We start from the raw sequence: 57142 nt of genomic DNA, 5'->3' as shown, positions 1-57142 counted from the left end.
CCGATCTGGTAGGACGGGGGCGTGGCGAAGGACGGCGGGGGGACGGACCTCATCCCGGGGCTGGGCGATCTGCCGGAGCGCCCCGCGGAGGCGCCGCGCAGACCTTCCGGGTCGTCCAAGTCCGGCAAGCCGGGGAAGGGCGCGAAGAAGGGGGCGCGGCGGCCCGCCGGAGAGCTGCCCGTCGCGCGGATCGCGGTCGACATGTCCCTGCCGCACCTGGACCGGCCCTTCGACTACCTGGTCCCGGCCGACCTGGACGCCAAGGCCGTGCCCGGATGCCGCGTGCGGGTGCGTTTCGCGGGTCAGCTCGTCGACGGGTTCCTGCTGGAGCGGGTCGCCGAGAGCGGCCACGACGGGAAGCTGCTGTACCTGGAGCGGGTCACCTCGTCCGAGCCCGTCCTGACCCCGGAGGTCGCGGCGCTGGTGCGGGAGGTGGCCGACCGGTACGCGGGGACGTTCGCGGACGTGCTCCGCCTCGCCGTCCCGCCGCGGCATGCCCGTGTGGAGGCGGAACCCGCGACCGACCCGGGCGAGGAGACGGAACCGTCCGGCGATGACGGCGCGGCGGACATCGGCGTGTGGAGCGAGTACCCCGCGGGGGCCTCGTTCCTGAGCGCCCTGGCCGGCGGCAGGGCGCCCCGTGCGGTGTGGACTGCCCTGCCCGGGCCCGGCTGGACGGCCGCCATAGCGCGCGCCGTCGCCGTGACTCTGCGGAGCGGGCGCGGCGCACTCGTCGTCGTGGCCGATGGCCGCGACGTGGCGCGGATGGACGCCGCGCTGGAGGCGGAGCTGGGGGAGGGGCGGCACGTCGCGCTGACGGCCGAACTCGGCCCGGCGGAGCGCTACCGCAGGTGGCTGGCCGTCCGGCGCGGATCCGCGCGGGCGGTGGTGGGCACGCGCGCCGCCATGTTCGCGCCCGTCGCCGACCTCGGCCTGGTCGTGCTGTGGGACGACGGCGACGACGTCCACGCCGAGCCGCACGCGCCCTACCCGCACCCGCGCGAGGTCCTCGCCCTGCGCGCCCACCGGACGGGCGCGGCGGCGCTGATCGGCGGGTACACGAGGACCACCGACGCGACCCAGCTCGTCGAGACCGGCTGGGCGCACGCCCTCGCGGCGGACCGGCCGCGCATCCGGACGGCGATGCCCCGCGTCCGCTACGTCGGCGAGGACGCCCAGCTCGCCCGGGACGCCGCCGCCCGTACCGCGCGCCTGCCGAACGTCGCGTTCGAGGCCGCGCGGCAGGCGCTGCAGGACGGGCCCGTCCTGGTGCAGGTGCCGAGGCGCGGCTACGTACCGGGCATCGCGTGCGGGCGCTGCCGTACTCCGGCCCAGTGCGCGGCCTGCCAGGGGCCGCTGTCGCTGCCGTCGTCCCATGCCGCCCCGCACTGCCGGTGGTGCGGGCGCATCGCGGGCGACTGGCGCTGCCCCGAGTGCGGCTTCTTCCAGGTGCGCGCCGTGGTGGTGGGCGCCAAGCGCACGGCGGAGGAGCTCGGCAGGGCGTTCCCCGGGGTGCCGGTGCGCACGTCCGGCCGCGACGCGATCCTCGACCGGGTCGGCCCCGAACGGGCCCTGGTGGTGGCCACGCCCGGCGCGGAACCGCCCGCGGAGGACGGCTACCGGGCAGCGCTGCTGCTGGACGGCTGGGTGCTGCTCGGGCGGCCCGACCTGCGCGCCGGTGAGGAGGCGCTGCGCCGCTGGATGAACGCGGCGGCGCTCGTGCGCCCCCTGGGCCCGGTCGTGGTGGCCGCGGAAGGGACGCTGCCCGCCGTCCAGGCCCTCGTCCGGTGGGACCCGGTCACCTACGCCGAGCGGGAGCTCGCCGAGCGCCGGGAGGTCGGTTTCCCGCCCGCGGCGCGGATGGCGTCGCTGACCGGGACGCCCGCGGCCATCCGGGACCTGCTGGCCGATGCCCGGCTGCCCGACGGCGCGGAGGTCCTCGGTCCGGTTCCCGTGCCGCAGGCTCCCGGCCCGCAGGCGCCCGCCGAGGCCCAGGAGAAGGAGCGCGCGCTGGTCCGCGTGCCCCGGGCCGCGGGGGTCGCCCTGGCGCGTTCGCTCAAGGAGGCGCAGGGCGTACGCAGTGCGCGAAAAGCCACGGAGACCGTACGAGTCCAGATCGACCCCCTGGAGTTGATCTGACCAATAGGGTTCTCGGGTGGCCGACAACTGGGTGGAGACCACCGTGGGCGACCTGCGGCGGTGGGCGGACGAACACGGCAAGGCGCTGGACGAGCCGGGAGCTCGGATCCTGCTCGACCTCGCGCACAAGGAGATGGGCCTGACCGGCCCCGAAGCGCTGACTCCGGAGCTGCTGCGCGAGCTCCTGCTGAACGTGTTCCCCGAGTCCGTGGTCGCCGGGCGCGAGGACGTCCCCACGATCCTGGACGTCCTGCGGAGGATCGCCGCGTACCTGGGCGACACCAAGGCCGTCACCGCGGACGAGGCCGCCGCCCTGGAGGCCGAGATCGACCGGATCGGCCCCGAGTTCGAGGAGCTCGTCGCCTCGGTGGACAGCGAGGAGCGGCAGGCCGCCGCGGAGGTCATCGGCGGGCTGATGCAGGCCGACGGGGTCTCCCTCGACGACCAGGACGCGGTCGAGGCGTGGATCCGCGACTTCGAGGCGCTCCCCGACGATGAGCGCTACGCGCGCACCGAGGGCTACCTGCGCCAGGTCGAGGAGCTGGTCGTCCCGCCGGTGCGGCTCGCGCCTGAGGCGGAGCTGGCGGAGGCCGTGCGCCGCTCCCGGCTGACGTCGTTCGCCCTCGCCCTCGCCGACTGGACGGGCGAGCGGGACCTCACCGAGCACGACACGCTCACCGAGGCCGACGCGGAGGCCGCCGCGGCCGCGCTCGGCCTGGAGACCCCGCGACGCCACGGGCAGATGGAGGACTCGGGCGAACTGGAGCGGTTCTGGTGGGCCGCCGTGGAGGCCGAGGTGATCACGGCCGATGACGGTAGGGCCGGCCCGGGCCCCGCCCTGGACGGACTCCGGTCCGCCGATGACGCGACCCTGCTCGGCGCCTGGCTGCCGCTGTTCGACGCGCTCGCGGTGCCCGGTCACGACTACGTGGACGGCCTGGACGCGGTGGAGCTCGTGCAGAACGAGATGACCGGCGTCCTCATCCACCTGTACGAGCAGGAGGAGCCGACCGAGGCCGAGACCCTCCTCGGTGCGCTGCTCGACCACGTCGAGGAGGCGTACGACCTCTCCGACGCCGACGGGATGCCTGCGCTCGTGTCGGACGCCTTCCACCTTGAGCTGGCGACCCTTGAGGAGTGGGGCGTCGTCCAGAAGGCCGGTGACCAGGAGGCCGGTGAGGGGTGTGAACTGACCCCGCTGGGCGTATGGGCCGTGCGGGAGCTGCTGGTCGCGGACGGGTTCACCGCGCCGGTCGTCGGCGGGCTGGCCGACGCCAGGGCCTCCGAGCTCATCGCCGGCCTCACCTGGTACCGGCCCGAGGCCGCGGACGAGGAGATCGAGGGCTGGCTGGCCGGCCAGGACCCCAAGGACGCCGCCGCCGACCTCCTGGACGTCATGCGCACCGGAGGCCCGGGTGCGCGCAACCTGGCGGCGGCGGTCCTGCACCGCGTCGGCCCGGAGGCCGCCGCCGTGGTCCGCGCCGCGCAGGAGCATCCGCTGGTCTCGCCCTACGCCGTGCTCTGGCTCAACGCCGCGGGCGACCCGTCGGGACGGGAGCTGGCCCGCGAGGAGTACCTCTGGGTGTTCGTCGACACCGTCGCCGGGATGCTGGAGACCGCCGAACCGGAGGAGGCGGTCGAGGCGGCGCTTCTCGACACCCCGCCGGGGACGGAGATGGAGACGATGGTCGAGGAGTTGTGGCGCACCGACCATCCTGGTGTGGCCGACGTCCTGGAGGCCCTGGGCGCCCACCACCCCGACAAGGCGACCGCCAAGGCGGCCCGTACCGCCGCCTACAAGGCGCGTTCGTCCGCGCAGGGGGCGGGCCGGCGCGTGTGAGCTTTCAGCGCGTGGATGTTCAGCGCATGGATGTTCGCGTGTGAATGTTCTGGGCCGGGCTCCGTAGACTGGGCAGCCGGACGGAGCATCCCGCCGTGCACGAACCGCAGGAACCCCGGCCGCAGGAACCCCCGGGGAGTCTCGTAGGAAACGGAGCCTTCGTTGGCCGTCAAGCCCATCCGCCTTTTCGGTGACCCCGTGCTGCGCACGCCCGCGGAGCCGGTGAAGGACTTCGACAAGGAGCTGCGGCAGCTCGTCAAGGACCTCACCGACACGATGGTCGACGCGCCCGGCGCGGGCCTCGCCGCGCCGCAGCTCGGCGTCGGGCTGCGGGTGTTCACCTACTACGTCGACGACCGGCTGGGCCACGTGGTCAACCCCACCCTGGACCTGTCGGACGAGCAGGAGACCGACGACGAGGGCTGCCTGTCCCTGCCCGGTCTCGCCTTCCCCACGCCGCGCGCCGTCCGCGCCGTGGCGAAGGGCTTCAACATGCACGGGGAGCCGATCACGCTGGAGGGCACGCACCTGCTGGCCCGCTGCGTCCAGCACGAGACCGACCACCTCGACGGCATCATCTTCATCGACCGGATGGACCCCGAGCAGCGCAAGGCCGCGATGAAGGCGATCCGGGAGGCCGAGTGGTTCGGCGACCCGGTCCCCGTCGTCAAGGAGTCGCCGCACCGGACGTTCGGGAAGGCGATCTAGGTGCGGCTCGTCTTCGCCGGCACCCCCGAGACCGCGCTGCCGTCGCTGAGAGCGCTGCTGGAGTCCTCGCACGAGGTCGCCGCGGTCGTGACCCGGCCGGACGGGCGCGCGGGCCGTGGGCGCCGCCTGAGCGCCAGCCCGGTCGGTGCGTTCGCCGCCGAGGCGGGCGTCGAGGTGCTGAAGCCCGCCAAGGCCCGCGACCCCGAGTTCCTCGACCGGCTCCGGGAGATCGCGCCCGACTGCTGCCCGGTCGTCGCCTACGGGGCGCTGCTGCCCCGCGAGGCCCTGGACATCCCGCGCCACGGCTGGGTGAACCTGCACTTCTCGCTGCTGCCCGCGTGGCGCGGTGCCGCTCCCGTCCAGCGGGCGATCCTGCACGGCGACGACATGACCGGCGCGGCGACGTTCCAGATCGAGGAGGACCTGGACACGGGTCCCGTCTACGGCGTCCTCACCGAACCGATCCGGCCCGACGACACGACCGGTGACCTGCTGGGCCGGCTGGCCGTCGCCGGGGCCGCCCTCCTGCTGGACACGATGAACGGCATCGAGCAGGGCCTCCTGGAGCCCCGGCCGCAGCCCGCCGAGGGCGTGTCCCACGCGGCGAAGCTCACGCCCGAGGACGCCCGCGTCGACTGGAACAATCCCGCCCTGCACATCGACCGCCTCATCCGCGCCTGCACCCCCGCCCCCGGCGCGTGGACGGAGTTCCGCGACATGCGGGTCAAGCTGGGGCCGGTCTGCCTCAAGCCCGACACCGACAGGCTCCCGCCGGGTGAGATGAATGCCGCCAAGAACGAGGTCCTGGTGGGGACGGCCACGCACCCGGTCGCCCTGGGCGAGGTCCAGCCGCAAGGGAAGCGCCGCATGAGCGCCGCCGACTGGGCACGCGGGCTCGACCTGACCGGCAAGGACGCGCTGCACTGATGCCGCCCGCACGCAACCGCCGCCACACCCAGAACCGCAGGCCCGGCGGGCCCCGCAAGACGGGCCGCCCGCAGGACCTCGTCCGCCGCACCGCGTTCGACGTCATCCGCGCCGTCGAGACGCGCGACGCCTACGCCAACCTGCTGCTGCCCTCCAAACTGCGGGACCGCGGGCTCAGCGGACGCGACGCCGCCCTCGCCACCGAGCTGACCTACGGCACGCTGCGCGGCCGCGGCACCTACGACGCGGTGCTGGCGCTGTGCAGCGACCGCGAACTGCGCCGCATCGACGCGCCGCTCCTGGACGTCCTGCGCCTCGGCGCGCACCAGGTCCTCGGCACCCGCATCCCGTCGCACGCCGCGGTCGCGACCACGGTCGAGCTGGCGCGGTCGGTGTCCGGCCCCGGCCAGGCCAAGTTCGCCAACGCGGTGCTCCGCAAGGTCGCCGGCCGCGACCTGGACGCGTGGCTGGCGATCGTGGCGCCCGCCGACGCCGACACGACGACCCGCCTGTCGATCGCGCACAGCCATCCCAAGTGGATCGTGTCCGCTCTGCGGGACGCCGCCGGCGCCGCCGAGATCGAGGATCTGCTCGCCGCCGACAACGACCGTCCGCGCGTCACCCTCGTCGCACGCCCAGGCCGGGCCACTGTGCAGGAGCTGCACGACGCGGGCGCCAAGCCCGCGCCGTACTCGCCCTACGCCGCCATCTTGGCCGAAGGGGACCCGGCGGACATCGCGGCCGTCCGTGACGGGCGCGCCGCCGTCCAGGACGAGGCGAGCCAGATGGTCGCCCTGGCCTTGGCCGATGCCCCCTTGGACGGCCGAGACGCGCGCTGGGCGGACCTGTGCGCGGGCCCCGGCGGCAAGGCGGGCCTGCTTTCCGGCCTTGCGACCCAGCGGGGTGCGCGGCTCCTGGCGGCCGACGTCCAGCCGCACCGGGCCGGGCTCGTCCTCCGCGCGGTCGACGACCGTGCCGGGGTGATCGCCGCGGACGGCACCGTGCCCGCCTGGCGTCCCGGGTCCTTCGACCGGGTCATGGTGGACGCGCCCTGCACCGGCCTCGGCGCGCTCCGCCGCCGCCCTGAGGCCCGCTGGCGGCGCGGCCCCGAGTCGGTCGCCGAACTCGGCCCGCTCCAGCGGGGGCTGCTCGCCTCGGCCCTGGACGCCGTCCGGCCCGGCGGCGTGGTCGCCTACGTCACCTGCTCGCCCCACATCGCCGAGACCCGGGTGGTGGTGGACGACGTCCTGCGCAAGCGCGACGACGTGGAACGCCTCGACGCGCCGTCCGTCCTGGCGTCACTGGCGCATGACCTGAGCGGATTGGGGAACGGCCCTTACGCCCAGTTCTGGCCGCACCGCCACGGGACGGACGCGATGTTCCTGGCGTTGCTGCGGCGCACCTGACCGCTTGGGGGGCCCGTGCTGACCGGCTTCTGGCACGCCGTGTCGTTCCTGGGCAGCTCGGGCTTCTACGTACCGGTCCTCCTCATCCTGTTCTGGTGCGCGGCCCCGCGAGTGGCGGCACGGGCCGCCGTACTCCTGCTGATCGGCGGATACCTCAACACGATCCTCAAGTTCGTCTTCCACGACCCCCGGCCCTACTGGACGAACCCCACGATCGAAGGCGAACAGGCGTACTCGTCGTTCGGCATGCCCTCGGGCCATGCGCAGAGCGCCGCGATCGGCTGGGGATTCGCCGCCACCCTGACCCGGCGCCGGACCCTGTGGGCGGCCGCCGCGGTGCTCGTCGTGCTGATCGGGGTCTCCCGCGTCCAGCTCGGAGTCCACTCGGTGGGGCAGGTCCTGGGCGGCTGGGGCATCGGCCTGACCCTGCTGGTGGTCGCCCTCCTCGTGGAGCCGTACGTCGTCTCGTGGTGGACAAGGCACCCCCTGAGCGTGCAACTAGCGCTCGCCCTAGGGCTCTCCCTGCTGTTCCTGGGCGCGGCGTGGGCGGCGATACAGCCGCTCGAAGGCTGGCGGTGGCCGCACGGCTGGGCGCAGGAGATCAGGGAGGCCGGAGGCGACACCGAACCCATCACGCTCATGGACTCGGCGCGCGCTGCGGGCGGGCTGTGCGGCGTCCTGGCGGGACTGTCCATCCTGGCGGCCCGCGGCTGGTTCGACCCTCGCGGACGGCCGTGGCAGCTCCTGGCGCGGATCGCCGTCGCCGTGGCCGGCGCCGGCGTCCTCTACCTGCCCGAGCTCCTGCTGGACGCGTCCGGGCTGCTCGCGGTGTTCGCCGTCCAGGCGGCGCTCGGCCTGTGGGTCACGGCGGGCGCACCGGAAGCCTTCGTCCGCCTCCGCCTGGCCGCCCGCCCCACCCCCGCTCTCACCCGGCCGGGTGAAGGACAGCCGGAACTGCGCCAATAGACTCGGATCATCATGGCTCCTCAGATCGCACCCAGCATCCTGTCCGCGGACTTCGCCCGCCTGGCCGACGAGATCGCGCGCATCGCCGACTCCGCCGACTGGGTCCACGTCGACGTCATGGACAACCACTTCGTCCCCAACCTCACGTTGGGGCTGCCGGTCGTCCAGGCGCTGCTGGAGCACAGCGCGCTGCCCCTCGACTGCCACCTGATGATCGAAGACCCGGACCGCTGGGCTCCCGAGTACGCGGAGGCGGGCGCGAAGAGCGTCACCATCCACGCCGAGGCGGCGAAGGCCCCGATCCGCACTCTGCGCGCCATCCGCGCAGCGGGCGCGCGCGCGGGCCTGGGCGTCAACCCCGCCACCCCAGTCGAGGGTTTCGAGGACATCCTCGGCGAGATCGACATGCTGCTCCTGATGACCGTCGAGCCCGGCTTCGGGGGCCAGAAGTTCCTCGACGTCGTCCTGCCGAAGGTCCGCCGCGCCCGCGAGCTCATCAAGGGCCGCGACCTCCCCGTCTGGCTCCAGGTCGACGGCGGCGTCAGCACCGAGACCATCGAACGCTGCGCCGAGGCCGGCGCCGACGTCTTCGTCGCGGGCAACGCCGTCTACGGAGCCGACGACCCCGCCGAGGCCGTCCGCAGGCTCCGCGCCCAGGCCGAGGAGGCCACGACCAAGGCGGACTGGTGATCCTCCCCTGCGCCGCCGTCCTGTTCGACGTGGATGGCACCCTCGTCGACTCGACGCCCCTCGTCGAACGCGCGGCCCGCGAATGGGCCGGTGAATACGGCATCGACCCGGACGAGTTCCTGTCCGACGCCCACGGGCGCCGGACCGCCGACCGCGTGGCCGACTTCCTCCCACCCGAGCGCGTAGGGGAGGCCGCCGCACGCCTCGACGCCCTGGAGGCCACCGGCACGGACGGAATCACCGCCCTGCCCGGCGCCGTGGAGCTCCTGGCGGGCATGAACGGCCTGCCCTGCGCCTTCGTCACCTCGATGGGCCGGTCGCAACTGGAGCTTCGCACCGAGGCCGCCGGCGTACCGCTCCCGCCCGTGGTGGTCACCGCCGATGACGTCCGGAACGGCAAACCGGACCCGTCCGGCTACCTGCAGGCGGCCGGACATCTCGGTGTGGACCCCGCCCGATGCGTGGTCATCGAAGACGCCCCCGCGGGCATCGCCGCGGGCCGCGCTTCCGGTGCGACCGTCCTGGCGGTCCTCACCAGCCACCCGCCGGAGTCACTGACGGCGGCCCATCACACCGTCGACGACCTGACCCGGGTGAAGGCCGCCCCCGGCGCCCTGCACCTCGCCGCAACCTGACCCTCGGCCTTCGCGGGGCCGAGCCCGAACTCCGAGCCGCCGACCCGTCGGGGAGTGTTCCGGGGCGGAGGGCGGCCCGCCGCGCCGCCGGGAGGAGCCGGCGGTGCGGCGGCGTGCGGGTCAGCCGAAGAGGGGGCCGACGAGGTTCAGGCCGGGGTGGGACTCCGAGGCGTAGAGGACGAAGAGGGCCAGGGCGCCGCCGGCCAGGGAGAGGTCCTTGAGGAACTGGAGCTGCTCCTGCTGGCGCATCTCCGGGGACTCCTGCTTCCAGAAGTCGTGGAACATGAACGCCGTGATGAGCAGGAACGGCACGAGGGCCAGCGCGGCGAGGTCGGGCCAGATGCCGAGGATCAGCATGGCCGAGGCCACGATGATGTAGACGCCCGAGACCTGGACGGCGAGCTTCGGCTGCGGGAGCTTCTTAGCCTCCGCGTACCCGGCCATGGCGGCGGTGGCGGTCAGATGACCGATGCCGGCTCCGATGAAGATCGCCGTGAAGACGATGCGGGCGATGAGGGCGACGACGTCCATGACTGCCTCCTGCGAGATTGTCGTCATGCGTCACTTTTGTCCCGTGATCTACCCCACGTCCAAGATCGTTGAACGTTGAATGAACGGGGGGATTCGCCGGCAAACCGGAGATTTCGTGGCGATGGTCACACCGGGCGGGTCTGGACGGCATGGCACACTGGACGGCAAAGCATGAACGCGTGCTCCGGGGTCGGTGAAATTCCGAACCGGCGGTTACAGTCCGCGACCCGGCCGAAGCCATCGGCCGGTTGACCCGGTGGAACTCCGGGACCGACGGTCAAAGTCCGGATGGGAGGCAGCGCGCGGCACGTCCCTGACCTGGGCGTGCGCCGATGTATGGACGTCCCCGGAGCCTTTGACCAAGGAGGCCCGGGAGGATGTTCACCGGCATCGTCGAGGAACTCGGCGAGATCGTGGGGGTCGAACCCCAGGGGGATTCGGTCACGCTCGCGGTCCGCGGGCCGCTCGTCACGCAGGACGCCGTGCACGGCGCGTCGATCGCCGTCAACGGCGTCTGCCTCACCGTCGTGGACGTCAAGGACGAGGTCTTCACCGCCGACGTCATCAAGGAGACCCTCGACAAGTCCGGCCTCGGCGCGCTGGCACCCGGCTCCAAGGTCAACCTCGAACGCCCGCTGCGGCTCTCCGACCGGCTCGGCGGCCACCTCGTCCAGGGCCACGTGGACGGCGTCGGCACGATCATCTCCCGCGAGCCGGGGGAGCGGTGGGACGTGGTCACGGTGTCCCTCCCGCCCGACCTCGCGCGCTACATCGTGGCCAAGGGCTCGATCACCGTGGACGGCATCAGCCTCACCGTCGTGGAGGCCGGCGCCGACCGCTTCAGCATCGCCCTCATCCCGACGACGCTCGCGCTGACGACGCTCGGCCACAAGGAGCCCGGCGACCCGGTGAACCTCGAAGTGGACGTCGTCGCCAAGTACGTCGAGCGCATGCTGGGAGACCGCTCATGACCCGGCGGAACCCCATCCCGACGATCAGGTTCGACCAGCGGCCCGGGGACGTCCGGGCCACGCACGCCCCCGGGCGGAAGGCGGTGACCGCATGAGCGGCAACGGAAGCGCCGGCGAGACAGCGCTCGGCGACACGGGGCTCGGCGACACGGGGCTCGGCGAGACGGGCATCTTCGACTCCATCGAATCGGCGCTCGCCGACATCGCGGCGGGGCGTCCCGTCGTGGTCGTCGACGACGAGGACCGCGAGAACGAGGGCGACATCATCTTCGCCGCGGCGAAGGCGACGCCCGAGCTGCTGACGTTCACGATCCGCTACACCAGCGGCGTCATCTGCGTCCCGATGGAGGGCGCCGACCTCGACCGCCTGCAGATCCCCCTCATGACGGCGCAGAACACCGAGCGCATGCGCACCGCGTACACGGTCAGCGTGGACGCGCGGCTCGGCATCACCACCGGGATCTCCGCCGCCGACCGGGCCCGCACGATCCGGACCCTGAGCGACTCGGCGTCGGAGCCGCGCGACCTCGTCCGGCCGGGCCACATCTTCCCGCTGCGCTACCGCGAGGGCGGCGTGCTGCGCCGGCGCGGGCACACCGAGGCGGCCGTCGACCTCGCCAGGATGGCCGGGCTCACCCCCGCGGGCGTCCTCGCCGAGGTCGTCAACGAGGACGGCACCATGGCGCGCCTGCCGGAACTGCAGGTCTTCGCCAAGGAGCACGGGCTCAAGCTCATCTCGATCGAGCAGCTCGCCGACTACCGCCGGCGCACCGAGGCGATGGTCACCCGCGTGGTGGAGACGCGCCTGCCCAACCGGTACGGGCAGTGGCGCGCGGTCGGGTTCTCCAGCGCGATCGACGGCGGCGAGCACGTCGCGATGGTGCTCGGCGACCTCGGCGACGGCGAGGACGTGCTGATCCGCGCCCATTCGGAGTGCCTCACCGGCGACGTCCTGCACTCCGAGCGCTGCGACTGCGGCACCCAGCTCGACGCCGCCATGGAGCGCATCGCGGAAGAGGGGCGCGGCGTCGTCCTCTACCTGCGCGGCCACGAGGGACGCGGCATCGGCCTGCTCGCCAAGTTGCAGGCGTACGCGCTGCAGGACAACGGGTCCGACACCGTCGACGCCAACCTCGAACTCGGGCTCCCCGCCGACGCGCGCGAGTACTCCAACGCGGCCCACATGCTGCGCGACCTCGGCGTACGCTCGGTCAGGGTGCTGACCAACAACCCCGCCAAGCTCAAGGGCCTGGACGGCTTCGGCCTGGACGTGCGGGGCCGCGTGCCGATGCCCGTCATCGTCACCGAGCACAACCGGCGCTACCTGACGGTCAAGCGCGACCGTCTCGGACACCGGATCGAGGGACTGTCATGAGCGGCGCGGGACGCCCGGAGGCGAGCACGGTCGACGCCGCCGGCGTCACGCTCGGCATCGTCTGCACGCGGTGGCACGCGCGCATCACCGACCAGCTCCTCGACCGCGCGCTCGCCGCCGCCAAGTCGTGCGGGATCGACCAGCCCGTCGTGGTCCGCGTCGCGGGCGCGCTGGAGCTGCCGGTGATCGCGCAGCAGCTCGCCCGCGACCTGGACGCCGTCGTCTGCCTCGGCGCGGTGATCCGCGGCGCGACCGCGCACTTCGACTACGTCTGCGACTCGGTCACCGCGGGTGTGACCCGCGTCGCGCTGGACGAGGCCACTCCGGTGGGCAACGGGGTACTCACGTGTGACACCATTGAGCAGGCACTGGAACGCAGCGGGCTGCCCGGCAGCTCCGAGGACAAGGGATGGGAGGCGACGGTGGCCGCACTCGACACGGCACTGACCCTGCGAGGTCTGCGGCATCACGGTCACGCCGGGAGCGACCAGAGGCATATGTAGGTCCGCAACGACCGCATTCGAGCTTCTGAGCCTCCGGGCCCTCGCACTTCCATCTCATCGAAAGGCAATTCCGTGCTGTCACTCGTCCTGCCCAAGGGGTCGCTGGAGAAGGCGACGATCCAGCTGTTCGACGCCGCCGACCTCACCGTCCAGCGCTCGTCGGACCGCGACTACCGCGCCTCCATCGACGACCCGCGCATCGACCGGGTGCGGGTCCTGCGCCCGCAGGAGATCCCGACCTACATCGAGCAGGGGCTGTTCGACCTCGGCATCACCGGCCGCGACTGGATCACCGAGACCGACGCCGACGTCGCGAGCCTCGGCGAGCTGCAGTACTCCAAGGCGACGTCGAACCCGGTCCGGGTGATCATGGCGGTGCCGGACGGCGCGCCGTGGCAAAAGGTGTCCGACCTGCCGGAGGGCGTCCGGATCTCCACCGAGTTCCCGGCCCTGACCAAGCGGTTCCTCGACAAGCACGGCGTGAAGGCCACGGTCGTCCCGTCCTACGGCGCGACGGAGGCGAAGGTCCCCGACATCGTGGACGCGATCGTCGACCTCACCGAGACCGGCTCGTCCCTGCGCAAGAACGGCCTGCGCATCCTCGACACGCTCCTGACCAGCTACACCGAGCTGGTCGCCAACCGCGCGGCCTACGAGGACCCGGAGAAGCGCGCCGCGATGGAGGACATCTCCCTGCTGCTGCAGGGCGCGATCCGCGCGCGCGGCAAGGTCCTGCTGAAGCTGAACGTCGCCCAGGCCGACCTGCGGAACGTCCTGGAGATCATGCCGTCGCTGTCCTCGCCCACGGTCACGTCCCTGGCGGGCGGCGACTCGCACGCCGTGGAGTCCGTCGTCGCCAAGCGCGGCGTCAACCGGCTGATCCCGGCACTGAAGGCGGCCGGCGCGCACGACATCCTCGAGATCCCCATCGCGAAGATCGTTGACTGAGACCCCGGCGCTCCCGACCGTGTGGCGTCCCCGCGTCACCCGGATCGTCGCCTACACCACGGCGGGCGTGATCATGGTCGCCCTGATCGTGCTCGCCGTGGTGGTGGCGCCCCAGTTCAAGCTGCTCGACCGCATCCTCATCGTCGCGTTCGGCGCCTTCGTCGCGTGGGTCCTGCACATGCTCGCCCGCTGCCGCGTCGTCGCCGACGAGGGCGGCATCACGGTCGTCAACGCCTTCCGCACCCGCACCCTCGAATGGCCCGAGGTCCTGGACGTCTCCATGTCGCAGGGCGAGCCCTGGCCCACCCTCGACCTGGCCGACGGCACCTCCATCAGCGCGATGGGCATCAACGGCACCGAGAAGGCCCTGGCCGCCCGCCAGCTCACCGAGCTGAGAACCCTCCTCCGCACCCGAGGCGAAGCCCCCGACCCCCACTGAACATGCCTGGCTTAGGCTGTTGCCCGGACCAGAGCGCGCACTTGTGCAAGGGTGGTGCACATGACCGCTCAGAGTGTTGAGGCGATCGCGGAAAGTGGCTCCATGGAACTTGATCCGCTGCCAGACTGGGTGCTCCCCCCGCCGGACGGCTACACGGCCGACGACTTCCTGCGCATGGACGGTCTGCCCCGGCACACGGAGCTGATCGACGGGAGCCTGGTCTTCGTGAGTCCGCAGCGCAAGTGGCACGTCCGAGTGATCGACCTGCTGCGGACCGAACTCAACCGCCAGGCACCGGAGCATCTGTGCGCGGACCGCGAGATGACGGTCAGGCTCTCCGAGCGTCACGCGCCCGAGCCGGACGTGCTCATCGTCGCCACGGAGGCTTACGAGCGGGAGGAGCCGTCGACCTACTACCTCCCGGAAGACGTCGAACTCGTGGTCGAGGCGGTCTCCCCCGATTCGCAGATCCGGGACCGGGAGATCAAGCCGCGCAGGTACCAGGAGGCCGGGATCCGGCACTACTGGCGCGTCGAGGAGAACGAGGGGAGCACGATCGTCTACGTGTACGAGTTCGAGCCCGCGTGCGCCTCGTATGTACTGACGGGCATCCACCACGACCACCTCAAGACGACGGGGCCGTTTCCCGTCGAGGTCGATCTCACCGCGGTCACCAAGCGCCGGTAGGCGGCCTTCGGGGTGCCGGTCCGCCGCGTCACAGGGCGGTGAAGAGGGTGAAGGCTCCGGCGGTGACGAGGGCTATGGCCCAGATGCGGTCCAGGTTGAACCAGGCGCGGCGGAGGACGGCCAGGCCGACGATCTCGTAGACGACGACGGCGATGGCGCCCGCCACGGCGAACATCGAGAGCGTGTGGACGGCGGTCACGAAGACGCCGGTGGACAGGGCGCTGCCCGAGGCCGCTCCTAGGCCGTGGTCGTGGCCGGGCAGCGGCGTGCCGTCGGCGGTGAGGAGCGGTACCAGCATCAGCCCGGCGCCGTGGACCGACGACATCAGGAACGACCAGCCGGCGAGCTGCCACAGCGAGATCCGCATGTCGACCCAGCGGAAGTGGCGGCGGGACAGCAGGTGCCACAGGCCGAAGCCCACCAGGAGGGCGCCGCCGCCGATCGCGGCGGCGCGGGTCGTGGTGGCGGAGCGGGTGGCGACGATGAGGACCGCGATGGCGCCGACGGACGCGGCGTGCCCCGCGGCGATGGCGGGGAGCGACTGCAGGACGAGGGACCGGCTGCGCTCCTGCAGGCCGCGGGCCACGGCGAACAGCCAGCCCATCGCGGGGTTGACGCCGTGGAACGCGCCCAGCACCACCAGCGCCGCGAGCGACCCGTCGTTCACGTAGCCAGCGTCCAGGCCGCGCGGGGCGATGTCTACGGCCGCGCGGGTTACACCTGCGCACTCCGGAACGGCCGAGGTCGTTGCGGGCGTAGGGACCTGTCGCGGGCGGTCCCCTCGGACGGCGAAAACGCAAGGGGCCGGACCATGTGAGTTGCGCCTCGGGCTGAGTAGCCTGAAAGCCGTGGGGGAGACGGCAGCGATGACACCGGACCAGGTCGGATCGCCCGCGGATCTCGCGGGCCTGCTCGACCGGCACGCCTACCTGTGCGACGAGGGCCTCGCGACGGCCTGCTTCCTCGCCCTGCGCATGGGGCGCCCGCTGTTCCTGGAGGGCGAGGCCGGGGTCGGCAAGACCGAGCTGGCCAAAACGCTCGCCCGGGGGCTCGGCGCACCGCTGATCCGGCTGCAGTGCTACGAGGGGCTGGACGCGTCCCAGGCCCTGTACGACTGGGACTTCCCGCGCCAGCTCCTGCACCTGCGCGCCGCCGAGGCGGCGGGCGTCAGCGACGTCGCGAGGCTGGAGGGCGAGCTGTACGACCGGCGGTTCCTGCTGGCCCGGCCGCTGCTCCAGGCATTGGAGACCTCGCCGAGCGTGCTGCTGGTGGACGAGCTCGACCGCGCCGACGACGAGTTCGAGGCGTTCCTGCTGGAGGTCCTCAGCGACTTCACGATCACCGTCCCCGAGCTGGGCACGATCCGGGCCGAGCGGCCGCCGGTCGTCGTCGTCACGTCCAACCGCACCCGCGAGGTCCACGACGCGCTGAAGCGGCGCTGCCTGTACCACTGGCTGGAGCACCCGTCGTTCGACCGCGAGGTGGCGATCATCCGGCGGCGGCTGCCCGCCGCGGCGGAGCGGCTCGCCGGGCAGGTCGCCGGGGCCGCGCAGCGGATGCGCGGGACCGACCTGCTGAAGCCGCCCGGGGTCGCCGAGACCATCGACTGGACCGAGGCGCTCGTCGCCCTCGGCGTCCGCGAGCTCGATCCGGGGACCGCGGCGGTGACGCTCGGCGCCGTCCTGAAGTACCGTGAGGACCAGCAGCGCGTCCTCGCCGGCGGCCTAGAGGCCCTGCTCAACGGGGGGTGAGTGCGTGCGGCGGGACGTCACCGAGACGATGGTCGGCTTCGCCCGGACGGTGCGCGCCGCGGGCGGGAGCGCCGACCCCGAGCGGGTGCAGGCGATGCTCGCCGCCCTCGACCACCTCGACGTCCTGGACCCGTCGGACGTGTACTGGGCGGGGCGGCTGACGCTCTGCGCCGACCCCGACGACCTCGCCCGCTACGACCGGTGCTTCGCCGCCTACTTCTCCGGCGCGACCGCCCGGCCGGGGCGCCGGCCGCCGCCGCCCGTGGTCGTCCGCCGGATGACGGTGCCCGACCCCGGCGGCGGGGACGGCGCGGAGGAGTCCGGCGACCTGAAGGCCGCCACCGCCAGCGCCGCCGAGGTGCTGCGCGACCGGGACGTGGCGCGGCTCGGCGCCGCCGAGCGCGCCGAGGTCGCCCGGCTGATCGCGGTGCTCGACGCGGGCGCCGAGCGGCGCCGGTCCCGCCGGTTCGCGCCGGCCGCCACCGGGCGGCTCGACCCGGCGCGGACCGTCCGGGAGACGCTGCGGCACGGCGGCGAGACCGCGCTGCTGCGGCACCGCGCGCACCGCACCCGGCCCCGCCGCGTCGTGCTGATCGTGGACGTCAGCGGCTCGATGAGCCCGTACGCCGACGCGCTGCTGCGGTTCGCGCACGCCGCCGCCCGCTCCGGCGGCCGCGACGTGGAGGTGTTCAGCGCCGGGACGCGGCTGACCCGCCTCACCCGCGAGCTGCGGCACCGCGACCCGGACGCGGCGATGGCGGCGGCGTCCGCGGCGATCCCCGACTGGAGCGGCGGCACCCGGCTCGGCGAGGAGCTGAAGGAGTTCCTCGACCGGTTCGGGCAGCGGGGCCTGGCGCGCGGCTCGATCGTGGTGATCGCGTCGGACGGCTGGGAGCGCGGCGACGCGGCGCTGCTCGGCGGGCAGATGGCGCGGCTGCACCGGCTCGCGCACCGGGTGGTGTGGGCGAACCCGCACAAGGCGCGGCCCGGGTACGAGCCGCTGACCGCGGGGATGGCGGCGGCGCTCCCGCACGTCGACGACTTCACGTCCGGGCACAGCCTCGCGGCGCTGGAAGAGCTGGCCCGCCTGGTGGCCGGCGCCGGCCGCCGCTCAGGGAACCTCGGGAAGGGGAGGGCACATGCGTGACGTCCTCGGCGACATCGCCGGCTGGTACGCGTCGGGGGAGACGTTCGGGCTCGCGACCGTCGTGAACACCTTCCGCAGCGCGCCGCGCCCGCCGGGCGCCGCGATGGCGGTGTCGCCGGACGGGGAGGTGGCGGGCAGCGTGTCCGGCGGCTGCGTGGAGGGCGCCGTCTACGACCTCGCGCAGTCGGTGATGGCGAGCGGCGAACCCGTCGTCCAGCGGTACGGGGTGAGCGACGACGACGCGTTCTCCGTCGGCCTGACCTGCGGCGGGATCCTGGACGTGCTGGTGGAGCCGGTCGGCCCCGCCACGTTCCCGGAGTTCGCCGATGTCGCGGCGTCGATCGAGCGGCACGAGCCCGTGGCCGTCGCGACCGTCGTCGCCGGCCCGGGGCGGCTCGGCGCGCGCCGCGTCATCTGGGCCGACCGCGCCTCCGGGTCGCTCGCGCCGGGCGCCCCGCACGCCGGGCGCCTCGACGCCGCGGTGGACGACGACGCGCGCGGCATGCTCGCCCAGGGCCGCACCGGGCAGCGGCACTACGGCCCGGAGGGGGAGCGGCGCCTCGACGACCTGGCCGTCTTCGTGCACTCGTTCGCGCCGCCGCCGCGGCTGCTGGTGTTCGGCGCGATCGACTTCGCCGCCGCCGTCGCCCGCGTCGGCAAGTTCCTCGGCTACCGCGTGACGGTGTGCGACGCGCGGCCGGTGTTCGCGACGCCCAAGCGGTTCCCCGAGGCCGACGAGGTCGTGGTGAAGTGGCCGCACAAGTTCCTGCAGGAGACGGCGTCCGCCGTCGACGAGCGGACGGCGATCTGCGTGCTGACCCACGACCCCAAGTTCGACGTCCCGCTGCTGGAGGTCGCGCTCCGCACCGGCGCGGGCTACGTCGGCGCCATGGGGTCGCGGCGCACCCACGACGACCGCCTCGCGAGGCTCCGCGAGGCGGGCATGACCGAGGCCGAGCTGGGCCGGCTGCGCTCCCCGATCGGCCTGGACCTCGGCGCCCGCACCCCGGAGGAGACGGCCGTGTCGATCGCGGCGGAGCTCGTCCAGCTCCGCTGGGGCGGCTCCGGGCGGCCGCTCACCGACACCACCGGCCGCATCCACGCCGACGCGCCGTGACGGCACTACCCTCGCGGGATGACGTTGCACGGTGCGGAGCCTCCGGCGGGACTGCTGCTCGCCGCGGGTGAGGGAAGCCGGCTCGGGCGGCCGAAGGCGACCCTGGAGCTGGCCGGGGAGCGCCTGGTCGACCGGGGCGTGCGGATGCTGCGGGACGGGGGCTGCTCCCCGGTGCTGGTGGTCGCCGGGGCGGAGCCGGTGGAGGTCATCGGCGCCGTCGTCGTGCCCAACCCGGGCTGGCGCACCGGCATGGGGTCGTCGCTGCGCGCGGGGCTGGCCGCGCTGCCGCCCGCCTGCCCCGCGGTGGTCGTCGCGCTGGTCGACCAGCCCCTCGTCACCCCGGCGGCGGTGGAACGGCTGGTCGCCGCGTACGGGGACGGCGCCGAGATCGCCGTCGCGACCTACGGGGGCGCGCCGCGCAACCCCGTCCTGCTGGCCGCCGGGCACTTCGCCGGTGCGGCCGAGGCCGCCGCCGGCGACATGGGCGCCCGCGCCTACCTGCGCGCCAACGCCGCCCGGATCACGCGGGTGCCCTGCGACGACGTCGCGGCCCCCGACGACATCGACACCCCCGGCGACCTGCTCACCATCGAGGACGCCCTGCGCCGGGAGGGCTAGGACGCGGGCAGGACGCTCTCGTCGAGGGCGCCGCAGTCGACGGCGCGGCGCAGGCGGGCGGTGAGCGCCCTGATGGTGGCGGGCTCGTCCAGGACGCCCGCGTTGCCGGCGGCCTGCTCGTGCCACGCCCGGACCCGCCCGATGACGTCGTCGACGCCGTCCAGGTGGAACGCGTACACGGCGGCGTACCGGCTCGGCAGGTGCGCGGGGTGCAGGTCCCAGCCCTGGTAGAAGCCGTGCCGCAGCGAGTGCCGGACGTGCGCGGCGTGCGCCGCCCACGCCGCGTTGACCTCGTCGGGCCCGTCGTTGCGGGGGATGACGTTGGTGGAGCCGTCCGACAGCCGCACGCCGGTCCCGGCGAGCGACACCTGCATGACGTGCCGGGCGAAGTCGCACGCGGGATGGTCGAGGCGCTGCTCGTGCGGCGGCAGCCCGAGCGCCGCGGTGTAGTCGAACACCCCGAAGTGGGCGGCGGTGAGGCGGCCCGCGGCGGCGGCCGCGATACCGCGCAGCGCGGTCCGGCCCTCGCCGTCCAGGACCGACTCGGGCGTCTCGACCTGCACCTCGAACCGCAGGATGCCGGCCGGCAGGCCGAGCGCCGTCTCCAGCCGCTCCAGGTACTCGGCGAACAGCGCGACGTGCTCGGCCGCGACGACCTTCGGGAACGTGATGGTGAACCCGCCGGGCAGCCGGCCGAGCCGGTCGCGCAGCGCGGTGAGGAACGCGTCGAGCGTGCGCATCGCGCGCTCGTGCCCGCCGTCGGCGAACGACTTGACCCGCACGCCCCAGTAGTGGGGGAGGCCCTTGACCTGGTACGCGGCGGCGACGGCCTCGACGACCTGCGCGACGTGCCCGTCCTCCTCGGCGTCGGGCCGCACGCCGTAGCCGTCCTCGAAGTCGATCCGCACGTCCTCGACCGGCTCGGCGGACAGCTTCGCCGCGACCCGCTCCCGGACGAGCCCGGCGATCTCGGGGTCCAGCCCGAACGCCGCGCCGAACGACCCGGCGCCCGGCGTGTGGGTGTTCAGCAGCCGCAGCGCCTCCGCGCCGAAGTCGGCGGGCGTCGAGCGGGAGAACCGGTCGGCCGGCACGTACACGGTGTGCACCGGCTGCCGCCCGTCGGCGCCGCCGGGGTGGCGCTCGCGGTGCTCGTCGCGGACGGCGGCGATGCGCGCGGACAGATCGTCGAACGAGGAGACGCTGAGATTCACCACCCCGCAATGATCCCGCAAGCCCCACCTGCAGGGAAACCGGCCGGCCGGGGAATGTCCCCCTTCGGCCCGTGGACGCCGCCCTAAGAGCCGCCCTAAGAGCCGCCCTAAGAGCCGACCGCCTGGATCCCGTAGGTGCCGGTGTGCTCGGCGCCGGGGGCCAGGTCGATCACGCCCTCGCCGGACGCGAAGGCGTTCGGCGGGCAGGTCATCGGTTCGACGCCGAGGCCCGCGCGGGGGTCGGGGGCGTTGTCCGCCGTGTAGATCATCATCCAGGGGTACGCCTCGTCGGCCCACAGCCGGACGGCCCGCTCGGCGCCCTCCAGGAACACCGAGATCCGGCCGTCGCCGTCGCGGTTCAGCCCGGTGAACGCGTTGTCGATCATCCGGTCGCTGAGCACGGGACCCAGCCGCAGGTCGTAGGCGGTGCCGGTGACGTCCTCGGACGACCGCACCGGGATCATCCGCTCGTCCACCGGGACGTACCGGTCGGCGAGGAGGGAGACCTTGCACGTGTCGATCGGCTCCCCGACCGTCAGGTAGGGGTGCGCGCCGTGGCCGTACGGGGCGGTCGTCGTCCCGGCGTTGCGGGCGGTGATCCGGACGCGCAGGCCCTCCGCCGCGTCCAGGACGTACTCGGCCTCCACGTCGAGGCGGAACGGGTACCCGGCCGTGCCGAGCAGCCGGTGCGTCAGCCGCACCCGGTCCGGCTCGTGCGCGGCGGCCCGCCACGGCGCCCAGCGGACCAGCCCGTGGATCGCGCAGTCCCGGGCGGGCTCGGAGATGTCGAGCTGGTGGGCGGCGCCGCCGTACTCGTAGCGCCCCCGGTCGACGCGGTTCGGCCACGGGAGCAGCAGGTGCCCGGACGCCGCCGGGGCGGGCTCGTCGGCGCCGTGCGACAGCACCAGCGGCCGCCCCTCGTGCGTCAGCTCGCGCAGGCTCGCACCCGACTCGGTGACGACGGCCTGGTAGGGACCGGCGCTCAGGGCGTACTGCTCCCCGGTGATCGACTCGCTCATGCCGGGGACGTTACCCGCTGCCGCGGCCGCTACGCGATCTCGGCGAGGGCGTGCAGGGCGTCGGTGAACACGCCCGGCGGCGGTTCGACGAGACCGGCGCCGACCTGGCCCGTTCCCGCCTCGCGGCCCGCGATCCCGGTGTCGATGACCGGCAGGATCCCGGTGCGGACGACGCGGGTCACGTCGATCCCGGCCGGGGTGCCGCGGAACGACAGCAGCGGGATCTGCAGCGCCGGGTGCTCGGCCATCGTGATCTCGTACATCCGCTGGGTGGCGGCGACCGCGTCCGGCACCTCGCCGCCGACGAACCGGACGATCGCCGGCGCGGCGGCGAGCGCGAACCCGCCCATCCCGGCGGTCTCGGTGATCGCCGAGTCGCCGATGTCGGGGTTGGCGTCGGCCGGGCCGTACCCGCCGAGGTAGAGGCCGTCGGGCACCCCCGCCGGGCCGGTGAACCAGCGGTCGCCCGTGCCCGACACCTGGATGCCGAACTCGGTGCCGTTGCGGGCCATCGCCACGACCAGGCTGGAGCCGGGGACGCCGCGGGCCGCGTCCGCGCACGCCTTCGCCGCGGCCATGCCCGGGTTCAGGAAGAAGTGCTCGTTGCCCGCCGCGAACCGCAGCGCCTCGGCGGCCCGGCCGCGCGGCACCTCCTCGGCGGCGGCGAGGTCGGGCGCCAGTTCGCGCAGCAGCAGCGACGTCGCCGCCCGGTTGCGGTTGTGCAGCTCGTCGCCCATCTGGACCGCCTGCGCGATGAGCGCCATCAGGTCGAGCGGGCCGTGCCGGCGCACGGCCGCCTGGAGCGCGGGCCCGAGGAACCCGCCCATCCACGTCAGCCGCTCGATGACCTCCGGCCCGTACGCCCCGTACCGCAGGACCTTGCCGAGCCCCTCGTTGAGCGAGCAGTAGGACCGGCCGCTGTGCTCGGCGTCCTCCACCACCCACATCCACATGGACGGGCTGACGACCCCGGCCATCGGCCCGACCGCGGCGTGGTGGTGGCACGGTTCGAGGACCGCGGCCCCGCGCGCCAGCTCGCGCTCGGCCTCCTGCGGCGTGGCGGCCAGGCCCTCCAGCAACATCGCGCCCATCAGCGCGCCGCGCATCGGCCCGGACGCCCGGTCCCACTCCAGCGGCGGGCCCGCGTGCAGGAACGTTCCGGCGTCCAGGCCGAGGACGTCCCGCGCCGGGCGGACGTCCACCAGGTGGGGGCGGGCCGTCACCATCCGCTGCACCGCACGGGCGTTGGCGTCCGCATGGCCCGGGGTGCCGAGCACCGCCGCGAGCGCCTGCTCCGTGCCGGCGGGCGGCGGGCGCCAGTCGACCGTCTCCACCGGCACCGCCTGCTCGGCGAGCGCTCCCGCGAGGACCTCCACCCCGGCGGCGACGACCCGGGGCTCCCGGGTCAGCAGGCCGCCCAGCCGGTGCCGCTGGTCGTTCATCCGGACGCCCCTTCCACGGTCGCGAGCGCGTGCCGGGTCGCCTCGGCGTTGGACGCGAACACGTCCGCGCCCGCCTCGCACAGCGCCGCGGCCTGCCGGTCGCGGTCCTGCGGGTCCGCGGTCGTCCCGCACAGCGACACGGCGACGGCGAGGTCCGGGCGGTCCTGCACCGCGCCGGCGATGGCCGGGGCCAGCGACGCCGCCGGATCGGGCTCGGCGCCGTGGCCGAGGACCACGTCCAGCAGGAGGACGCCGGCCGCCGGGTCGGCCGCCTCCGCCCGCACCGCCTCCAGCCGCAGCGTCGGGTCGATCATCGGGTGCGCGCGGCCGCGCGTGTAGGCGTCGTCGCCGAAGTCGGTGAACCGGTGGCCGCGCGTCTCCAGGTCCCAGCCCAGCACGCCCCGCGCGATCATCTCGGCCTCGTCGCGCAGCGTCCCGCCGGCGAACAGCCCGCGCACCGCCCGGCCGCCCGCCGGGACGGGGCGCCGCGCGGCCGGCCACCGCGGCCACCGGGGGACCGGCCTGCCGAGCGCCCGCAGCGCCTTCTCCGCCGCCTGCGTGATGTCGTCCTCGCCGGCCGCCGGCAGCGCGAACACGACCGGGGTGTCCAGCCGCCGCGCGGCCTCCCGGATCAGGTCCGCCACCTGCGGCGCGGGCGGCTTGGACACCAGCACGATCAGCTCGGTGCCGGGGTCGTCGTCCAGCGCCGCCAGCGCGGACAGCGCCGACCGGCCGCTGACCTCCGGCGACAGGTCGCGCCCGCCGACGCCCAGCACGTGGCCGACGCCGACGCCGGCCGTGTCCAGCAGGCACATCAGCTGCTGCGCGCCCGTCCCGGACGCCGCGACGATGCCGACCGGCCCCGGGCGCACCGCGTTCGCGAACCCCAGGCCCGCGCCGCCGATCACCGCGGTGCCGCAGTCGGGGCCCATCACGATCAGGCCGCGGCGCGCCGCCGCCTCCTTCAGCGCGATCTCCTGGTCGAGCGGCACGTTGTCACTGAAGATCATCACGTTGAGGCCGGCGTCCAGGGCGTCCATCGCCTCCGGGAACACGTGCGGGCCCGGCACCGACAGCAGCGCCACGGTCGCCTCGGCCCGCGCCGCCGCGGAGCCCGTCGTCCGGGGCGGCACCGCGGCACCGAGCAGGCCGGTCCCGGCCGGCGGGCGGGACGCGTCGCGCAGCAGCCCGTCCAGCGCCTCGCGCGCCGCGTCGAGCCCGCCGCCGGCCGCGTCCGCCGCCCGGACCGCCACGACCAGGTCGTCCGGCCCCGCACCGGCGGGCACCTCGAAGCCCATGCCTTCGACGATCTCGCGGTTCAGGGCGGTGCCCATCGCCACCATCGCCGCGGCGACCTCGGGCCGCTCCGACAGCGACCGGCTCACCCGCATCAGCGTGACCGAGTCGTGGTAGGCCCCCCGCCGCACCTCGACCCACTCCCTCACAGAGCAGCCCCCGCGGACCTCCGGGTCGCTCCGCGGTGCTCCTTCGGGCCGCTCATGCGGAGACCCTCGGGGCGGGGCGGCCGGTGCGGGAGGCGTGCGTGGAGAGGGCGAGCGTGGCGCGGCACCCGGCGAGGACGCCCTGCGCGAGGTCGGTGCCCGAGGTGTGGCCGACCGCGAGGAGGCGGCGGACCGCCGTGCCGGGCGGCTCGTGGCCCGCGACGCAGCGCAGCACGGCGGCGACCTCGGCGCCCGCGCCGCCCGCCGTGGCGCAGTGCAGCAGCGTCGCGGCGAGCGCGGTCGTGCGGGTGCCGGCGTCGGCGGTGACGGCGGCGCCCAGCCAGTCGGCCAGGTGCACCGCCCCGTTGCCGTCGTGGACCGCGCCGCCGACCAGCCGCAATGACACCAGCAGGCCGCAGAGGATGTCGTCCCCGCTGGGCGTGAGCCCCGGGCCGAGGCCCACGATTCGCTCGGCCGCCTCCACGGCTCCCGCGAGGTCGCCGGCGGCGCAGGCCGCGGCGAGCCGCGCCGGGTCGGGGTGGCCGGCGAGGCCGCCGCCCGCCATCCCGGCGGCGTCCAGGGCGGTCTCCAGGGAGCGGACCCCGGCGGCGAGCGCGACCGGTTGCAGCGTGCCGAGCGCGGGCGACGGATCCCACCAGCGGCGGACGCGGACCCGCAGCCCGTCGGCCTCCACCCGGCCGTCGCCGACGAGCGCCTCGGCGCCCTCGCGGACGGCGCGGAACGGGTGCTCGCGGCGCGTCGCGACGACCACCACGGCGTTCGGCAGCCGGTGCGCGTCGGAGGTGACGACGGCGAGCACGCGCGGCTCGGGGCCGCCCCGCGTCTCCAGGTACAGCGCCGAGGGGAACGCGGCGATGACCCGCGCCGGGCGGCGCGGCGGGTCCAGTACCGGCCGCAGCGCGAGGCTCGCCGCGCCGGCGGCGGGCGGCCGCGCGCCCGGCCGTGCCGGGAGCGGGATCGGGTCGCGGACGAGGGCGGTCACGGATCCTCCCGAGGCCGGAGACGGCGGCCGTCCGGTACGCGGGCGGACCGGCCTCTGCGGAGACCGTAGAACGGGCCCCGCGACGGACGTATGGGGAAAGCTGCCAAGGATGGTTGTCATCGTTCGTCTTTGTTGTCACTGTTGATCAGGAACAGGTAGCGATCACGCCGTAACGGGCGATGTACGCACCAAAAGGCGAGGTGACCCCTGGCATGAGTTACACCAGCGCGGACCCGGGCCCACCGGCCCTCCGGCTCGCGAGTACCGGAACACTGACCTACGGCCTGTCGGTCGGCGAGGTCCTCGGCGTCAGCACCCTCAACGGCGCCCGCCTCATCGCGGGACGGACCGGACTCGACCGCATCGTCCAGCGGCTCAACGTGATGGAGGTCCCCGACATCCTGTCGTGGGTCAAACCCAACGAGCTGCTCCTCACCACCGGCTACCCGCTGCGCAACACCCCCCAGTCGCTCGACAACCTGGTCGCCGACCTGGACGAGCGCGGCCTCGCGGCCCTGGCCATCAAGCTGGGCCGCTACCTCGACTCGCTGCCCGCCGAGATGATCGCCCAGGCGGACCGGCGCGGCTTCCCGCTGATCCTGCTCCCCAACGACGTCGGCTTCGACGACATCCTCAACCAGGTCCTGACCGACATCCTGAACCGGCAGGCGGCCGTGCTCGCGCGCACCGAGGAGGTGCACCGGGCGCTCGTCCAGATCGTGCTGTGCGGCGGCGGCCTCCAGGAGGTCGTGGACGAGGTCGCGACCCTTCTCGACGTGGCGGTCGTCGTCCTGGACGGCGAGCAGCGCGTCCTCGCCGGCGCCGGGCCCGACGAGCACGTCCAGGCGATGCGCGCGTTCGACGCCGGCCGGCACGCGGCGTGCGGGCGCGGCGGCTGCGGCATCATCGGCGCGCACGGCACCGGCGACCACCTGGTCGTGCCGGTGATGGCGGGCGGCTTCGACCACGGCCGGATCGTCGCGTTCAGCCCCGCCGGCACCCTGCGCGGCACCGACCTCGGGATCCTGGAGCGCGCCGCGACCGTCGCGGCGCTGGTGGTGACCAAGCAGCAGGCCGTCGCCGCCGTCGAGAGCAAGTACCGCGCCGACTTCCTGCGCGACATCCTCGCGGGCCGCGCCGGGGAGGACGGCCGGGTCATCGCGCACTGCGACGGCTTCGGCTGGAACCTCGACCGCCCGGTGATGGTGGTGGTCGCCGAGCTCGACGGCCGGCCGCGCGGCGCGCCCGCGGCCGCCGACGCCGACGGGAAGGGCCGCGGCAGGGCGCCCGACGCCGACGGCGCGGCCCGCGGCCGGGGCGCCGAGGAGCGCACCGCCCAGGAGCGCCTCGCCGCCGCGTGGACGACGGCCGTCCGGCGGCACGACCGGGGCGCGGCCGTCGCGAGCTTCGCGCACGAGGTCGTCGCGGTCGTCGGCGCGGACGGCCTCGACTCCGCCGAGCTGACGGCCGGGCCCGTCCAGGCGATGGTGAAGGAGGCGTCGTCGATCTTCGCCGAGCACCTGCCGGTGCGGCGCACGTTCTCCACCGGCATCAGCCGGACGGTGCCGTCCCCGGCGGCGCTGCCCGAGGCGTACGAGCAGGCGGTCAAGGCCGTCCGGGTCGGGCGCCAGCTCAACGGCGCGGGCGCGCGGGCCCACTTCGACCAGCTCGGCGTGTACCGGCTGCTGAGCCTCGTGTCCGACCCGGAGGAGCTGCACGCGTTCGTCCGGGAGACGCTGGGCGACCTGGCCGCCGACGACGAGCCGGAACTGGTCGACCTGCGCCGCACCCTCCAGGTGCTGCTGGAGACCAACCTCAACGTCGCCGAGACCGCGCGCAGGCTCCATTTCCACTACAACACGTTGCGCTACCGCATCGGGAAGCTGGAACGGATGCTCGGCGCGTTCACCGAGGACGCGCATCTGCGGCTCAACCTCACCCTCGCTCTTCACGTTCTGCGCATGCGGGGTATCTGACGGTAGTCCGTCCTTGCCGGCGCGTCCCCCAGGCGCGCCGGGCGGCGGAGCGCACCGGCCGCTCCTCCCAATCGGGGGCGCGGGCTTTGGCAGATGTCGCCGATGCCCGCCCACCAGGGTAGATCTACCTTGCCCGCATACCGCGGACGGTCGAACTGGGAGGGGTCCGATGGCGATCGGCTGGAAGCTGCACGGGGACGGACGAACACCGCCGCCGGGGGAGGTCGTCAAACCGGACGAGCGGCTGTCGTGGCCGCGCACCGCCGGGATCGGCGCGCAGCACGTCGTGGCGATGTTCGGCGCGACGTTCGTGTTCCCCGTCGTGATGGGCCTGGACCCGAACCTCGCCATCATGATGTCCGGGGTCGCGACGATCCTGTTCCTGCTCATCGTCGGCGGCCGGGTGCCGAGCTACCTCGGCACGAGCGCGTCGTTCGTCGGCGCGGTCGCGGCGATCCGCGCGGCGGGCGGCGACACCGCGACGGTCACCGGTGCGATCCTCGTCGCGGGTCTCGTGCTGGCGCTGATCGGCGTCCTCATCCATTTCGTGGGCGGGGAGGTCATCCACCGGGTCTTCCCGCCCGTGGTCACCGGCGCCGTGGTCATGCTGATCGGGTTCAACCTCGCCCCGGTGGTCGCCAACGTCTACTGGCCGCAGGACCAGTGGGTCGGGCTGGCCACGCTGGGCTTCGCCGTGCTGTGCGCGGTGCTGCTGCGCGGGTTCTGGGGGCGCATCACGATCCTCCTCGCGCTGGTGTTCGGCTACGCGCTGTCGTGGATCCTCGACAAGACCATCGGGCAGGTCACCTCCGTCCTGCCGGGCCAGAACCTGCTGGACGCGAACGGCCGGCCGTGCACCGCGGAGGGCACGTACTGCGTCGCGACCGCCTTCCCCCACGACCGGGTCGACTTCAGCGGCGTGACCGCGGCGGACTGGTTCGGGCTGCCGAGCATGCACGGCCCCGACTTCAAGACCTCGGCGATCCTGCTGGCGCTGCCGGCGGTCATCGCGCTCCTCGCGGAGAACACCGGGCACGTCAAGGCCGTCGCCGCGATGACCCGGGAGGACCTCGATCCCGTCCTCGGCCGGGCGATCGGCGCGGACGGCGTCGGCACCGCCCTCGCCAGCGCGGTGGGCGGCGCGCCCACCACCACCTACGCCGAGAACATCGGCGTCATGGCCGCGACGCGGATCTACTCGACCGCCGCGTACTACGTCGCCGCGATCGTGGCGATCCTGTTCGGGCTGTGCCCCAAGTTCGGTGCCCTGATCGCCGCCACGCCGGGCGGCGTGCTCGGCGGCATCACCGTCGTCCTCTACGGGATGATCGGGCTGCTCGGCGCGAAGATCTGGGTCGAGAACCGGGTGGACTTCGCCGACCCGGTCAACCTCGTCCCGGTGGCGGCCGGGCTGATCCTGGCGATCGGCGACGTGACGCTGCGGATCACCGACGACTTCCCGCTGCAGGGCATCGCGTTCGGCACGATCGCCGTCCTGCTGGGGTACCACGTCCTCAACGCCCTGCGCCGGCCGGACGCCTCGGGCACCGCGATCATCGCCCCCGGCGAGGAGATCGGCGGCCCGGTGCGCCGCGCGGGCGAACCGGAACCCGGCGGGGACGGATCCGGCAGGGGCGGATCCGGCAGGGACGAACCCGGCACCGGGCCGGGCTGAGGAGGCACCGGGTGAAACCACCCCCGTTCGGCTACCACGCCCCGCGCACGCTCGACGAGGCGCTGGACGCGCTCGCCGCCGCACCGGCGGGCAAGGTGCTCGCCGGGGGGCAGAGCCTCATCCCGCTGCTCAACATGCGGCTCGCCGCCCCGGCCCGCCTCGTCGACATCAACCGCGTGGCCGGGCTCGACACCGTCCACGCGGGCGACGAGGGGGTGCGGGTCGGCGCGCTCGCCCGGCACGCCCGGGTGGAGCGCTCGGCGGAGGCCGCGGCGCTGCAGCCGCTGCTCGGCCGGGCGCTGCGGCACGTCGCGCACCCCGTCATCCGGAACCGGGGCACGGTCGTCGGGAGCCTCGCGCACGCCGACCCCGCCGGGGAGATGCCCGCCGTGCTGGCGGTCCTCGGCGGGACAGTGGAGGCGGCGTCCGCGCGGGGCCGCCGGACCATCCCGGCCGCAGAGTTCTTCCTGGGCCCGCTGGAGTCCGCGCTCGAACCGGGCGAGCTGGCCGTGTCGGCGTTCTTCCCGGCGGCGCCGCCGCGCACCGGCAGCGCGTTCGCCGAGACGGCGCGGCGGCACGGCGACTACGCGCTCGCCGGGGTCGCCGCCGTCGTCACCCTGGACGAGGACCTGCGGGTGGCGGCCGCCCGCGCCGGGTACCTCGGCATCTGCGGGGTGCCGCTCGTCCTCGACCTCACCGGCGCCGCGGGGCCGGCGGGCGACTGGGCGGCCGCCGCCGCGCACGCGCGCGAGAGCGTCGACCCCGAGCCCGACATCCACGCGGGCGCGGAGTACCGGCGCCATCTGGCCGGTGTGCTCACCGAGCGCACCCTGAGCACCGCGGCGGCCGAGGCGCTGCGGAGGGCGGGAGACTGATGGAGGAGCGCTTCGAGGTCGCGCTGACCGTCAACGGGACGCCGCGGGCGGCGAGCGTCCCGGCCAGGCGGCTGCTGTCGGACCTGCTCCGGCACGATCTCGGGCTCACCGGCACGCACGTCGGCTGCGAGCACGGCGTGTGCGGCTGCTGCACCGTCCTGCTGGACGGGGAGCCGGTGCGGTCGTGCCTGATGTTCGCCGTCACCGCCGCCGGGCACGAGGTCACGACCGTGGAGGGCCTCGCCGCGGAGGACGGCACCCCCTCGGCGGTGCAGCGCGCCTTCCGCGAGTGCCACGGGCTGCAGTGCGGCTTCTGCACCCCCGGGTTCCTGTGCACCGTCACCGCGCTGCTGCGGGAGACGCCGCGCCCGACCGACGACCAGGTCCTTGAGGGGATCTCCGGGAACCTGTGCCGCTGCACCGGCTACCAGAACATCGTGAAGTCGGTGCACCGCGCCGCCGAACTGCTGCGGGAGGAGGGCTGAGTGGCGACGCGATACTTCGGGGAGCCGGTCGAGCGCCGCGAGGACGGCAGGCTCACCACCGGGCAGGGCCGCTACCTCGACGACCTCGGCCCCGGCGCCCTCGCGGCGGCGTTCGTCCGGTCCCCGCACGCGCACGCCCGGATCGCCGACATCGACGTGGCGGGCGCGCTCGACGTCGAGGGCCTCGTCGCGATCTACACCTGGGAGGACCTCCCGGGCCGGGTCGGGGAGCCGCTGCCGCTGCTGATCCCGCACCCGTCCCTCACGCACGGCCGCACCGGGTACCCGCTGGCCCGCGACGTCGTCCGGCACGTCGGCGAGCCCGTCGCGATGGTCGTCGCCCGCGACCGGTACCTGGCCGAGGACGCCGCCGAGCGCGTCCGCGTCGAGTACGAGCCGCTGCCCGCCGTCGTCGGCATCGAGGAGGCGTCGCGGGCGGAGCGGCTCGTCCACGACGACGTGCCGGGCAACGTCGGCGCGGTCCTGGTCCAGGAGAACGGGGACGCCGCCGCCGCGATCGACGCGGCCCCCCACGTGCTGGAGTTCAGCCTCTCGATCGAGCGCAGCGCGTCCATGCCGCTGGAGGGCCGCGGGGTGTACGCGCGGTGGGACGCCGCCGACGGGTCGCTGCGCGTGTACTCGTCCACGCAGGCGTCCACCAGCGTGCGCGCCGCCATCGCCGCGCGGCTCGGGCTCCCGAACGGCAAGGTCGAGGTGGTCGCGCCGGACGTCGGCGGCGGCTTCGGCGTCAAGATCGTCCACCCGTGGCCGGAGGAGATCCTGGTCCCCTGGGCGGCGCGGCTGCTGGACCGCGAGCTCAAGTGGACCGAGGACCGCCGCGAGCACTTCGTCGCCGCCGCCCACGAGCGCGGCCAGCTCCAGGACGTGCGGGTCGGGTTCGACGACGAGGGCCGCATCCTCGGCCTGGACGTGCGGATCCGGCACGACCACGGCGCCTACACCCCGTACGGGATCATCATCCCGATCATCACGTCCACCCAGCTCCTCGGCCCGTACAAGATCGGCGCGTACCGGGCGGAGGTCGTCAGCCTCTACACCAACACCCTGATCGTCACGCCGTACCGGGGCGCGGGCCGCCCGCAGGGCGTGTTCTGCATGGAGCGGACGATGGACCGCGTCGCCCGCCACCTCGGCCGCGACCGCGCCGGCGTCCGCGAGGCGAACCTCATCCAGCCCGACGAGTTCCCCTACGACCAGGGCCTGACGTTCCAGGACGGCCGCCCCCTCGTCTACGACTCGGGCGACTACCCGGAGCTGCTGCGCAGGGCGCGGGAGCTGATCGGCTGGGACGGCTTCGCGGCCGAGCGCGCGGCGGCCGCCGCGCGGGGCCGCCGCATCGGCATCGGGCTCGGCATCTACGTCGAGGGGACGGGCGTCGGCCCGTACGAGGGCGGGCACGTCGAGATCGACACGGCCGGGCGGGTGCACGTCTCCACCGGCCTGACCTCGCAGGGGCAGAGCCACGAGACCGTCTTCGCGCAGATCGCCGCCGCGGAGCTCGGCGTCCCCATCGAGGACGTGCGGGTCACGACGGGCGACACCCGCCGGTTCGGGTACGCCGTCGGGACGTTCGCGTCCCGCGCGGCGGTGATGAGCGGCAACGCGATCGCGCTCGCCGCCCGGAAGGTGCGCGCCAAGGCGCTGCGCATCGCCGGGGAGGCGCTGGAGGCCGACCCCGGGGACCTCGACATCACCGACGGCGTCGTCCACGTGCGCGGCGACCCGTCGGCCGCGGTCCCGCTGCGGACGGTCGCGGTGCTGTCGAACCCGCTGCGGTACGCGTTCGACGAGGAGGCCGCGGCGGCGACGCAGTTCGCGGTCGGCCGCCCGGTCACCGAGCCGCCCGTCGCGGCCGGCGACGAGCCCGGCCTGGAGGGGCGCGACTACTACTCGCCCGTCCGGTCCACGTTCGCGGCCGGGGCGCACGCGGCGATCGTGGAGGTCGATCCCGACACGGCGGAGATCGCGATCCTGCGGTACGCGGTCGTCCACGACTGCGGGCGGCTCATCAACCCGATGGTGGTCGAGGGGCAGATCCACGGCGGCGTCGCGCAGGGCATCGGCGGCGCGCTGTACGAGCGGATGGCCTACGACGAGTCGGGGCAGCTGCTGAACGCCTCGTTCATGGACTTCCTCATGCCGTACGCGACGGAGATCCCCCGCATCGAGACCGGCCATCTGGAGACGCCGTCGCCGCTGAACCCGCTGGGCATCAAGGGCGCGGGGGAGGCGGGCGTCATCCCGGTGTCGGCGGTGATCGCCTCCGCGGTCGAGGACGCGGAGGGCGTCCGCGTCGACGCGATGCCGATCTCCCCGGACGGCCTCTACACGCTCCGGCGGCGCGCCGCCGCCGACCCGTCGCTGCGCGTCGCGGAGAACGTCCCGCTGGGGTGATGCTGGCGGGGCCGGCTCGGGTTGCGGGGGACCTCGGCCCCGCCAGCGTGTTGACCCTAGTCAACGCTGACCTGGGCTTTCGGCGTTTACGGGATTCCTCCGGGAAGGTCGTCTTTCAGCCCTGCGCCGGGGGCTTGTCGGGGGCGTTGCCGCCGAGCGACCGCGGCAGGTAGTTCTCGACGGCGGCGGGCCGGAACCCGGCCTGCTCGATCCACGTGAGGATCATCCTGAGCTGCTCGGCGAGCCCCTTGCGGTAGTGCATCAGGATGATGTCGCCGGGCTTGAACCCCGTGCCGCCGTCGCCGCGGGCGAAGCCGTTGAAGCCGACGCCGGGCCCGGACGTGCCGTTGTAGAACTCCGCCGACCACAGCAGGACCGACTTGATGCCGCACTCCTTGGCCATCTGGCGGGTCGTCTCGTTGAAGCTGCCGAACGGCGGGCGGAGGATCTCGGGGCGGCGGCCGTAGCTCTTCGCGATCTCGTCGGACGCCTGGCAGATCTGCCGCTTCTGCTCCTCGGGCCCGAGCGTCGCCATGTTCGGGTGGCTGACGGTGTGGTTCTCCATCACCGACCCGGCGTTGCGCATGGCCCAGAAGTACTGGCCCTGCCCCTTGATGTAGGTGGACGTCAGGAACGTCATGATCGGGACCTTCTCCTTGCGGACGAGGTCCACGAACTCCGAGTCGTAGGTGTAGCCGTCGTCGATGGTGAGGAAGACGACCCGCTCCTGCGTCTCGATGTTCTTGATGACGGCGGGCAGCCCGTCCGCGGCGGGCTGCGGGACGGTCCAGGAGCCCGGCTTCGGCTTCTCCCACGTCCGGTGGCCGATCACCGAGGAGAGCTGCGCCCGCATCGGCGGTTCCGAGCCGCCCGCGACGGCGGCGGCGACGGGCCAGCCGCCCGCGGCCACGCCGAGCGCTCCGGCGGCCACCATGGTGATGACGGGCGTCTTCCCTCGCATCTGCCGCGTACCCCGTTCGTTCAGTTGGAGATCTTCCTCGGTTGACGCGCCGGTGCCGTCCGGAGTTCGCCGCCGGACGGAACCTGCCGACATATCTGACCATTTCCCGGCGGCTTCGGGACAGCTTCGCCCAAACATCGGCGTGTGGTCGGCAGATGTTGCCGTTCGGCGCCGGCGCCGTCATTACCTAGAGTCGGGTCATGCAGCTCAACGGCAGTGTCACCGTCGCCGCGCCGCTCGCCCGCGTGTGGGACGCGCTCCAGGACCCGGCCGTCCTGGCGAGGACGATCCCCGGATGCAGCTCGCTGGAGGAGACGGGCCCCGACACGTACCGCATGACCGTCACGGCGGGCGTCGCCTCGATCCAGGGGACCTACGTGGGGCAGGTCGAGCTCGCCGAGCCCGACCCGCCGCGCTCGTTCGTCCTGCGGGCGCGCGGGCAGGGCGCGCCCGGCACGGTGGACGCCACCGTCCGCGTGCGGCTGACCGCCGGCGACGGCGCGACCCGGGTGGACTACGACGCGGACGCGGTCGTGGGCGGCATGGTCGGCGGCGTCGGCCAGCGGATGCTCGGCAGCGTCGCCAAGCGCACCGCAGGCGAGTTCTTCGCGGCGGTCGAGCGCGACCTCGCGGCCCTCGCCGCGGCGCCTCCGGGACCCGCGGCGGCACCCGAGGCGGCGGCGGTGCCGGCCCCTGGCCCAGTGGCCGGGGCCGGCACCGTCTACGCGGGACGCGCCGCGGCGCCGCCGGAGCGGCCGTCCGTGGCGTGGCCGATGGCCGCGGCGTTCGGCGCCGGAGCGGCCGCCGCCCTCGGCGGCGTGGCCGTCGGCTACCTGCTCGGCAGGTCCCGCGGCCGCTGAGCCGCCGCACGTCCGCTACGTCACGTCGGCCCGGCTACTTCACGTCCACGAGGTCGACGACGAAGATGAGCGTTTCGCCGGGCTTGATGGCGGGGCTCGGGCTGCGGTCGCCGTAGGCCAGGTGCGGCGGGATGACGAGCTTGCGGCGGCCCCCGACCTTCATGCCGGCGATGCCCATGTCCCAGCCCTTGATGACGCGGCCGGAGCCGAGCTGGAAGTCGAGGGTGGAGCCCCGGTTCCAGGACGCGTCGAACTCCTCGCCCGTCGACCACGACACGCCGACGTAGTGCATCGACACGGTCGAGCCCTTGGCGGCCTCGGCTCCGTCGCCCTCGGTGATGTCGGTGATGTCGAGGTACTCGGGCGGCTGGCCCTCGGGGAAGTCGATCTCGGGGCGGTCAAGCGCCATGTAGGGGCTCCAGCGGTCTCGTGGAAATGCGTCGGTCGGATGAAGCGACCAGCCTAGCGGGAGCGCGGCCTGACGAAAGGACATCGCGTCCGTTGGCAGATCACGACGGTTTCGCAGGTGGGGGCCGTCCGGTAGACCTTGGGCATGGCACGGCGGCTGCGGATCGGCATCGACACGGGCGGGACGTTCACCGACGTCGTCGCGCTGGACGAGGACGGGGGAGGGCTCGTCACCACCAAGACCCCCTCGACGCCCGCCGACCCCGCGGAGGGGTTCGCGGCGGGCGTCGCCAAGGTGCTCGGCCTGCTCGGCGGGGAGCCCGGCGACGTCGCGGCGCTGTCGCACGGCACCACCGTCGCGACGAACCGGCTGCTGGAGGACCGCCTCGACGACCTCGGCTTCATCACCACCGAGGGCTTCGAGTTCATCCTGGAGATCGCGCGGCAGAGCGTCCCCGACGGGTACGGCAACAGCTACTTCTGGGTGAAGCCGCCGCGGATCGTCCCGGTGCACCGGGTGCGGACGGTCGGCGGGCGGCTCGACCACACCGGCGCGGAGCTGCGCCCGTTCGACGAGGAGTCGGCGGTCGCGGCGGCCCGCTGGTTCCGCGACGCGGGCGTCCTCGCCATCGGCGTGTGCTTCCTGCACTCCTACGCCGACCCGTCGCACGAGCTGGCGATGCGCGACGTCCTGGCCCGCGAGCACCCCGACGCGGTCGTGTCGCTGTCGTGCGAGGTGCTGCGCGAGTACCGCGAGTACGAGCGGTCGGTGACGACGCTGGTGGACGCCGCCGTCAAGCCCGCGATGAACGGCTACCTGGCCCGGATCACCGACCGGATCGCGGCCCCGCTGCTCGTGATGAAGAGCAACGGGGGAGTGCTGTCGGCGGAGGAGGTCGCCCGGCAGCCGATCACGACCGTGCTGTCCGGCCCGGCCGCGGGGGCGCTCGGCGCGGCGTTCGTCGTCGCGCACAGCGGGCACGGCTCGGTGGTCACGCTGGACGGCGGCGGGACGTCCACCGATGTCGCGGTCGTCCTGGACGGCGAGCCCGCCCTCACCACCGAGGGCGCGATCGGGCGGCACCCCGTCAAGATCCCGATGATCGACATCGTGACCGTCGGGGCGGGCGGCGGCTCGGTCGCGTGGCGGTCGCCGGAGGGCGCGCTGAAGGTCGGCCCGCGCAGCGCGGGCGCCGACCCCGGCCCGCTCTGCTACGGACGCGGCGGCACCGAGGTCACGGTGACCGACGCGCACGCCGTCCTCGGCCGCATCCCCCCGCACCTGCTCGGCGGCGAGGTGCCCCTCGACGTGGCCGCGGCACGGGCCGGCCTCGACGCCCTCGCCGCGGACCTCGGCCTCCCGGTGGAGCGGGCCGCGGCCGGGGTCCTGGAGATCTCCGCGTGGAACCAGGCCAACGCGATCAGGCAGATCACCGTGCAGCGCGGCCTGGACGTCCGCGACTACCCGCTCGTCGCGTTCGGCGGCTCGGGCCCGCTGCTGGCGTGCCGGCTGCTGGACGTCCTCGGGCTGCCCGCCGCGGTGATCCCGGAGAACCCCGGCAACCTGTCGGCCTTCGGACTGCTCACGGTGGACGTGAAGAACGACTACGTCCGGACGCGGGTCGTCCGCGACGCCGAGCTCGACCCGGCGCTGCTGGACGGCGTCTACACCGAGCTCGAAGCCGACGCCGCGCGCACGCTGGCCGGCGAGGGGTTCCCGCCGGACCGGCGCCGCTTCGCCCGCTCCGCCGACCTGCGCTACCACGGGCAGGCGTTCGAGGTCCGGGTCCCCGCCCCCGCCGGGCCGCCGGACGACGCGTTCCGCGCCGAGGTCGTCCGCCGCTTCCACGACGCGCACGAGTCCCTCTACGGCTACTGCCACCGCGACGACCCGCGGCACCCCGTCGAGTGGGTCAACCTGCGGGTGTCGGGCATCGGCCCGATCGCCCGCCCCCGCCTGGCCGAGCGCCCGCCCGGGGACGGCGACCCCGCCCGCGCCCGCACCGGCACCAGGCCCGTCTACTTCGACACCTGGGAGGACACGCCCGTCTACCGGCGCGAGAAACTCGCCCCGGGCGACACGATCGAAGGCCCCGCCGTCATCGAGGAGTTCGGCTCGACCCTGCCGCTCCACCCGGGCTTCACCGCGACCCTCGACGGCTACGGCAACCTGGTGGTGACGCGCTGATGGACCCGGTTCTCCTGGAGATCGTGGAGGGGACGCTCGCTTCGGTGGAGCGCGAGGTCGAGACGGCCATCGCACGCACCGCCCGCTCCCCGATGATCCGGGACGCGCACGACTTCCGCGCCGGCATCCACGACCGCCGCCTCCGCAAGCTCACCGGACGCTCGTACTCCGCCCTCGTGCAGCCGGTGGCCCGCGACTTCCCCCTCGACACGATGCGTCCGGGGGACGTGTTCTTCCACAACGACGTGTACCTGTCGGAAGGCGGCATCGGGCACCTGCCCGACCTGTGCGTGACGGTCCCGGTGTTCCACGGCGGCGAGGTCGTCGCGTTCGTGCAGGCGTTCGGGCACCACGACGACATCGGCGGCGCCGTCCCGGGGTCGATGCCGAGCCACGCCCGCAGCGCGTTCGAGGAGGGCCTGATGGTCCCCCCGATCAAGCTGTGGGACCGGGGCGTCCCGAACGAGGCCGCGCTGACCATCATGACCCGCAACTCGCGGATGCCCGACTCCCTCGCGGGCGACCTGGACGCCGAGTGCTCGGCCTGCCTGATGGGCGCCCGGCGCCTCGCCGAGCTGTTCGCCCGCTACGGCCGCGCGGACGTCGAGGCGTGCTTCGACGCCATCATCGACAGGACGACCGAGACGTTCCGCCGCGAGCTGCTGGCCAAGATCCCGGACGGGACGTTCGCCTGGGAGGACTACGCCGAGCACGACGGCGTCGACCCGCCCCGCCTGCACACCCAGCGCATCACGCTGACCGTCGACAAGTCCGCCGACGTCCCCCTGGTCATCGACTTCACCGGCACGTCGCCGCAGGCCAAGGGCCCGATCAACCACGCGGGCGACTACGCGGACGGCGTGTTCCTGAAGAAGTGGCTGGCGCCCGTCCTGCGGAACCTGGCCGACACCCCCGAGCGCGCCGCCGAACTCGACGTGAACGAGGGCGTGGTGCCGCTCATCGAGATGCGGTTCCCGGAGAAGGGGACCCTCCTCACGCCCGTCTTCCCGGCCCCGACCAACGCCCGCACGTTCGTCATCCTGCGGCTGCTCGGCGTCCTCGCGGGCGTCCTGGCCAAGGCCACCGGCGGCCGGATGCCCGCCGACCAGGAGACGATCCGCTACACCGGCGTCTACGGCGCGGACGACCGCGGCCCGTACCTGATGCGCGAGGTCCTCGGCGGCGGCTCCGGCGGCCGCTACTACGCCGACGGCGAGGACACCATCCACGTCGTCCCCGACTCCCGCAACATCCCCGCCGAGTTCGCGGAGGCCCGCTGGCCGTTCGTCGTCGAGCGACTCGGCCTGGCCGTCGACTCCGGCGGCCCGGGGGAGTACCGCGGCGGCCTCGGCTACGACAAGCACATCCGGATGCTCCGCGACGCGAGCTTCATGTCGATCGCCGACCGCTCGATCCTGTCGTGCTGGGGCGTCAACGGCGGCCGCGCGGGACGCCCCTTCCGCGTCGACATCGACGGCGTGGAGATGGACGGGCTCGTGGACGACCACCCGGTCGGGGCCGGCCAGGTCATCCGCATCCGGACCACCGGGGGCGGCGGCTGGGGCGACCCCCTGGACCGCGACCCGGCCCGCGTGGCCGCCGACGTCCGCGACGGCAAGGTCTCCGCCGAAGGCGCCCGCACCGACTACGGCGTCGTCCTCGCCGGCGGCACGGTGGACGAGGCGGCGACCACGGCGCTGCGCGAACGCCTGCGCGCCGGCCGGGGGCCCGCTCCCTTCTTCGACCGGGGCCCCGGTTATCCCCGGCTTTCCGGTGGCGCTCCCACGCCGCTGGACACTTATTGATCGCCGGTTTCGTTGACCATCCGGGCACCGCGTGTTTTTCAGCGCGATGATCATGCCTGGACCAGATGTGAAAGGAAACCGCCGTGGGTCGTGCCGTTACTTTGATCCGTTCGTCTTCACTTTCCGACGTCGCCGAGTACGCCTATGCGGCGACGGCTCCCGCGGAGGCCCGCCTGATCTTCCTCGCCGGGGCCTGCCCGCTGGACGAGGACGGATCGACGGCGGCGCCCGGGGACTACGCCGGGCAGGCCGCCAAGGCGGTCGAGAACATGCGGACCGCCCTGAAGGACGCCGGCGCGTCCCTGGATGACGTCATCAGCACGAGGGTGCTCGTCGCGTCCGGCAGCCAGGCCGACCTCGTGACGGCCTGGGAGATGGTGCGGGACGCGTTCGGTGACCATGACGTCCCCAGCACGCTGATGGGCGTCACCGTGCTGGGGTACGACGAGCAGCTCGTGGAGATCGAGGCCGTCGCCGCCGTCCTCGACTGACGGAACACAGGATGACGGCCGCCGCCCCCATGCGGTCGAGGAGGTCCGCATGGGGGCGGCGGCCGTCAGGCGTACGGGGCCCGGTCGGTCAGTACGCCGGGAACGGCGCCTTCATGAAGACTCCGAGGCGCTCGAAGTCGTAGACCAGGTTGTTGACCCGGAGGCCGTCCACGGCCCCGATGAAGGCGTTGTCCCTGCCCTTGGAGATGGCCAGGCTGTAGGAGACCTCGGCGTCCGGCAGCCGGGTCTGCAGCTCGTCGAACGTGCACGGTGACGCGAGCGTGCAGCCGATCGAGGTGCCCGTGGCCCCGGTGGCGTACCACGCGTTGCCTGCGGCGGTCGCGTCGTAGGGCTGCCACACGTTGGGGGCGCGGGTCGCGGGAGCCGAGGGCGCGGTGGAGCTGTCGGGCAGGTAGTTCAGGCTGGAGTAGTTCACGCCCTCGGTCAGGTTGGGGTCGACCTCCAGCTGGATCACGGGCAGCGAGACCCCGTCGAGGCTGTCGACGCCGGCGAACACCCAGTACGACAGGTCGGTGATGTCGGAGATCTCCAGGCCGTCGAAGTTCGTCTCGTTGCCGTAGGCGATCTTCTCGGTGCCGTCTCCGACGATGATCTGCAGGCTGCCCTGGCCGTAGGGGGGCTGCTGCCGGGCCGAGGGCGTGTCGGTCGTGCGGCCGAAGGGCCCGTCGCGCAGGTAGGCGCTCGGGGAGCCGATCGTGTTGCGGCTGATGACGCCCCACTTGTCGGAGGTCGCCGGGGTGGGGTCGGCGCCGGCGGCCGGCGGCACCGCCAGGACGGCGGCGCCGGCCAGTGCGGCGCCGAGCACGGCGAGTGCCGGGCGCCTGGTGAGTCGGGTGGCCGTTCTCTTGGTTGGCATTCGGGAATTTCCCACTTTCCTGGGTCTCGGGATGGGCTGGAAGCGAGAGCCTGTGAAGCTCTTGCCCTTCACGCTCCCGCTGTAGACGAAACCATGATTCCCTTAAAGGAATCCACCGACACTTCAAGTGGAAATTGTTTACCTTTTTGGCTTGCCGAACCATTCTAAAATGGCACGATATGGGGCAGATCGCATTCTCGTGTCATGGGATGCGAAAGCCGCCCGGCCGGACGACGCACCCGGCCGCCCGTCGCCCCGTCCCGGTCAGCGGTCCGCGGCGGCGCGGCGCGCGCCGTGGAGGTTGCGCAGGAGGCCGATCTCGGCGACGTTCTTGGTCAGCTCGACGTTCACCCAGCCGGCCACGTCGCCCATCGTCAGCTCCGCCGCCCACGGGAGCCCGGCGGTCCGGTCGGCGGAGTCGAGGCCGGCGTCGTCCAGCCCGGCCAGCGCGGTCCGCCACTCCTCGTGCAGCCCGCGCAGCCAGCGGGCCGCGGCCTCGGCGCCGCCCGGCCAGGTGATCTCCTCGCGCTCCGGTGCGCCGCCCTTGAAGCAGTGCCCGAGCGTGGTCGTCCACCAGTAGCCGATGTGCCAGGTCACCCAGCCGATCGTGACGGCCGGGACGGGATCGGGCTCCGGCGCCTCCCAGTCGGCGATCCAGCGTCCGGCGGCGCCGGGGCGGACGGTCCAGCAGTACGGTTCGGGCTCCCAGAGGCAGAGCGCGTCGTCGAGGCCGTCGAGGTGGTACTCGAACAGCGCCCAGGCGATGTCGAGCTGCCGGCCGAGCATGTCCACGCGCGCGACGGTCATGCGCCGATGCTGGCAGCAGTGAAGATCATCGCGCCAGTGGTTTTCCGTCGGCCGCGGTCAGCCGGTGAAGGGCTCGACGGCGAAGCGGCCGGCGGCGACGAAGACCGCCACGGCGAGATAGCCGGCGTTCAGCGTCGCGAGGCCGAACTGCCCGAGGCGTCCGTGGGTGATCATCGCGCCGGCCATGAGCAGGACCCAGCAGACGGCGGTCACCGGCACCATCACCGGCGCGACGTCCAGCGCGGCGGGCAGGATCAGGCCGGCGGCGGCCAGCAGCTCAAGGACCCCGAGGGTCTTCACGAAGCCGGTGGACGCGTGCCCGGTCCACTCGCCGCCGCGGTGCGCGGCCAGTTTCTCCTTGGGGACGAACGTCTTGCTGACGCCGCCGGCCAGGGCGACCGCGGCGAGCAGTCCGGCGGCGATCCAGAGCGTGGTGTTCACAGGTGCTCCCGGTAGGACGGACGGTCACGCATGAGATGCCGGACGCCCCGTCCCTGTGACGGGAAGTGGACGTGACGCAGGCCACCGGACCCGGATGTCACACCGCGGCCGGGAGTGGAGTCTTGTGGGCATGGAGTCCGCCACCGGCACCTTCGTCGCCCACCGCGACCTGCTGTTCACCGTGGCCTACGAGATGCTCGGCTCGGCGGCCGACGCCGAGGACGTCCTGCAGGAGACCTGGCTGCGGTGGGTCGGCGTCGACCTCGACACGGTCCGGGACCGGCGCGCCTACCTGGTGCGGATCGTCACCCGGCAGGCGCTGACCCGGCTGCGCACGCTCGGCCGCCGCCGCGAGTCCTACGTCGGCCCATGGCTGCCCGAACCGCTGCTGACCACGCCGGACGTGGCCGAGGACGTCGTGCTGGCCGACAGCGTCTCGATGGCGATGCTGCTGGTCCTGGAGGCGCTCGGCCCGGTCGAGCGGGCGGTGTTCGTGCTGCGCGAGGTGTTCGACGTCCCCTACGCCGAGATCGCCGAAGCCGTCGGCAAGACCCCGGCGGCCGTCCGCCAGATCGCGCACCGGGCACGCTCGCACGTCGCCGCCCGGCGCCCGCGCGACACCGCGTCCCCGGACGACACCCGGGCCGCCGTCCAGGCGTTCCAGCGGGCGGCCGAGACCGGCGACCTGCAGGGCCTGCTGGACGTCCTCGCCCCGGACGTCGTCCTCATGAGCGACGGCGGCGGCGTCGCGAAGGCCGTGCCGCGGCCCGTCACCGGGGCCGGGAAGGTGGCGCGGCTCCTCACCGCCGGGTGGAGAAGGGCGCCCGCCCCGTTCACCGGCGTGCCGGTCCGGCTCAACGGATGGCCGGGCCTCCTCCTGCGCATGGACGGGGAACTCCACGGCGCCGTGGCGCTGCGGGTCGAGGGCGGCCTCATCACCGGGCTGTACTTCGTCCGCAACCCCGAGAAGCTGTCGCGCGTGGAGCGGGCGACCGCGCTGCGCCGCTGACGGCGGGGCCGGGCGGTTCACCGCCGGCCGGGGGCGGACGGCATACTGCCGCTCGCAGGGCCTCGTCATCGAGGTCGGGCCATCCGCGGCTCGGGCGGATCGGGCTGCCGGGGCCGCCGCTGCGCTTCGACGGCGCGCCGCCGCGCGAGCACACCGCGCCGCCCTGCTCGGCGAGCACGCTACGACGGGCGCCGGCCTGGCTGGACGAGATGGACCAGAGGGAGAGGGGCGAGTGATGGACCTGCTCAGGGACGCGGGCGGCCCGGTGCGGATCGCCGGGCGGGACCTGCCGCGCGACGAGCTGCTCGGCTGGGCGTCGGCCGTCGCCGCCGAGATCCGCGGCGCGGACTCCGTCGCGGTGCACGCCACGGCGACGCTGGAGACGGCCGCGGCGGTCGTCGGCGGCGTCCTCGCTGGCGTGCCGGTGGTGCCGATCCCGCCCGACTCCGGGCCCGCCGAACGCGCCCACATCCTCGGCGACTCCGGCGCGAGCCTCCTGCTGGCCGCCGGGGACGTCGAACCGGCCGAGGGGGACCCGCCGCGGATCCCGGTCGACACGCTCCCGCGCAACGGCAGCGAGCGGGGCGGAGCGGACGCCGGCGCGACGGCGATGATCCTCTACACCAGCGGGACGACCGGCGCCCCCAAGGGCGTGCTCATCTCCCGGGGCGCGATAGCCGCCGGCCTGGACGCCCTCGCCGAAGCCTGGGCGTGGACGCCCGGCGACGTCCTCGTCCACGGGCTCCCGCTCTTCCACGTGCACGGCCTGGTCCTCGGGGTCCTCGGGCCGCTGCGCGTGGGATCGCCGCTCGTCCACACGGGCCGCCCGCGGCCCGAGGCGTACGCGGCCGCGGCGCGGGACGACGGCGGGAGCCTCTTCTTCGGCGTCCCCACCGTCTGGTCGCGGACGGCGGCCGACCCGTCCGCCGCGCGGGCGCTGCGCGGCGCGCGGCTGCTCGTCTCCGGCAGCGCCCCCCTCCCCGTGCCCGTCTTCGAGCGGCTCGCCGATCTCACCGGGCACCGCCCCGTCGAGCGCTACGGCATGACCGAGACCCTGATCACGGTCAGCGCGCGCGCCGACGGCGACCGCCGCCCCGGCCACGTCGGCACGCCGCTACAGGGCGTCGAGACCCGGCTGAGGGGCGAGGACGGCGCGCCCGTCCCGCACGACGGGGAGACGCCAGGCGAGCTGCACGTCCGCGCGCCGCTGCTGTTCAAGGGCTACCTCAACCGCCCCGACGCCACCGCCGAGTCGTTCGCCGCGGACGGCTGGTTCCGCACCGGCGACATCGCGACGATCGGCCCGGACGGCTGGCACCGCATCGTCGGCCGCGCGTCCACCGACCTCATCAAGAGCGGCGGCTACCGGATCGGCGCGGGCGAGATCGAGAACGCGCTGCTCGCGCATCCCGCCGTCCGCGAGGCCGCCGTGGTCGGCACCCCGCACGACGACCTGGGCGAGCAGGTGACCGCCTACGTGGTGGCCGACGGGGTCGGCGAGAAGCAGCTGATCGACTTCGTGGCGGACAGCCTGTCGGTCCACAAGCGCCCCCGCGCGGTACACCTGGTCGACTCCCTCCCGCGCAACGCGATGGGCAAGATCATGAAAACCCGCCTGACCCCGTAACTCCCACCCCGCCCAACTCCTCGTTGACTTGCGGCGTGTTGCCCTTATGGAGCGCTCCATAAGGGCAACACGCCGCAAGTCAACGGATGCGGTGGGGCTTAGGGTGGCGGCGTGGGTGAGCCTCTTGTTGCGCGCATGCAGGGATTCGGTGAGACGATCTTCGCCGAGATGTCGGCGCTCGCCGTGCGGACCGGTTCGATCAACCTCGGCCAGGGGTTCCCCGACGAGGACGGCCCGAAGGCCGTGCTGGACACCGCCGTGGAGGCGATCCGGTCGGGGGCGAACCAGTACCCGCCCGGCCCTGGGCTGCCGGAGTTGCGGGAGGCCGTCGCCGCGCAGCGGCTCGGGCGGTACGGGCTGTCGTACGATCCCGCCACCGAGGTGTTCGTGACCGTGGGCGCCACCGAGGGGATCGCGGCGTCGGTGCTGGCGCTGGCCGGGCCGGGCGACGAGGTCATCGTGTTCGAGCCCTACTACGACTCCTACGCCGCCGTCATCGCGCTCGCCGGGGCGGTCCGCAGGCCGGTGACGCTGCGCCCGGTGGAGGGCCGGTTCACCTTCGATCCCGACGAGCTGCGCGCCGCGGTCGGCCCGCGCACGCGGGCGATCCTCGTCAACTCGCCGCACAACCCGGCCGGGACCGTGTTCACCCGCGCCGAGCTGGAGGCCATCGCGGACGTCTGCCGCGAGCACGACCTGGTCGCGATCACCGACGAGGTCTACGAGTACCTTACGTTCGACGGCACCGAGCACATCCCGCTCGCCACGCTCGACGGGATGCGCGAGCGGACGGTGGCGGTGTCGTCCGCGGGCAAGTCGTTCTCCGTCACCGGGTGGAAGACCGGGTGGGTGACCGCGCCCGCAGCGCACATCCGCGCCGTCCAGACGGTGAAGCAGTTCCTCACCTACGCGGTCAGCGCGCCCTACCAGCGCGCCGCCGCGTACGCGCTGGCCAACGAGATCCCCTGGGTCGAGGAGCTGTGCGGGTCGCTGCAGGCCAAGCGGGACCGCCTCGTCACCGGGCTGGAGGCCGCCGGGTTCACCGCGTTCCGGCCGCAGGGCACCTACTTCGTGCAGGCCGACATCCGGCCGCTGGGGTTCACCGACGGGATCGAGCTGACCCGCGCCCTGCCGGAGAAGGCGGGCGTCGTCGTGATCCCCTCCCAGGTGTTCTACGACGACGCCGAGGCGGGCGCGCACTTCGTCCGGTTCGCGTTCTGCAAGCGGGACGAGGTCATCGACGCGGCCGTCGAGCGCCTCGCGGGCCTCGGCGCGCGCCGCTGAAGCGCGCCGGGGGAGAAGTGCCGAAGAAACCGCGCCCGTTGGGCGATTTTCGCCCGTGAGCGCCGCCCCCCGGCGCGGCTAGCGTTCGGCGCGTGACCTGGACAGGCGGGGGGACGCCCGGCGGCGCGCGCGTCATGATCGCCCTCGGCGGCAACGCAATGACCGCGTCGGACGGCAGTGCCACGCCGGACGCCCAGGCGGCGGCGATCGAGCGGGCGATGGCCCCGGTCGCGGACCTGGTCGCGGCGGGCGCCCGGGTCGCGCTCACGCACGGCAACGGCCCGCAGGTCGGCAACCTGCTGATCAAGAACCGGCTGGCGGCGGGCGTGGTCCCGCCCGTCCCGCTGGACTGGTGCGGCGCGCAGACCCAGGCCACCGTCGGCGTGATGATCATGAACGCGCTGGAGCGGGCGCTGGCCGCGCGGGGCGCGTCCCGCCCGGTGGCGACGATCGTGACCCGGACGCTCGTGGACGCGGCCGACCCCGGGTTCGCCGACCCGGCCAAGCCCGTAGGGCGCTACTTCCCGGAGAGGCAGGCACGGTCCGCGATGGAGCGCGGCGAGGTGTGGCGGCCGTTCGGGGAGCGCGGCTGGCGGCGCGTCGTCGCCTCGCCGGAGCCTTTGGAGATCCTGGACGCCGGCGCCGCGGCGGCCCTGCTGGACGCCGGCCACATCGTCGTCGCGGCCGGGGGCGGCGGCGCGCCCGTGGTGCGGGCCGGCGGGACGCTGCGCGGCGTCGAGGCCGTCGTCGACAAGGACCTCGCGGCCGAGCTGCTCGCCCGGCGGCTCGGCGCCGACGTCCTGGTCATCGCGACCGACGTGGAGCACGCGATGACCGGGTACGGCACCCCGGACGAGCGGCCCCTGCACCGGACGACGGCCGCGGAGCTGGCCCGGCTCGCCGCGGCCGGGCACTTCGCCGGCGGCAGCATGGGCCCGAAGGTGGAGGCGGTGCGGCGGTTCGTCGCCGCGGGCGGGCGGCGCGCCGCGATCGCGTCGCTGGCGCGGCTGGGCGACGCCGCCCGCGGCGCCGCCGGAACGGTCGTCGAGGCGTGACCGGGGTAGACACCGAGTGACCAGAGCAGCTGAGGAGCGATGACGTGCCCGATCCGATCGAAGTCCGCAAGATCCCCATCGAGAGCGTGACCGACGCGTCCGGGCTCGCCCGGCTGATCGACGACGGCGTCCTGGAGGCCGACCGGGTGCTCGCCGTCGTCGGCAAGACCGAGGGCAACGGCGGCGTGAACGACTACACCCGCCTGCTGGCCGACCGCGCGTTCCGCGAGGTGCTCATCGAGAAGGGGACCCGCCCGGCGGACGAGGTGGGGCGCGTCCCGCTGGTGTGGTCGGGCGGCACCGACGGCGTCCTCAGCCCGCACGCCACCGTGTTCGCCACCGTCGACCCGGCGAAAGCGCCCAAGACGGACGAGCCGCGCCTTTCGGCCGGCGTCGCGATGAGCGACGTGATCCGGCCCGAGGACATCGGGCGTCCCGCGATGGTCGAGACCGTCGCCGCCGGCGTCCGCGAGGCCATGAAGACCGCCGGGATCGACGACCCCGCCGACGTCCACTACGTCCAGACCAAGACGCCGCTGCTCACCCTCGAAACCATCAACGACGCCAAGTCCCGGGGCCGCGACGTCGTCACCGAGGACACCCTCAAATCGATGGACATCTCCAACTCCACGACGGCCCTCGGTATCGCCGTGGCGCTCGGCGAGATCGAGCCGCCCTCCGCCGGGCAGATCCACAAGGACCTGTCGCTGTACTCGTCGGTGGCCTCCTGCTCGTCCGGCGTGGAGCTCGACCGGGCGCAGATCGTCGTCGTCGGCAACGTGCGCGGCATCGGCGGCCGGTACCGCGCCGGGCACGGTGTGATGAAGGACGCACTCGACGCCGACGGCGTCTGGGACGCGATCCGGACCACCGGCCTCGACCTGCCCGAGCGGCCCCGCACCGCCGACCTCGGCGACCGGCTCGTCAACGTGTTCATCAAGTGCGAGGCCGACCCGAGCGGCTCGGTCCGGGGGCGCCGCAACATCATGCTGGACGACTCCGACGTGCACTGGCACCGGCAGATCAAGGCGTGCGTCGGCGGCGTCGCGGCGTCCGTCACGGGCGACCCCGCGGTGTTCGTGTCGGTCGCGGCCGTCCACCAGGGGCCGTCCGGCGGCGGCACCGTCGCGGCCATCGCCGACCTCGGCGGGTAGCCCGAAGCCGGATCGTGCCCGGATAGTCACCCACGGTGCCCGGCGGAGGCTATAGCCTTCCTGGCGTGTCCGGACTGACGATTCCCCAACCACAGTTCCCCGAGGACGACGGCGCCGCCGACCCCCGGCTGTGCGAGGCGCTCGCCGGGTACGCGGCGGGGCGCGTCGCCGTCCACACGGTGCTGCACCGGCTGCGCAAGGCGCGGCTGCTGGTGCCCGTCGTGGCCGTCCTCACCGAGGAGGAGGACGTGCCCCCCGGCGGGCTGCGCCGTGAGAAGTCGAGCGACATGGCGCTGCCCACGCTGATCGGCGACGACGGCCGGCGCGGCGTGCTCGGCTTCACCTGCACCGAGACGATGAAGGCGTGGCGCGCCGAGGCCCGTCCCGTCGCCGTCCGCGCCGAGGAGGCGTGCCGCGCCACCCTCGACGAGGGCGCCGACGCCCTGGTCGTGGACGTGGCGGGCCCCGTCCCGTTCGCCGTGGACGGCCTGCGCCTGCACCTGCTCGCCGAGGGCCGCCCCATCCCGGCGCCGCACGAGGACCCCGACGTCCTCGCCGCCGTGGAGGCCGCGTTCGGCACCGACCAGTCGGTGACCGGGGTCCGCGTCACCCAGGGCACGTCCGCCGACGTCGCCGTCCGGTTCGCCGTCGTCCCCGGCCACGACGAGCGCCGCACCGTGCAGCGCGTCTCCGACCGGCTCGCCGAGGTGCTGCGCGGCCGCATCGTCGGCGGCGTCGAGCTGAACGTCGTCCGCCGGTAGGCCGCCCGCCGGAGAGCCTGCCGGGGTCGTCTCCGGTGACGACCGCGATCGACCGGGCTCCCGGGGCGCTAGAACCAGGTGAGGGGCAGGCCGTGGGCCGGGCCCTGACCGAGGACGGTCTCGCCTCCGTCCGGCCACAGGCGCAGCGTCACCACCTGCGTGGCGTCCAGGCGGGACGGCACGCGGCCCTCGAAGGACAGGTGCGCGACCGGTGCGTCCGGGGTGGCCGCCGCCCCGGCGCGCTCCACGTGGCCGCGGAGCCGGGCCGCCTCGTCCTCGCCCAGGTAGGCCCACATCGTCGAGTGCCACACGACCGTCGCCACGCCCGGCTCCGGGGCCAGGTCCGCCAGGAAGTCGGCGGCGCCGGCCCGCACGACCGTCGCCGGGACCCGCGCGGCCACCTCGAACGCCGCCCGCAGCCGCTCCACCCGTGCCGCCTGGTCGGGCCATACGTACGACAGGAGCAGCCGCTGCGCGTCCGGCGCCGCCGGGTCCAGCGGGGACGGGTCGCACCCCAGCCGCTCGGCGATGGCGAGGGGCGCGTCCACCGGGGGAAGGCCCCGCCAGGCGTCCTCCAGCACGACCGGCGACTCGGGCCCGTACGCGCCGCTCCCGTGCCGGAACCGGAAGTGGTCCGCGCGCAGGTTCAGGCCCGCGCTGGCGCCGAGCTCCAGCAGCCTGACCGGCAGGCCCGTCGCCGCGGCCACCGAGAGCAGCCCGCCGACCAGCGGGGACGCCCGGCCGACCTCGTTCGTCTGCGGCGGGTCGCCGAGCCCTTCCCGGATCTCCGCCGCGTGCTCGGCCAGCACCGCGCGGAACGCCGGCCAGGCGGCGAGCGGGTCCGCCGTCCCGCCCGCGGTCGGGTAGTGCGCCGCGAGGTCCGGCGCCCGGCCCTCCAGGACGAGCCGGTGCACCGTCCCCAGCATCCGCAGGACCGACGCCGGCTCCGGCCGCCCGTCCAGCACCCCCGCCACGGCCCCGCCGGGGTCGTCCGCCGCCCGCGCCAGCAGCTCCGCGTACATCGGCGACCCCAGCTCCGCGCATCCCCGCGCCTGGGCGAGCAGCTCTTCCCTCATCGCCCCCACCTCCGCCGCCGAGCCTCTCAGATGGTGGACGGCGGCACGGGCGGGGGCGCGGAGTCAATAGGATCGGGGCATGCTGCGCTGGTTGACTGCGGGGGAGTCCCACGGCCCGGCCCTGACCGCGATCGTGGAGGGGCTGCCGGCCGGTGTGCGCGTGACCTCGGGGGAGATCGCCGAGGAACTGCGCCGCCGCCGGCTCGGGCACGGGCGGGGCGCCCGGATGAAGTTCGAGCAGGACCAGGTGACGATCGTCGGCGGCGTCCGGCACGGGGTGACCCTCGGCGGCCCGGTCGCGATCGAGGTCGGCAACACCGAGTGGCCGAAGTGGGAGACGGTCATGTCGGCAGACCCCGTCGACGCCGAGGTCCTCGCCGCCCAGGCGCGCAACGCCCCGCTCTCCCAGCCGAGGCCCGGTCACGCCGACCTCGCCGGCATCCAGAAGTACGGCTTCGACGACGCCCGGCCGGTGCTGGAGCGGGCGAGCGCGCGGGAGACGGCGGCGCGGGTCGCGCTCGGCACGGTCGCCAAGGCGTTCCTCAAGCAGGCCCTCGGCGTGGACGTGCTGAGCCACGTGATCGCGCTCGGCGAGGTCGCCGCCCCCGAAGGCGTCCTGCCCGGCCCCGGCGACCTCGCCCGGGTCGACGAGAGCCCCGTGCGCTGCTTCGACGAGGCGGCCTCGGCGGCGATGGTCGCGCACATCGACGACACCAAGAAGGCGGGCGACACCCTCGGCGGCGTCGTGGAGGTCCTCGCCTACGGGCTGCCGCCCGGCCTCGGCAGCCACGTCCACTGGGACCGCCGCCTCGACTCGCGGCTCGCCGGGGCCCTGATGGGCATCCAGGCGATCAAGGGCGTCGAGCTCGGCGACGGGTTCACCACCGCGCGGCGCCCCGGCTCGCGCGCGCACGACGAGATCGACGGCACCCCCGGCGGCGTCCGGCGGCGGACGAACCGCGCCGGCGGCGTCGAAGGCGGCATGACGACCGGCGAGGTGCTGCGGGTCCGGGCCGCGATGAAGCCGATCTCGACCGTGCCGCGCCGCCTCGACACCATCGACGTGCGGACCGGCGAGCCCGCCAAGGCCATCAACCAGCGCAGCGACGTCACCGCCGTGCCCGCCGCCGGAGTCGTCGCCGAGGCGATGGCGGCGCTGGTCCTCGCGGACGCGGCGCTGGAGAAGTTCGGCGGCGACTCCGCCGAGGAGACCGCCCGCAACCTGCGGGGATACCTGTCCTCGCTGCCCGTCAAGTGAACGCCCGCCAAGTGAACTGGATCCGCTGACCATGCGACCGAAGGCAGTCATCATCGGGCCGCCCGGCTCCGGCAAGACCACGATCGGCGGCGCGCTCGCCGAGCGGCTCGGCGTCGCGCTGCGCGACACCGACGCCGACGTCGAGCGGGCGGCGGGCAAGCCGATCGGCGAGATCTTCATCGACGACGGCGAGGAGCGGTTCCGCGAGCTGGAACGCGCGGCCGTCGCGGCGGCGCTGGCCGAGCACGAGGGCGTCGTCGCGCTCGGCGGCGGCGCGATCCTCGCGGCGGAGACGCAGCAGGCGCTCGCCGGGCAGACCGTGGTCTACCTGCGGGTCGGGCTGTCGGAGGCGATCAAGCGGGTGGGGCTCGCGTCGGCGCGGCCGCTGCTGGTCCTCAACCCGCGCAGCCAGATGCGCAAGCTCCTGGAGGAGCGCCTGCCCGTCTACGAGCGGCTCGGCACCGTGCAGGTCGACACGGACGGCCGCGAGCCCGCCGACGTCGTGGACGAGATCATCACCGCTCTGGGGGACGCGTGACGCAGGCGCGGGTGCACGTGGGCGGGGCCGACCCGTACGACGTCGTCATCGGGACGGGGGTCCTCGGCGAGCTGCCCGCGATGGTCGGCGAGCGCGCCCGCACGGTCGCCGTCGTCCACGCCGAGGGGCTGCCGGAGATCGCCCGTCCCGTCCGCGGCGCGCTGGAGCGGGCCGGGTACACCGTGCACGCGCTGCCCGTCCCGGACGGGGAGGCCGCCAAGGAGGTCGGTGTCCTCGCGGGCCTCTGGTCGTCGTTCGCCCAGGCCGGCATGACCCGCACGGACGTCGTCGTCGGCGTCGGCGGCGGCGCGACCACCGACCTCGCCGGGTTCGCCGCGGCGTCGTGGCTGCGGGGCGTGCGGGCGGTGCTGGTCCCGACGACGCTGCTCGGCATGGTCGACGCGGCGGTCGGCGGCAAGACCGGCATCAACGTCCCGGAGGGCAAGAACCTCGTCGGGGCGTTCCACCCGCCGGCCGGGGTGCTGTGCGACCTGGCCACGCTGCCGACGATGCCCCGCGAGGACTACATCAGCGGCCTCGCCGAGATCATCAAGGCGGGGTTCATCGCCGACCCGAAGATCCTGGAGCTGGTCGAGGACGACCCGGCGGGCGCCGCGTCCCCGGACGGCCCGCACACCCGCGAGCTGGTGGAGCGCGCCGTCCAGGTCAAGGCGGACGTGGTGTCCGCCGACCTGAAGGAGAGCGGCCTGCGGGAGATCCTCAACTACGGCCACACCCTCGCCCACGCCATCGAGAAGGCGGAGGACTACCGGTTCCGGCACGGCCACGCCGTCGCGATCGGCATGGTCTACGCCGCCGAGCTGGCGCGGCTCGCCGGGCGCCTCCCGGCCGGCGCGGTCCGGCGGCACCGCGACGTGCTGGCCTCCGTCGGCCTGCCGGTCTCCTACGCCGCCGAATGGCCCGGCCTGCGCGCCACCATGAGCATCGACAAGAAGTCCCGGGGCGCCACGCTCCGCTTCGTCGTCCTCGACGGCATCGCCGAGCCGGGCCGCCTGGAGGCCCCCGCCGAGGAACTGCTGGCCGCCGCCTACCGGGAGATCACCCGATGACCCGCGTGTTCGTGCTGAACGGGCCCAACCTGCGCCGCCTCGGGACCCGCGAGCCCGACAAGTACGGGACGACCGGCTTCCACGAGCTGGCCGACCTGTGCCGCGACACCGGCCGCCGCCTCGGCCTCCACGTCGAGGTCCGGCAGACCGACGACGAGGCCGAGATGCTGCGCTGGGTGCACGAGGCCGCCGACGAGCGCGTCCCGGTGGTGCTGAACCCGGCCGCCTTCACCCACTACTCGTACGCGCTGCGCGACGCGCTCGCCCAGCTCGACGCGCCGCTCATCGAGGTGCACATCACCAACCCGGCGGCGCGCGAGGAGTTCCGCCACACCTCCGTCGTCGCGGGCGTCGCGACCGGCACCATCGCCGGCTTCGGCACGATGTCGTACGTCCTGGCGCTGCGGGCCGTCGCGGAGCTGGCCGCCGGGGACTCCTAGCCCTCCCGCACCGCCTTGCGGGTCATGTCCTTGAGCTCGGTGACGACGTCGTCGAGGGGGGCGACGTCGCGGTGCGCGCGGCACAGGATCGTGGCGCCCTCGACCGCGGCGACGATCAGCCGGGCGAGGCGGGCGGCGCGGTCGTCGGCGACCCCGGCGTTGCCGAGGCCGGTGGCGAGGGTGTCCTGCCAGCGGCCGAACGCCGCCGCGGCGGCCTTGGCGAGCTGCGGGGCCTCGTCGTGGCTCTCCACGGTCACGGCGACGACCGGGCAGCCCGCGCGGAACTCGCTCTTGATCAGGACCTGCCGCCACCAGCCGACGAAGGCGTCCACGGCGGACGCGGGGTCGCCGCCCTCGGTGGCGGCGAGGATGCCGGCGTTGAGGAAGTCGCCGGCGTAGCGCACGGCCTCCTCGGCGAGCTGCGCCTTGCCGCCGGGGAAGTGGTGGTAGATCGACCCGCGCGGCGCGCCGCTGTGCGCGATCACGTCGCGGAAGCCGGTGCCGCTGTAGCCGCGCTCGCGGAAGAGGAAGGCGGCGCTGCGCACCATGCGTTCCCGGCTGTCGGTCCCCATGGCCTGATTATGACATTCATCATAGGGTGTTCGCGTTGACCATGACGCATGTCATAGGAACCCTGGCATATGCCGGACGTCATACGGACCGTCATACGGGCCGTCACCCGGGGCGTCCGCGCCGGCGGCCACCGGGCAGGGACGAAGGAGAGACGCGTGATCGACCTCCAGCGCGACGGGGACGTGTACGTCCTGCGCTTCGACGCGGGCGAGAACCGCTTCAGCCCCGACTTCCTCGGCGCCGCCGAGGGCGCGCTCGACACCGTGGCGAAGAACGACGGGCCGGGCGCGCTCGTCACCGTCGGGACCGGCAAGTTCTACTCCAACGGCCTCGACCTCGACTGGCTCGGCGCGAACCAGGACAGGTTCGAGGAGTACCTGGGCCGCGTCCACGGCCTGTACGCCCGCGTCCTGGCGCTGCCGATGCCCACGGTCGCCGCGCTCAACGGGCACGCGTTCGCGGGCGGCGGGATGCTCGCCCTCGCCCACGACTTCGCCGTCATGCGGACGGACCGCGGCTACTTCTGCCTGCCCGAGGTCGATCTCGGCATGTCCTTCACGCCCGGGATGAGCGCGCTGATCCAGGCGCGCCTGCCGAAGCGCACCGCCCACGAGGCGATGCTCACCGGGCGCCGGTACACGGCGGAGCAGGCGGAGGCGGCCGGGATCGTCCAGCGCACCGCCGCCGAGGCGGAGGTGCTGCCCGCCGCGGTCGAGTGGGCGGCGTCCCTGGCGGGCAAGAACGGCGGGACGGTGGGGAAGATCCGCGCGGGGCTGTACGGGCCGGTGCTGGCCGCGCTGCGCGGGCCGGCCTTCGGCTGACCCTCGCCCCGGGCGGGCCGCCGGAGTAGGTTACGTTCGGCTGAATCAGATTCGGTTACGGGAAGGGACGTCGATGCGCATCGGGATGGCGCTCAGCTACTCCGGCGGTTTCAAGGAGACCGTCGAGGAGCTCGCCGACTACGAGAAGGCCGGCCTCGACATCGTCTATGTCGCGGAGGCGTACAGCTTCGACGCGGTGAGCCAGATGGGCTACATCGCCGCGAAGACCCAGCGGCTGGAGATCGCCTCCGGCATCCTCAACATCTACTCCCGGACGCCGACCGCGATCGCGCAGACCGCCGCCGGCCTCGACTACGTCTCGGACGGGCGGTTCACGCTCGGCATCGGCGCGTCCGGCCCGCAGGTCATCGAGGGCTTCCACGGCGTGCCCTACACCGCGCCGCTCGGCCGCACCCGCGAGATCATCGACATCTGCCGGAAGGTGTGGCGGCGCGAGCGCGTCCAGCACGACGGGAAGCACTACCAGCTGCCGCTGCCGGAGGGGCAGGGCACCGGCCTCGGCAAGGCCCTCAAGATCATCAACCACCCGGTGCGGGCCGACATCCCGATCATGGTCGCCGCGATCGGCCCGAAGAACGTCGAGCTGACCGCCGAGATCGCCAACGGCTGGGAGCCGATCTTCTACATGCCGGAGAAGGCCAAGGACGTCTGGGGCGAGTCCCTGGCCGCCGGGAAGGCCAAGCGCGACCCGGCCCTCGGTGAGCTGGACGTCGTCGGCCAGTCCCCGCTCGCCATCGGCGACGACGTGCAGGGCTACCTGGAGTTCGGCCGCCCGATGGCCGCGCTGTACATCGGCGGCATGGGCGCCAAGGGGAAGAACTTCTACAACAACCTGGCCCGCCGGTACGGCTTCGAGAAGGAGGCCGAGGAGATCCAGGACCTGTACCTGGACGGCAAGAAGGACGAGGCCGCCGCCAAGGTCCCGCAGGAGCTGCTGGAGAAGATGTCGCTCATCGGCTCCGAGGGCCACGTCCGCGAGCGGCTCGCCGCGATGAAGGAGTCCGGCGTCACCACGCTGAACGTCTCCCCGATCGCGGGCGACCACAAGGGCCGCCTCGCCCTCGTCGAGAAGGTCAAGGAGATGGCCGCCGACCTGTAGGCGCGCCCTCCCCGCCCGGGGTCCGGCCGCCGCGCGGCGGCCGGACCCGGGCCCGCGGCCTAAAGGACGGCCTGGACCTCCCTGGCGGCGCGCTCGCCGGAGCGGACGGCGCCGTCCATGTAGCCGGTCCAGTAGTCGGACGTCTCGGTGCCCGCCCAGTGGATCCGGCCGCACGGCGCGCGCAGCGCGGGCCCGAAGGCGGTGAGCGCGCCGGGCGGGGCGACGCCGGTCGGGCCGCCGCCGCTCCACATCTCGTTGTCCCAGCGCTGGAACGCCGTCATCCGGGGGGACGCGGCCTTGTCGCCGAACAGCTTGGTGAACGAGGCGAGGCCCGCGCTGCGGATCTCGTCCGCGGTGGCGCCGTCCAGCCGCCGGATGTTGGCCTGGTTCATGAAGCCCATCAGGATGCCGCGCGACCCGTCCGGCGGGCTGTTGTCGAACGTCGCGTCGATCGCGCCGCTGTCGGCGATCGCCTGCCCGGTCAGGCCGTCCGCCCGCCAGAACGGCGTGTCGTAGACGCCGATGAACTTGGCGATCGAGCCCATCGGGTACCGCTGCATCAGCTGCGCGCGGCTCGCGGGCAGCGCCGGCGAGTAGTCGATCTTGTCGGCGATGGCCGGGGACATCGCGACCACGACCCGCTTGGCCGCCACCGTGATCCCGTCCGCGGTCACGGTCACGCCGTCCTGGCCGGTCTCGATCGACCGCACCGGGCAGTTGTAGCGGACGATCCCGCCGAGGCTCGCCGCCAGCCGGATCGGCACCTGCTCCGGGCCCCCGGCGAACCGGGACTCCTGCGCGCCGCCCTTGGTGTTGATCAGCCGGTCGATCGTCCCGGGGGTGGTCTCGTTGCCCGCGGCGGCGGCGTAGTGCAGCAGGTACAGCAGCGACACCTCCTGCGAGCGCATCGACAGCGTCGAGGAGGCGAACGCGTCCATCAGGAACCGCGCGCCGCCGCTCAGCGAGTTGGACCGGGACCAGGTGTAGAACGTCTGGGCGTCCCACTCCTCGGCCTTCGCGGCCTTCCACGGCTCGCCGACCGGCACCTGCTTGATCATGTCGCCGAGCTTCAGCAGCGCGATCTGCAGGTCGATGACGCCCCAGTCCGGCGGGACCGCGCCGAGGATGCCGTCGGTCTCGTACAGGGACCGCTTGCCGTTGCGGAAGTAGACGTTCTTCCCGGTGTTGTAGGTCGGGAAGGTCTCCACGCCCATGTCGCGGGTGAGCGCGGCGATGCGGTCCTGGGTGGGGCCGATGAACTCGGCGCCGCCCTCGGTGGTGGTGCCGTCGCCGAGCGGGAGCCCGTAGACGCGCCCGCCGGGCCGGTCGCGGGCCTCCAGGACGAGCACCGACCGCCCGGCGGCGACGAGGTCGCGGGCGGCGGTCAGGCCGGACAGTCCGGCGCCGACGACCACCACGTCGGCGGTGGCGGGCGCGGCGGCGGGCGCGGTGCGGGCGGCGGCGGCCGGCGCCGCGGCCGCGGAGGCGACGGCTCCGGCGGCGGTGAGCGCACCTGTGCCGAGCAGTCTGCGGCGGCTGACTCGGGTCACGTGATCCTCCTGGGGGGAGTCCGGGCG

54 protein-coding genes and 1 riboswitch are annotated in these 57142 nt (G+C 74.1%); of the genes, 39 read left to right on the top strand and 15 right to left on the bottom strand.

Translation table 11 applies throughout. The annotated features are described in order from the left end of the window. The first annotated feature begins 21 nt into the window (after positions 1–21). The 8 genes from E1200_RS02515 to E1200_RS02480 all read left to right on the top strand — a co-directional run bounded on the left by E1200_RS02515 (position 22) and on the right by E1200_RS02480 (position 9311). Entirely contained in the window at positions 22–2139 is a 2118-nt protein-coding gene (locus E1200_RS02515; RefSeq protein WP_131950115.1) for a primosomal protein N', read from the top strand. Between the two features lie 16 nt (positions 2140–2155). Further along, a complete protein-coding gene (locus E1200_RS02510; RefSeq protein WP_131950114.1) occupies positions 2156–3979 on the top strand; it encodes a hypothetical protein in 1824 nt (607 codons plus the stop codon). Positions 3980–4141: 162 nt separating this feature from the next. Beyond that, positions 4142–4687 (top strand): peptide deformylase, encoded by a 546-nt coding sequence (def, locus tag E1200_RS02505; protein ID WP_131950113.1) that lies wholly within the window; start codon positions 4142–4144, stop codon positions 4685–4687. After that, positions 4688–5614, top strand: coding sequence for a methionyl-tRNA formyltransferase (gene fmt / locus E1200_RS02500; protein WP_131950112.1), 927 nt, complete (start codon positions 4688–4690; stop codon positions 5612–5614). After that, positions 5614–7020, top strand: coding sequence for a transcription antitermination factor NusB (locus E1200_RS02495; protein ID WP_131950111.1), 1407 nt, complete (start codon positions 5614–5616; stop codon positions 7018–7020). Before fmt ends, E1200_RS02495 begins: the two co-directional genes overlap by 1 nt. A 15-nt stretch (positions 7021–7035) precedes the next feature. Continuing rightward, on the top strand, positions 7036–7986 hold the full coding sequence (locus E1200_RS02490) for a phosphatase PAP2 family protein (RefSeq protein WP_131950110.1): 951 nt from the start codon (positions 7036–7038) through the stop codon (positions 7984–7986). A 12-nt stretch (positions 7987–7998) separates the two neighbouring features. Next, entirely contained in the window at positions 7999–8676 is a 678-nt protein-coding gene (gene rpe, locus E1200_RS02485; protein WP_131950109.1) for a ribulose-phosphate 3-epimerase, read from the top strand. Then, complete coding sequence (locus E1200_RS02480; protein WP_131950108.1) at positions 8673–9311, top strand: HAD-IA family hydrolase; 639 nt, start codon at positions 8673–8675, stop codon at positions 9309–9311. Before rpe ends, E1200_RS02480 begins: the two co-directional genes overlap by 4 nt. A 120-nt stretch (positions 9312–9431) precedes the next feature. Here E1200_RS02480 and E1200_RS02475 read toward each other — a convergent pair whose 3' ends face one another. After that, positions 9432–9842, bottom strand: a complete 411-nt coding sequence (locus E1200_RS02475) for a DoxX family protein (RefSeq protein ID WP_131950107.1) — start codon at positions 9840–9842, stop codon at positions 9432–9434. A 175-nt stretch (positions 9843–10017) separates the two neighbouring features. Further along, positions 10018–10148, top strand: a riboswitch (FMN riboswitch). Positions 10149–10219: 71 nt separating this feature from the next. Here E1200_RS02475 and E1200_RS02470 point away from each other — a divergent pair. The 6 genes from E1200_RS02470 to E1200_RS02445 all read left to right on the top strand — a co-directional run bounded on the left by E1200_RS02470 (position 10220) and on the right by E1200_RS02445 (position 14765). Next, positions 10220–10813, top strand: a complete 594-nt coding sequence (locus E1200_RS02470; protein ID WP_131950106.1) for a riboflavin synthase — start codon at positions 10220–10222, stop codon at positions 10811–10813. Between the two features lie 91 nt (positions 10814–10904). Further along, a complete protein-coding gene (locus E1200_RS02465) occupies positions 10905–12188 on the top strand; it encodes a bifunctional 3,4-dihydroxy-2-butanone-4-phosphate synthase/GTP cyclohydrolase II (protein ID WP_131950105.1) in 1284 nt (427 codons plus the stop codon). Beyond that, positions 12185–12691: a 6,7-dimethyl-8-ribityllumazine synthase gene (gene ribH, locus E1200_RS02460; protein ID WP_131950104.1), complete on the top strand. Its 507-nt coding sequence runs from the start codon at positions 12185–12187 to the stop codon at positions 12689–12691. Before E1200_RS02465 ends, ribH begins: the two co-directional genes overlap by 4 nt. 72 nt (positions 12692–12763) lie before the next feature. Beyond that, positions 12764–13639: an ATP phosphoribosyltransferase gene (hisG, locus tag E1200_RS02455; protein ID WP_131950103.1), complete on the top strand. Its 876-nt coding sequence runs from the start codon at positions 12764–12766 to the stop codon at positions 13637–13639. Further along, a complete protein-coding gene (locus E1200_RS02450; protein WP_243708299.1) occupies positions 13632–14078 on the top strand; it encodes a PH domain-containing protein in 447 nt (148 codons plus the stop codon). Before hisG ends, E1200_RS02450 begins: the two co-directional genes overlap by 8 nt. A gap of 102 nt (positions 14079–14180) precedes the next feature. Then, complete coding sequence (locus E1200_RS02445; protein WP_131950102.1) at positions 14181–14765, top strand: Uma2 family endonuclease; 585 nt, start codon at positions 14181–14183, stop codon at positions 14763–14765. A gap of 28 nt (positions 14766–14793) precedes the next feature. Here E1200_RS02445 and E1200_RS02440 read toward each other — a convergent pair whose 3' ends face one another. Beyond that, the gene (locus tag E1200_RS02440; protein WP_131950101.1) at positions 14794–15432 is read right to left on the bottom strand and encodes a hypothetical protein; all 639 of its coding nucleotides are present in this window, start codon (positions 15430–15432) and stop codon (positions 14794–14796) included. A gap of 181 nt (positions 15433–15613) precedes the next feature. Here E1200_RS02440 and E1200_RS02435 point away from each other — a divergent pair, with 181 nt between their 5' ends. Genes E1200_RS02435 through E1200_RS02420 form a run of 4 tightly spaced genes read left to right on the top strand, consistent with a single transcriptional unit; the run spans position 15614 to position 19398 of the window. Then, positions 15614–16516: a MoxR family ATPase gene (locus E1200_RS02435; protein ID WP_347813197.1), complete on the top strand. Its 903-nt coding sequence runs from the start codon at positions 15614–15616 to the stop codon at positions 16514–16516. Between the two features lie 4 nt (positions 16517–16520). Beyond that, positions 16521–17663, top strand: a complete 1143-nt coding sequence (locus tag E1200_RS02430; RefSeq protein WP_243708298.1) for a VWA domain-containing protein — start codon at positions 16521–16523, stop codon at positions 17661–17663. Next, the gene (locus tag E1200_RS02425; RefSeq protein WP_131950100.1) at positions 17656–18780 is read left to right on the top strand and encodes an XdhC family protein; all 1125 of its coding nucleotides are present in this window, start codon (positions 17656–17658) and stop codon (positions 18778–18780) included. The genes E1200_RS02430 and E1200_RS02425 overlap by 8 nt, the downstream gene beginning before the upstream one ends. An 18-nt stretch (positions 18781–18798) precedes the next feature. Further along, complete coding sequence (locus tag E1200_RS02420) at positions 18799–19398, top strand: nucleotidyltransferase family protein (RefSeq protein ID WP_131950099.1); 600 nt, start codon at positions 18799–18801, stop codon at positions 19396–19398. Here E1200_RS02420 and E1200_RS02415 read toward each other — a convergent pair. The 5 genes from E1200_RS02415 to E1200_RS02395 all read right to left on the bottom strand — a co-directional run bounded on the left by E1200_RS02415 (position 19395) and on the right by E1200_RS02395 (position 25515). Continuing rightward, on the bottom strand, positions 19395–20612 hold the full coding sequence (locus E1200_RS02415; protein ID WP_243708297.1) for an aldolase: 1218 nt from the start codon (positions 20610–20612) through the stop codon (positions 19395–19397). The two genes, E1200_RS02420 and E1200_RS02415, sit on opposite strands and share 4 nt — an antisense overlap. 104 nt (positions 20613–20716) lie before the next feature. Beyond that, positions 20717–21628: an aldose 1-epimerase family protein gene (locus tag E1200_RS02410; protein WP_131950098.1), complete on the bottom strand. Its 912-nt coding sequence runs from the start codon at positions 21626–21628 to the stop codon at positions 20717–20719. Positions 21629–21657: 29 nt separating this feature from the next. Beyond that, positions 21658–23070 carry a DUF1116 domain-containing protein gene (locus E1200_RS02405; RefSeq protein WP_131950097.1) on the bottom strand — a complete coding sequence of 471 codons (1413 nt, stop codon included), beginning with the start codon at positions 23068–23070 and terminating at the stop codon, positions 21658–21660. Beyond that, positions 23067–24515, bottom strand: coding sequence for an FdrA family protein (locus tag E1200_RS02400; RefSeq protein ID WP_207933098.1), 1449 nt, complete (start codon positions 24513–24515; stop codon positions 23067–23069). Before E1200_RS02400 ends, E1200_RS02405 begins: the two co-directional genes overlap by 4 nt. Positions 24516–24567: 52 nt before the next feature. After that, the gene (locus E1200_RS02395) at positions 24568–25515 is read right to left on the bottom strand and encodes a DUF2877 domain-containing protein (RefSeq protein WP_131950096.1); all 948 of its coding nucleotides are present in this window, start codon (positions 25513–25515) and stop codon (positions 24568–24570) included. Positions 25516–25727: 212 nt separating this feature from the next. On the opposite strand from E1200_RS02395, the gene E1200_RS02390 reads away from it, so the two are divergent. The 5 genes from E1200_RS02390 to cutA all read left to right on the top strand — a co-directional run bounded on the left by E1200_RS02390 (position 25728) and on the right by cutA (position 32941). Then, positions 25728–27491 (top strand): PucR family transcriptional regulator, encoded by a 1764-nt coding sequence (locus E1200_RS02390; RefSeq protein WP_131950095.1) that lies wholly within the window; start codon positions 25728–25730, stop codon positions 27489–27491. Positions 27492–27660: 169 nt separating this feature from the next. After that, the gene (locus tag E1200_RS02385; protein ID WP_131950094.1) at positions 27661–29166 is read left to right on the top strand and encodes a solute carrier family 23 protein; all 1506 of its coding nucleotides are present in this window, start codon (positions 27661–27663) and stop codon (positions 29164–29166) included. Positions 29167–29177: 11 nt separating this feature from the next. Beyond that, entirely contained in the window at positions 29178–30041 is an 864-nt protein-coding gene (locus E1200_RS02380; RefSeq protein ID WP_131950093.1) for an FAD binding domain-containing protein, read from the top strand. Next, a complete protein-coding gene (locus E1200_RS02375; protein WP_131950092.1) occupies positions 30041–30526 on the top strand; it encodes a (2Fe-2S)-binding protein in 486 nt (161 codons plus the stop codon). Before E1200_RS02380 ends, E1200_RS02375 begins: the two co-directional genes overlap by 1 nt. Next, a complete protein-coding gene (gene cutA / locus E1200_RS02370; RefSeq protein WP_131950091.1) occupies positions 30527–32941 on the top strand; it encodes an aerobic carbon-monoxide dehydrogenase large subunit in 2415 nt (804 codons plus the stop codon). 115 nt (positions 32942–33056) lie between these two features. Here cutA and E1200_RS02365 read toward each other — a convergent pair whose 3' ends face one another. Next, entirely contained in the window at positions 33057–33902 is an 846-nt protein-coding gene (locus E1200_RS02365; RefSeq protein ID WP_131950090.1) for a polysaccharide deacetylase family protein, read from the bottom strand. A 200-nt stretch (positions 33903–34102) separates the two neighbouring features. Between E1200_RS02365 and E1200_RS02360 the strand changes: the two genes are divergently transcribed. Then, complete coding sequence (locus tag E1200_RS02360) at positions 34103–34762, top strand: carbon monoxide dehydrogenase subunit G (RefSeq protein WP_131950089.1); 660 nt, start codon at positions 34103–34105, stop codon at positions 34760–34762. Between the two features lie 34 nt (positions 34763–34796). Here E1200_RS02360 and E1200_RS02355 read toward each other — a convergent pair whose 3' ends face one another. Continuing rightward, positions 34797–35171, bottom strand: a complete 375-nt coding sequence (locus tag E1200_RS02355) for an FKBP-type peptidyl-prolyl cis-trans isomerase (protein WP_131950088.1) — start codon at positions 35169–35171, stop codon at positions 34797–34799. 144 nt (positions 35172–35315) lie between these two features. On the opposite strand from E1200_RS02355, the gene E1200_RS02350 reads away from it, so the two are divergent. The 3 genes from E1200_RS02350 (at position 35316) to E1200_RS02340 (ending at position 39654) form a co-directional block, all read left to right on the top strand. Continuing rightward, the gene (locus E1200_RS02350; protein ID WP_131950087.1) at positions 35316–37358 is read left to right on the top strand and encodes a hydantoinase/oxoprolinase family protein; all 2043 of its coding nucleotides are present in this window, start codon (positions 35316–35318) and stop codon (positions 37356–37358) included. Next, the gene (locus tag E1200_RS02345) at positions 37358–39163 is read left to right on the top strand and encodes a hydantoinase B/oxoprolinase family protein (protein ID WP_131950086.1); all 1806 of its coding nucleotides are present in this window, start codon (positions 37358–37360) and stop codon (positions 39161–39163) included. The genes E1200_RS02350 and E1200_RS02345 overlap by 1 nt, the downstream gene beginning before the upstream one ends. Positions 39164–39246: 83 nt before the next feature. Next, positions 39247–39654: a Rid family hydrolase gene (locus E1200_RS02340; protein ID WP_131950085.1), complete on the top strand. Its 408-nt coding sequence runs from the start codon at positions 39247–39249 to the stop codon at positions 39652–39654. A gap of 88 nt (positions 39655–39742) precedes the next feature. Here E1200_RS02340 and E1200_RS02335 read toward each other — a convergent pair whose 3' ends face one another. The 3 genes from E1200_RS02335 to E1200_RS02325 all read right to left on the bottom strand — a co-directional run bounded on the left by E1200_RS02335 (position 39743) and on the right by E1200_RS02325 (position 41779). Next, the gene (locus E1200_RS02335) at positions 39743–40531 is read right to left on the bottom strand and encodes a hypothetical protein (RefSeq protein ID WP_131950084.1); all 789 of its coding nucleotides are present in this window, start codon (positions 40529–40531) and stop codon (positions 39743–39745) included. Between the two features lie 264 nt (positions 40532–40795). Further along, on the bottom strand, positions 40796–41338 hold the full coding sequence (locus E1200_RS02330; RefSeq protein ID WP_131950083.1) for a DinB family protein: 543 nt from the start codon (positions 41336–41338) through the stop codon (positions 40796–40798). Between the two features lie 57 nt (positions 41339–41395). Beyond that, on the bottom strand, positions 41396–41779 hold the full coding sequence (locus E1200_RS02325; protein ID WP_131950082.1) for a DoxX family protein: 384 nt from the start codon (positions 41777–41779) through the stop codon (positions 41396–41398). Between the two features lie 130 nt (positions 41780–41909). Here E1200_RS02325 and E1200_RS02320 point away from each other — a divergent pair, with 130 nt between their 5' ends. The 6 genes from E1200_RS02320 (at position 41910) to E1200_RS02295 (ending at position 48669) form a co-directional block, all read left to right on the top strand. Further along, positions 41910–42788: an RNA polymerase sigma-70 factor gene (locus E1200_RS02320; RefSeq protein WP_243708296.1), complete on the top strand. Its 879-nt coding sequence runs from the start codon at positions 41910–41912 to the stop codon at positions 42786–42788. 235 nt (positions 42789–43023) lie between these two features. Then, complete coding sequence (locus E1200_RS02315) at positions 43024–44415, top strand: acyl-CoA synthetase (protein WP_131950080.1); 1392 nt, start codon at positions 43024–43026, stop codon at positions 44413–44415. 111 nt (positions 44416–44526) lie between these two features. After that, positions 44527–45699, top strand: coding sequence for a pyridoxal phosphate-dependent aminotransferase (locus E1200_RS02310; RefSeq protein ID WP_131950079.1), 1173 nt, complete (start codon positions 44527–44529; stop codon positions 45697–45699). A 92-nt stretch (positions 45700–45791) separates the two neighbouring features. Continuing rightward, on the top strand, positions 45792–46754 hold the full coding sequence (locus E1200_RS02305; protein WP_243708294.1) for a carbamate kinase: 963 nt from the start codon (positions 45792–45794) through the stop codon (positions 46752–46754). A 44-nt stretch (positions 46755–46798) separates the two neighbouring features. Then, the gene (locus tag E1200_RS02300) at positions 46799–47908 is read left to right on the top strand and encodes a ring-opening amidohydrolase (RefSeq protein WP_131950078.1); all 1110 of its coding nucleotides are present in this window, start codon (positions 46799–46801) and stop codon (positions 47906–47908) included. A 65-nt stretch (positions 47909–47973) separates the two neighbouring features. Next, positions 47974–48669 (top strand): SseB family protein, encoded by a 696-nt coding sequence (locus tag E1200_RS02295; protein WP_131950077.1) that lies wholly within the window; start codon positions 47974–47976, stop codon positions 48667–48669. Between the two features lie 68 nt (positions 48670–48737). Here E1200_RS02295 and E1200_RS02290 read toward each other — a convergent pair whose 3' ends face one another. After that, on the bottom strand, positions 48738–49745 hold the full coding sequence (locus E1200_RS02290; protein WP_131950076.1) for a DUF2332 domain-containing protein: 1008 nt from the start codon (positions 49743–49745) through the stop codon (positions 48738–48740). 79 nt (positions 49746–49824) lie between these two features. Here E1200_RS02290 and aroC point away from each other — a divergent pair, with 79 nt between their 5' ends. Genes aroC through aroQ form a run of 4 tightly spaced genes read left to right on the top strand, consistent with a single transcriptional unit; the run spans position 49825 to position 53051 of the window. Further along, on the top strand, positions 49825–51003 hold the full coding sequence (gene aroC, locus E1200_RS02285; RefSeq protein WP_131950075.1) for a chorismate synthase: 1179 nt from the start codon (positions 49825–49827) through the stop codon (positions 51001–51003). Between the two features lie 31 nt (positions 51004–51034). Beyond that, positions 51035–51541, top strand: a complete 507-nt coding sequence (locus E1200_RS02280) for a shikimate kinase (RefSeq protein WP_207933096.1) — start codon at positions 51035–51037, stop codon at positions 51539–51541. Further along, positions 51538–52611: a 3-dehydroquinate synthase gene (gene aroB, locus E1200_RS02275; RefSeq protein WP_131950073.1), complete on the top strand. Its 1074-nt coding sequence runs from the start codon at positions 51538–51540 to the stop codon at positions 52609–52611. The genes E1200_RS02280 and aroB overlap by 4 nt, the downstream gene beginning before the upstream one ends. After that, positions 52608–53051, top strand: a complete 444-nt coding sequence (aroQ, locus tag E1200_RS02270) for a type II 3-dehydroquinate dehydratase (RefSeq protein ID WP_131950072.1) — start codon at positions 52608–52610, stop codon at positions 53049–53051. The genes aroB and aroQ overlap by 4 nt, the downstream gene beginning before the upstream one ends. On the opposite strand, the gene E1200_RS02265 is transcribed toward aroQ, so the two are convergent. Beyond that, positions 53048–53623, bottom strand: coding sequence for a TetR/AcrR family transcriptional regulator (locus tag E1200_RS02265; RefSeq protein WP_131950071.1), 576 nt, complete (start codon positions 53621–53623; stop codon positions 53048–53050). The two genes, aroQ and E1200_RS02265, sit on opposite strands and share 4 nt — an antisense overlap. 156 nt (positions 53624–53779) lie before the next feature. On the opposite strand from E1200_RS02265, the gene E1200_RS02260 reads away from it, so the two are divergent. Both E1200_RS02260 and E1200_RS02255 read left to right on the top strand, forming a co-directional pair. Beyond that, a complete protein-coding gene (locus E1200_RS02260; protein ID WP_131950070.1) occupies positions 53780–54445 on the top strand; it encodes an enoyl-CoA hydratase-related protein in 666 nt (221 codons plus the stop codon). 73 nt (positions 54446–54518) lie between these two features. After that, a complete protein-coding gene (locus E1200_RS02255) occupies positions 54519–55565 on the top strand; it encodes an LLM class F420-dependent oxidoreductase (protein WP_131950069.1) in 1047 nt (348 codons plus the stop codon). 59 nt (positions 55566–55624) lie between these two features. Here the strand turns inward: E1200_RS02255 and E1200_RS02250 are convergent, their stop codons facing one another. After that, on the bottom strand, positions 55625–57115 hold the full coding sequence (locus E1200_RS02250) for an FAD-dependent oxidoreductase (protein WP_131950068.1): 1491 nt from the start codon (positions 57113–57115) through the stop codon (positions 55625–55627). Positions 57116–57142: the final 27 nt, after the last annotated feature.

Origin of the sequence: Actinomadura sp. GC306 (assembly GCF_004348665.1) — a bacterium.
In the GTDB taxonomy this organism is placed as follows: Bacteria; Actinomycetota; Actinomycetes; order Streptosporangiales; family Streptosporangiaceae; genus Spirillospora.
The sequence above is the reverse complement of the archived record's forward strand: the minus strand, read 5'-3'. Positions and strand labels throughout refer to the sequence as shown.

Excerpts from the sequence above, each read along its gene's own strand:
- E1200_RS02495 (WP_131950111.1), top strand. The coding sequence starts at position 5,614 with ATGCCGCCCGCACGCAACCGCCGCCACACCCAGAACCGCAGGCCCGGC.
- rpe (WP_131950109.1), top strand. The coding sequence starts at position 7,999 with ATGGCTCCTCAGATCGCACCCAGCATCCTGTCCGCGGACTTCGCCCGC.
- E1200_RS02475 (WP_131950107.1), bottom strand. The coding sequence starts at position 9,842 with ATGGACGTCGTCGCCCTCATCGCCCGCATCGTCTTCACGGCGATCTTC.
- E1200_RS02470 (WP_131950106.1), top strand. The coding sequence starts at position 10,220 with ATGTTCACCGGCATCGTCGAGGAACTCGGCGAGATCGTGGGGGTCGAA.
- E1200_RS02465 (WP_131950105.1), top strand. The coding sequence starts at position 10,905 with ATGAGCGGCAACGGAAGCGCCGGCGAGACAGCGCTCGGCGACACGGGG.
- ribH (WP_131950104.1), top strand. The coding sequence starts at position 12,185 with ATGAGCGGCGCGGGACGCCCGGAGGCGAGCACGGTCGACGCCGCCGGC.
- E1200_RS02445 (WP_131950102.1), top strand. The coding sequence starts at position 14,181 with ATGGAACTTGATCCGCTGCCAGACTGGGTGCTCCCCCCGCCGGACGGC.
- E1200_RS02425 (WP_131950100.1), top strand. The coding sequence starts at position 17,656 with ATGCGTGACGTCCTCGGCGACATCGCCGGCTGGTACGCGTCGGGGGAG.
- E1200_RS02420 (WP_131950099.1), top strand. The coding sequence starts at position 18,799 with ATGACGTTGCACGGTGCGGAGCCTCCGGCGGGACTGCTGCTCGCCGCG.
- E1200_RS02410 (WP_131950098.1), bottom strand. The coding sequence starts at position 21,628 with ATGAGCGAGTCGATCACCGGGGAGCAGTACGCCCTGAGCGCCGGTCCC.
- E1200_RS02405 (WP_131950097.1), bottom strand. The coding sequence starts at position 23,070 with ATGAACGACCAGCGGCACCGGCTGGGCGGCCTGCTGACCCGGGAGCCC.
- E1200_RS02390 (WP_131950095.1), top strand. The coding sequence starts at position 25,728 with ATGAGTTACACCAGCGCGGACCCGGGCCCACCGGCCCTCCGGCTCGCG.
- E1200_RS02385 (WP_131950094.1), top strand. The coding sequence starts at position 27,661 with ATGGCGATCGGCTGGAAGCTGCACGGGGACGGACGAACACCGCCGCCG.
- E1200_RS02375 (WP_131950092.1), top strand. The coding sequence starts at position 30,041 with ATGGAGGAGCGCTTCGAGGTCGCGCTGACCGTCAACGGGACGCCGCGG.
- E1200_RS02365 (WP_131950090.1), bottom strand. The coding sequence starts at position 33,902 with ATGCGAGGGAAGACGCCCGTCATCACCATGGTGGCCGCCGGAGCGCTC.
- E1200_RS02360 (WP_131950089.1), top strand. The coding sequence starts at position 34,103 with ATGCAGCTCAACGGCAGTGTCACCGTCGCCGCGCCGCTCGCCCGCGTG.
- E1200_RS02355 (WP_131950088.1), bottom strand. The coding sequence starts at position 35,171 with ATGGCGCTTGACCGCCCCGAGATCGACTTCCCCGAGGGCCAGCCGCCC.
- E1200_RS02350 (WP_131950087.1), top strand. The coding sequence starts at position 35,316 with ATGGCACGGCGGCTGCGGATCGGCATCGACACGGGCGGGACGTTCACC.
- E1200_RS02345 (WP_131950086.1), top strand. The coding sequence starts at position 37,358 with ATGGACCCGGTTCTCCTGGAGATCGTGGAGGGGACGCTCGCTTCGGTG.
- E1200_RS02335 (WP_131950084.1), bottom strand. The coding sequence starts at position 40,531 with ATGCCAACCAAGAGAACGGCCACCCGACTCACCAGGCGCCCGGCACTC.
- E1200_RS02330 (WP_131950083.1), bottom strand. The coding sequence starts at position 41,338 with ATGACCGTCGCGCGCGTGGACATGCTCGGCCGGCAGCTCGACATCGCC.
- E1200_RS02320 (WP_243708296.1), top strand. The coding sequence starts at position 41,910 with ATGGAGTCCGCCACCGGCACCTTCGTCGCCCACCGCGACCTGCTGTTC.
- E1200_RS02315 (WP_131950080.1), top strand. The coding sequence starts at position 43,024 with ATGGACCTGCTCAGGGACGCGGGCGGCCCGGTGCGGATCGCCGGGCGG.
- E1200_RS02290 (WP_131950076.1), bottom strand. The coding sequence starts at position 49,745 with ATGAGGGAAGAGCTGCTCGCCCAGGCGCGGGGATGCGCGGAGCTGGGG.
- aroC (WP_131950075.1), top strand. The coding sequence starts at position 49,825 with ATGCTGCGCTGGTTGACTGCGGGGGAGTCCCACGGCCCGGCCCTGACC.
- E1200_RS02280 (WP_207933096.1), top strand. The coding sequence starts at position 51,035 with ATGCGACCGAAGGCAGTCATCATCGGGCCGCCCGGCTCCGGCAAGACC.
- aroQ (WP_131950072.1), top strand. The coding sequence starts at position 52,608 with ATGACCCGCGTGTTCGTGCTGAACGGGCCCAACCTGCGCCGCCTCGGG.
- E1200_RS02265 (WP_131950071.1), bottom strand. The coding sequence starts at position 53,623 with ATGGGGACCGACAGCCGGGAACGCATGGTGCGCAGCGCCGCCTTCCTC.
- E1200_RS02255 (WP_131950069.1), top strand. The coding sequence starts at position 54,519 with ATGCGCATCGGGATGGCGCTCAGCTACTCCGGCGGTTTCAAGGAGACC.